This is a genomic window from Neotamlana sedimentorum (assembly GCF_000943565.1).
Lineage (GTDB): Bacteria > Bacteroidota > Bacteroidia > Flavobacteriales > Flavobacteriaceae > Neotamlana > Neotamlana sedimentorum.
Genome location: NZ_JTDW01000017.1, coordinates 1 through 57,671, shown reverse-complemented (window position 1 = coordinate 57,671; position 57,671 = coordinate 1). Strand labels below are relative to the sequence as shown.

Genomic DNA, 57,671 nt, shown 5'->3' with positions numbered 1-57,671 from the left:
TCAGAAAATTTTAGATTTATATAGTGATCATTCAATCCAGGATTTTGCTGCCTTAAACGAAAAAGCCAAAGCTTCTTTTTTTAATCAAGGCATAACATTTCAAGTTTACAATGATGATAAAGCACAGGAAAAAATATTTCCCTTCGATTTATTCCCAAGAATCATTGAAGCCGAGGAATGGGAAATTTTAGAAACAGGTGTTTTACAGCGCTGCAAAGCACTTAATGAGTTTTTATGGGATATTTACCATAATCGCAATATAATAAGAGATGGTATAGTACCTATAGAATTAATTAATTCTTCTGGGAATTATTTAAAGCAAATGATGAATTTTACGCCACCGAATAAAATTTACAATCATATTTCTGGAACTGATTTAATAAAACACTCTGATGGTAATTATTATGTTTTAGAAGACAATATTAGATGTCCTTCTGGAGTCAGCTATGTTGTAGGTAACAGAAATGCTTTAAAACGTGCACTATTTGGGGTTTTTAATCATTATGAAATTCAAAATGTAACAGATTATTCAGAGAATTTACTTGAAATGCTAGAATCGGTAAAACCGCATAGTGTTGATTCTCCAACTTGTGTAATTCTTACACCCGGCGTTTACAATTCAGCATACTATGAACATTCATTTTTAGCAAAAACAAGTGGAATTGAACTAGTTGAAGGACGCGACTTATTTGTAGAGAACGATTTTGTTTACATGAAAACCATTTATGGTCCTAAAAGAGTTGATGTTATTTACCGCAGAATTGATGACGATTTTATAGATCCGGATGTTTTTAATAAAGATTCAGTTTTAGGGGTAAAAGGTTTATTCTCAGCTTATATTAGCGGTAACGTTACTTTAGCAAACGCACCAGGAACCGGAGTTGCAGATGATAAGGCCATTTACACCTACATGCCAGAAATTATTAAATATTACTTAAAGGAAGAACCTGTATTAAAAAATGTACACACCTATCATTGTAGTAAGCCTGACGATTTAAAATTTATTCTAGAAAACATTGATAAACTCGTTATAAAACCAGTTGATGAAGCAGGTGGTTATGGTATTTCTATTGGAAATAGATTAACCAAAGAGGAAATAGAAAAGGTTAAAACAGTAATAAAACAAAGCCCAAGAAAATACATAGCTCAACCCATAATGTCACTATCTGTTCATGCTACATATATTGAAGACAACAACTCTTTCGAGCAACGTCATGTAGACTTAAGGACCTTTACTTTATTAGGCCAAGATAAAGAGTTTGTTCTAAAAGGAGGTTTAACAAGAGTGGCATTAAAAAAAGGAAATTTAATAGTAAATTCTTCACAGGGTGGTGGATCAAAAGACACTTGGGTATTAAAAAAATAAATTAAACTATATGCTAGCTAGAGTTGCAAACGACCTATTTTGGATGGGGCGCTATATTGAACGAGCAGAACATACTGCTCGATTTTTAAACGTAAACTATTTTTCATCGCTTGATGCGCCTAACATGCTATCGCAATCCAGACCTTTTGTATTAAATTCTGTTTATGGAATGGTAGACGATCGTGTTGAAGACGAAAGTACATTAATTGAAGAGGAAGTAATTTACAATGTTGGTTTAAATCCAGAAAAATTATATTCCATTTTGAGCTGTATAAAAGCAGCGAGACAAAATGCCAATAACGCTCGCGATTTAATATCGACCGAGTTTTATGAAGCATTAAACAAGTTTTACCATTTCGTTATGAATTATCCGAAAGATAAACTTGTAAAAAATGGACTTTACGATTTCACCACCACTGTTACCGAAAATACTGCTATTTTACGAGCCAAAATTAGAGGGACTATATTCCATAATGAAATTTACGCCTTAATTCTACTAGGAATAAATATAGAACGAGCTACACAAATTACACGTATTATACAAACCAAATTGCATGATGCTGAAAAAGCCATAAGTAGCTACTCTAAACCAATTAAAAATAGCTACGAGTGGACAACCCTATTAAAATGTGCCGAATCCTATGATATGATGAGAGGTTTAAATAGACGTACACCATCTCAACTAAGTACGTTGGAGTTTTTAATTTTAAATCCTAATTGTCCACGCTCTGTAATGAATAGCTTAAACCAAACCTACGCTCACATTTGTCAAATTGGAGGAAACAATATTAATAATTTAAATTCATCGGCTTTTTTAATTGGTAAAATGCGAGCAGAATATCAATTTAAAACTATTAGTGAAATTCAGCAGGACGTTAGAAAATTTATAGATGACACACTTTGTTGTTTAATGGATATTAGTTCTAAACTAGAGGAAGAATATTTTGACTATTAAATTTATCAAGGTGTGACAAAACATTACACCATAACATATAATTACACAAACTCCATCAAGCAGCCCATACAACGTGCTGCTTGGTTGTTTTTAATAACTCCCGAATGTAATTCGTCACAAAGGTTAATTTCGAGTCATTTTAAAACTAATATTAACACCGTTTTAGAAAAAGTATTAAATGATTATAATGCCGAAACCATTTTAGTAAAATCAAATAAAGCAGTTAACTTTATTAATTTTGAAGCTGAATTTAAAGTTGAAATAACATCCAAAAAACGTCCCGATTTTAAATCTTCAATAAAACAAATTGCTTTAATTCAGCGAACCATAGCTTCTGAAGCTTTTAAGACTAAATTCAATCAATTTTTAAAATTAAACAGCTTTAAAAATAATGAGTTACTAAAATTTAACTTCAATAAAAAAACATCAATATTCAGCAATTTACAAGAATTAATGCGCTCGTTATATGTTTCTGAAGCTTCAAAATCTTCAACCGAAACTCTTAAAGCATTCGTTTATCTTTCTAAATTAAACCAAATTCCTGCCCGTTTTGTTTCTGGATATTTTCATTTTAAAAACAACTTCAATATACATTTTTGGGCAGAATGCTACGTGCCGGAAATAGGTTGGACAGCGTTCAATGTAATGCATAATTCACTGCTAACAACCAACCATATAAAAATTGCTCATGGCACTTCCCTTAGCGATTGCGATCCTGTAAAAATGGTAATATCTTCAAATGAAACAGGAATAAAAACACAACAACATTCGCAACAACAATAAAAGGTAAATGTTTGCACATTTATCAAAAAGTATAGTATTTTTATGGCAAATTATAAATAACCATGATTACACTCGATCAAGTAAAAGATCTAAATACCCGCCTTGACAAACTTAGGCACTATCTTTGACATAGAAGCCAAACTTATAGAAATACAAAACGAAGAAGAACAAACCTTCGATCCTAATTTCTGGAACGATTCCAAACAAGCCGAATTGGTTATGAAATCGCTTCGAGAAAAGAAAAGTTGGGTAAAAGACTACGATACTTCCAAAACTTTAGTTGAAGATTTAGAAGTTATTTACGAGTTTTATAAAGAAGATGAAGCAAGCGCTGAAGATGTTGAAAACCGCTACCAAAAAGCACTCGAAGTAATAGAAAAACTTGAGTTTAAAAATATGTTATCGGACGAAGGTGATAGCCTAAGTGCCGTTTTACAAATAACTGCTGGCGCTGGTGGTACCGAAAGTTGTGACTGGGCAAGCATGTTAATGCGCATGTATTTAATGTATGCCGAAAAAAGTGGATTTAAAGTAAAAGAACTTAACTTTCAAGAAGGCGATGTTGCAGGTATAAAAACAGTAACCTTAGAAATTGAAGGTGATTTTGCTTTTGGTTGGCTAAAAGGCGAAAATGGCGTACATCGTTTAGTGCGAATTTCTCCATTTGATAGCAATGCCAAACGCCATACTAGTTTTGCTTCGGTTTACGTTTATCCTTTAGTTGACGATTCCATTGAAATAGAAATTAACCCCGCCGATATTGAAATTACCACGGCGCGTTCAAGTGGTGCTGGCGGACAAAACGTAAACAAAGTTGAAACTAAGGTGCAACTTACCCACAAACCTACTGGTATTCAAATTTCATGTTCCGAAACACGTTCGCAGCACGATAACCGCTCCAGAGCCATGCAAATGCTTAAATCGCAATTGTACGAAATAGAATTGCAAAAGCAATTAGCCCAACGCGAAGATATTGAAGCAGGTAAAATGAAAATTGAATGGGGAAGCCAAATTCGAAACTATGTAATGCATCCTTATAAATTGGTAAAAGACGTTCGTTCTGGTTTCGAAACTGGAAATGTCGATGCCGTAATGGATGGTAATATCGATGCCTTTTTAAAATCGTATTTAATGCTCATGGGGCAAAAAACAGAAGATAATAATCAATTATGAAACAAATTAATACAGTAATTTTCGACCTAGGTGGCGTTTTAATTAATTGGAGTCCAGAACATGTTTTTACTAGCGTTTTTAATGGCAATGCCGAAAAAGCGAAATGGTTTATACAAAACATTTGTACTTTAGATTGGAACGAAGCCCAAGATGCTGGACGCACCATAAAAGAAGCTAATAAAGTTTTAATTGAAAAGTACCCCGAACACGAAACCGAAATTCTACAATACTATGGCCGTTGGGAAGAAATGCTCCTTGGTCCTATTGAGGGCACTGTAAAAATTTTAGATTATTTTGTAAAGAACCCTAATTACAAAGTAGTTGCTTTAACCAATTGGAGTTCGGAGTTATTCCCTATTGCCTTAAAAAGATACGAGTTTTTAAAATGGTTTGAAGGCATTGTGGTTTCTGGCGATGAAAATACGCGTAAACCTTTCGATGAGATTTATAATTTAACCTTAGAACGTTATAATATTACTGCCGAAAATGCCATTTTTATAGACGATAACTTAAGAAACATTGAAGCTGCTAATAAACTAGGTATTAACGGCATTCGTTTTAAATCTCCCGAATTACTAATCGAACAATTAAAAAGTTACAACATAAATATTTTATAATGATTACTATTTACCATAATAACCGTTGCAGAAAATCGAGAGAAGGTTTACAAATTCTTGAAGATTCTGGTAAAACATTTAAAGTTGTAAAGTATTTAGAAGATACGCCTTCCGAAGAAAAATTAAAAGAAATTATTGCGTTATTAGGCATAAAACCTTTAGAATTGGTTAGAAAAAACGAAGCTATTTGGAAAGAGCATTTTAAAGGCAAAGAATTATCAGATCCCCAAATTATTGCTGCTTTAGCAAAATTTCCAAAGTTAATAGAGCGTCCTATCGTTATAAATGGCGATAAAGCTGTAGTTGGTCGACCGCCTGAGCAAATTTCTACTATAATTTAAAAAAATTCAAAACCTACTAAATGTAAATTTTTTATAAGTATTGTGTATTTAAAGTAAGTGATTATTATCAGAAATAAAGTAGTTGTACAAAAACCATCAATACTTAGTAAATCATTTAACTAAATTCGCCTCGTATTAACAGAATTTTAACCTGTTTTGCTTGAAGCATATTATATTTTTACAATCTAAACCAAACCAACATATTTTTAGATGAACAAATGTATAATTACTGCTACTTTGGCTGTATTGATTATTTTCCCAAGTTTTTCACAATCAAAAAATAGTAACAAAGAAATAACAATAAAAGGCAAAGTAATTGATTCTGAAACGAATGCCCCTCTAGAATATGCTTCGGTTTCTATTTTTAGTAAAACCGAAAACAAAATAGTTAACGGAGGCATTACAGATATTAATGGCAATTTTAGTGTTTCTGTTAACCAAGGAATTTATAATGTTTTAATAGAATATATTTCATATAAAACTATAACATTTACAGATAAAACCTTAAATAAAAACGAAAACCTCGGCACCATCTCGATGGATTTAGACTTAGCCACTCTCGATGCCGTTCAAATTATAGCTGAAAAAACTACAGTAGAAATTAAACTTGATAAAAAAGTTTATAACATTGGTAAAGATTTAACCACTGCTGGCGGTACCGTAAGTGATGCTTTAAATAATGTACCATCTGTAGCTGTAGATGTTGAAGGCGCTATTAGTTTACGCGGAAATGAAAACGTTAAAATATTAATTAACGGTAAACCATCGGCAATGGCTGGTTTTGGCGATACTAATGTGTTAAGTCAGTTACCTGCCGAAGCCATTGAACGTGTTGAGGTAATAACTTCGCCATCGGCTAGATACGACGCCGAAGGAACCGCAGGAATTTTAAACATTATTTTACGACAGCAAGAAACTTTAGGCTTTAACGGCTCTATAAACGCAACTGTAGGTAATCCAGATAATATAGGACTTTCAACAAATTTAAACTACCGCACCGAGAAGTTTAATTTATTTTCAAACTTAGGGTTCCGCTATTATAATTCGCCAAGAAATAGCTTTAGCGATACCGATTATTTTAACGCTGAAGCAGATGAAATAGATAGAGTGCGCGAAGATGAAGATACAGAACGCCTTAACCGAAACTATAACGGTAGTTTAGGAATGGAATATTTCCTTTCGGAAAAAACCTCGTTAACTGGTACCGTTTTTTATAACTACGGCGAAGATAGAGATACAGGCATAAACATTAGCGATCGTTTTATTGATGGTAACCTTGTGGAACAAACCCAACGTGTTGAAAAAGAAAATGAAGACGGTGGTAACCTTCAGTTCGCCCTAAATTACATTACAAAATTTAACGATGATGGCCATCAACTTACAGCCGATTTTCAAATTGAAACTGGAAATGACGAACAGTTTACATTTTACAACGAAGATTATATTACAACATATCAAACAGATGCAGAACCTTTTCAAATTGAAAATATAACACAAAACGAAAGCGATAACGAATCGTTAGTTCAAGTAGATTATGTGCTTCCAATAGGAGAAAATGCTCGATTTGAAGCTGGTTATAGAGGTAATTTTGAAAACTCTGTTACCGATTATTTACTAGAACAAGAAGATTTAAGCACAGGTAGTTTATTTGTAAACGATACCCTTTCGAATATTTTTGATTATACCGAAAATGTAAATGCCATTTATTCGCAATATGGTACTAAAATTAACAAGTTTTCATTTTTATTAGGTTTGCGTTTAGAAAACACCCAATTAAAAGGAGATATCGATTCTAGGTTATCTGCTGAAGATTTAGAAGCATCTTATGGCTTCCCAATTGAGACTAATTTTAACAACAATTATCTTGGATTATTCCCAACAGTTAATGTTATTTACGATTTATCTGAAAACGAAGACGACGCCGAAGAAAGCTTAACCTTTGGTTATAACCGACGCATTAACCGCCCAAGAGGCTGGTATATTAATCCGTTTCCATCGCGCTCTAGTCGTACCAATATATGGCAAGGAAATCCTAATTTAAGACCCGCTTTTGCAAGTGCATTCGATATTGGTTATTTAAAACGTTGGGATGAGTTAACCTTAACCTCCTCTGTTTATTATCAACATGAAACAAATTCGTTTGAGCGTATACAGGAAAATACAGGCCAACAAACATCAGACGGAATTGATATTATTAGAACCATTCCTGTTAATTTATCTACTAATAAACGTACTGGTGCCGAATTAGGCGTGCTTTATAATCCTGTAAAATGGATGCGTTTAAATTCTAGTTTTAACTTTTTTCAGTTTGAAACCGATGGTGAATTTAACGATGTAGATTATAGCGCAAAAAACACCAGTTGGTTTACACGATTTAGCAGTAAAGTAACTTTACCTGCAAAAGTAGATTGGCAAACTAATGCATTTTATAGAGGTCCTAGTCAAGATGCACAAAGTGATAACGAAGGTGTTTTTACGTTAGATTTAGCTTTTAGCAAAGAGCTTTTTAGCAACAACGCTACGGTTTCTTTAAATGTAAGAGACCTGTTAAACTCTAGAAAACGAAAGGCAACCACATTTACCGATACTTATGAAAGTTATAGTGAAATGCAATGGAGACAACGACAAATAAACCTGTCGTTACGATATCGATTTAATCAGCAACACAAAAAACAAAATCAACGAGAAGGTCATGGTAACGGTGGTGAAGACGATTTTGAATTTGAAGGCTAACTCCTAACTCCAAAAATTTAAATGCTTAAAAAGTCAATCTTTAATATTTTAAGCTTCAAAAAATAGGTCAATAAAAAAAGGGAAACTAAAATTATTTAGTTTCCCTTTATATGTTGTAATAAGTTATGCTTAATTAGTTGGCGTCGTCTCTTTTAGCTTTTTTCTCTTCTTTAATTTCTTTTAATCTTTCAATTAAAGCCCCACCAATCCAGTAAGGAATAACAAAAGTTAACAAAAATATCATTAACCAAAACCCAATGGTTAAAATGGTTAAAAATGCTAAAAAGCCTAAATATTGGTCAAAATCAAACATAATTATTAATTGCTTCTATTATTAATTTACCGCAAATATAGTGTAATGTTATTTTTTACACAATACGTAAGTAAAAATTATTAACAGAGTTTTTAACTAATTTAAATTGGGTTGCGGTGTCATTCTTAAATAAGGCTTCACCTCTTCTACCCCTTTTGTAAAAATATTTTTTGCATCTGCGGTAGAAATAGCGGGACTTACCACCACATGCTCACCGTTTTTCCAATTTGCTGGTGTAGCCACTTTGTGATAAGCTGTAAGTTGTAACGAATCGATTACACGCAATAACTCATCAAAATTTCTTCCAGTTGAAGCTGGATAAGTAATAATTAGCTTCACTTTTTTATCGTCGCCAATAACAAATACCGAACGCACTGTAAGTTTACTATCGGCATTTGGGTGAATCATATCATACAATTCAGAAACTTTACGGTCTTCATCTGCAATAATTGGAAAATTTACAGTTGTATTTTGTGTTTCATTAATATCGTTAATCCAACCTTTATGCGATTCTAAGCCATCAACACTTAACGCTACAACTTTTACGTTTCGTTTTTCAAACTCAGTTTTATATTTTGCTACTGTACCAAGTTCTGTTGTACAAACAGGTGTATAATCGGCTGGATGCGAGAATAAAATCCCCCAGCTATCTCCTAACCATTCATGAAAATTTATAGAACCTTCGGTAGAATTTGCGTTGAAATTTGGAGCTTCATCTCCTAATCTTATTGTTGCCATAATGAATTGTTTTTTTAGTAATTTTATATCCTACTAAATTAATAGATTTAATAGGATAATAAAAATATCTTATGTTATATATCTGTTAAAAAAATCCATGAAAATAATAGATAAAAAAAGTAGTAAACAGTAACTTTGTTCTATTACAATTAAAAAGCATTAAACATGAGTTTTAGAATAGAAAAAGATACTATGGGCGAGGTTAAAGTACCGGCCGATAAGCTTTGGGGTGCCCAAACAGAACGCTCAAGAAACAATTTTAAAATAGGAGCTCCTGCTTCTATGCCACTAGAAATCGTTTATGGTTTTGCATACTTAAAAAAAGCTGCTGCTTATACTAACTGCGAATTAGGTGTTTTACCTGTTGAAAAGCGAGATTTAATAGCAAATGTTTGCGACGAGATTTTAGAAGGTAAACATGACGATCAGTTCCCTTTAGTGATATGGCAAACAGGTTCTGGTACGCAAAGTAACATGAATGTTAATGAAGTTATTGCTAACAGAGCACACCAATTGGCTGGTAAAGTTATTGGTGAAGGCGACAAAACCATACAACCAAATGATGATGTAAATAAATCGCAATCATCAAACGACACCTTCCCTACTGGCATGCATATTGCTGCTTATAAAAAAATAGTTGAAGTAACTATTCCTGGGGTTAAACAGCTACGCGATACTCTTCAAAAAAAGTCTGAAGCTTTTAAAAATGTAGTAAAAATAGGACGTACTCACTTAATGGATGCAACGCCATTAACACTTGGACAAGAACTTTCTGGCTACGTGGCTCAATTAAACCATGGCTTAAAAGCTTTAGAAAACACCTTACCTCATTTAAGCGAATTAGCTTTAGGAGGAACAGCTGTAGGTACTGGCTTAAATACGCCTAAGGGTTACAGCAAACGTGTTGCAGAGTATATTGCAGAATTTACAAAGTTACCTTTTATTACAGCTCCTAATAAATTTGAAGCTTTAGCGGCTCATGATGCTATTGTAGAATCGCATGGTGCTTTAAAACAACTTGCAGTTTCTTTAAATAAAATTGCAAACGATATTAGATTAATGGCTTCTGGACCAAGAAGTGGTATTGGTGAAATAACCATTCCTGCAAACGAACCTGGAAGTTCTATAATGCCAGGAAAAGTAAACCCTACACAGTGTGAAGCGCTTACTATGGTCTGTGCTCAAGTTATTGGTAACGATGTTGCTATTTCTATTGGAGGATTACAAGGACATTATGAACTGAATGTTTTTAAACCTGTAATGGCCGCAAACATTTTACAATCGGCTCAATTAATTGGAGATGCTTGTAAAAGTTTTGAAGTTAATTGTGCTTCTGGTATTGAACCTAATCAAGAAGTTATTACAAAATTACTTAATAACTCATTAATGCTAGTTACAGCCTTGAATACCAAAATTGGATATTATAAAGCTGCCGAAATAGCAAATACAGCTCATAAAAATGGTACAACATTAAAAGAGGAAGCTATTAATTTAGGTTACGTTTCTGCTGAAGACTATGACGAATGGGTTAAACCAGAAGACATGGTTGGTAGTTTAAAATAAATTTACATTAAAATAGGAAAAAAGCAGGTTGAATATTCTACCTGCTTTTTTTTGGTTGATTTGCTATTAATCAATTTCAAAACAGAAAATTATAAAATAAAAGTACGTATTAACAATTACTTATTTATTATAACATGTTAATCTCCTTCAATTTTTTCCTAATTCTACTTAATTGAACAGGAGTAATGCTTAAATAAGCTGCAATTTGATATTGAGGAATTAAATCTTCAATGTTAAAAACTTCATCTTTAAGCTTTAAATAGCGGTCGGTGGCACTCATGGTTAAAAAATCCAATTGTCTACGCTCGTACTCCATAAAGAATATTTCCAACATTTTTATATAAAGTTCTTTTATTTCGGGATTTTTTTCTCCAAGTTCTAAATACTCCTTATAATTGGTTGTGTAAACTTCGCAATCTGTTAAAGCCTCCAAAGAATAAATAGAAGGTTCATTCTTAATTATTGCAGCCAATGAACCAGTTATAGATGGTCCAATATATATTTTTTTGTTATACTCTTTTCCATTTTCTGTTCTTACATAAGCACGAACAACACCTGTAACTAAGGTGAACATATGTACAGGTATTTCTCCAGAATTAACATAGCATTCTCCTGCCTTTACGCGTCTTAATTTAGAAATACTTAAAAGGTCGAGGTAAGTTTGATCTGAAATAGAATAAAATGTGCGTAAAAATTGAATTATTTGATTCATAAAATGAATTAATCAATTATTAAATTGTTAATTATTCTACTAAGATATAATGATTAATAAATAGAAAGATCTCTTTTTCTGTGATGTGCAAATATTAATAGTTGATTGGATAAAGGTCATCCGATAAAACGTTAAACAGCATATTTTTCATGTCAAGAAAAAAAATAACCTTACATAAATATGTAAGGTTATTAAAGAGTTTTTTTTAAGTTATATCAGCTTATCTCAAACTAAACTCTGAAGTTGAAACCAAGTCTTTTTCATTATATACATTTACAATATAATTGCCTTTATCAAAATCATCACCTTCAGCAGGATTAATAAATTCGCATATATTTAAGTTTGCGTTTTCATAGTTAAACTTGCTAATTAAACTATAATTTAACGTTTTATCTTCAAAATCAACTTGTTCATTTAAACCTAAAGTAGTTCCACTAGGATCTATAACCTGAACATATAATTCTTGCTCGCCTGCCTGAATTAATTTGTTTTTAGCGACAATAAAACATACTCTTATTTTATCGCTACGACCTGCACGTTCTGTAGGAATGACTTTACCAGATGTTCTAACAATTACACCAGAAGCCTTTAAATCTACAGCACTTAAAACAGAGGCATCTGATACTACTTCGGCTAAAGCATTATTTTGCACTAGTAAAGAATCTGTAAAAATAGAACGTTCTTCTAGACGGATACGAGTACTGTCTAATGAAGTTGCTAAATACGAATTTTCAATGCGTAAAGAATCGTTTTGAGCTAATAAAACATCCATTTCCTTTTGCAAGGACACATATTTTTGTTTGTATCTCCATAAACTTTTTACGTTCGTTTCAGATATTTTAAGCGAATCGATTAAACCTTGAATTCTACCTCTTGCTTCAATTAAATTATTATTTGTAATTTCATTTTCACCTATGGCCTCATCATATTGTTTTGCCATGGCGTTTAAATCGTTCATAACTAACTGTTTCTGTTCAGCTAATTCTTTCTTTTCGTCACTGGCTTTTTTATGAAGATTCATGGCATAAAAACCAGTTGCTAAAAATAACACTACCGCTATACCTAACGCTATTTTAAGCCCTTTGCTACTTTTGTTTTCCATAATTAATACTATTAATCCTATTTAATAATTTGATTTAACGCTTAATATAATTTTTAATTCACAAAAATATAAGAAGTTCAATAATAACCTTATTTTACTTAAAAAAAGTAAAATAAATAACATCATTTTATCTAGATTTTTGAAACATTTTAAATATTACAGCTTTTATCAATATACGGTTTACAAAAAAAAATAGACGTTACAATTATTTTTATAAATCACAAAGACCACATAGAATTATGCAAACCCATAAATATCAATACATTAAAAGAAAATTAAAATTTTGTTAAAATTATATTTTAATTAATTTGAAGATGCCTTTAAAGAATCTATTTGTTTTTGAAGTTTTTCTAATAATTCTGCTTTATCGTCTTTTACAGGAATGATTTTACTAATTGAATCTTTGTAAGCTTCGGCAATATCGATTTCTTTTGGTGTTTCTTGATAATAATAGCCAATACCTTCGCTTGCACGCCACGCTTCATTTAATTGATCGTAAACTGTTTTATCCCATTGGCTTGGATGCTTAACATCTATCCAGATAACATCTCGGTACTCACTATCAACCAAAACTAAGTCTGGTGTTGCAGAACCATCGAATTGTTGTGAATTCGACTTGCTAATTGAAGACACCGTACCCATAAAAAACATACGTTTTTTTCCTGCTATATTTTTTATATAAGGACGAAATTCGACAGGCGTGTTTGCCGACCAATCGTATTCTTTACGAGACTCTTTTACTTTTAATGGCATTGCAGAAACTCCAGCATAACCCTGTTTTTTAGATGCATGATTGTAATAATATAATTTATCTGTGCCATCGGCAGGTACAAACACACTAAAGCTTAAACTAGTGCGCTCCTCGCCTACGGGCTCTAAACCAAACCAATGATATAAACCACTGTAAGCACCTGTTTCTGTGTCCGAAAAGTCGAAATCAGTAACGTAAGGTTGTTGGTTTTGGTCTTTTGGCATTTCTGGTATTTTAACGGCTGTTTCCATATTCCATGGTAACGGATCGCTAAAACCACCTAAAAACTTTAAAGATTCTGCCTGTAATTGTGAAACTGATTCAGCTAAAGTATTTTGGCGCGTTAAATACTCATGATTTTTCATTTCGTCTGGACTCACGTAGGTTCCTTTTCCAATTAAAATACGCTCAATATAATCGCTCATATCATGCTCGCCGCTATCAATAACCATAACGCCACCAAAGGTTGGGTACGGAAATAAAAAGCCTTTCCATTTAATTAAACTCACGACTTCCACCCATTTTCCCGAATCGTTTTTCATGTAATACGTATCGCTAGGCTCCATATTAAACAACTGAAAAATATTGAAGCGTTGCACAACAGCGTTATAGGTGTTTCGGCTAAACTTTAACGATTCTCCAATTGAAAAAGTAACCGATATTCTATTTTCGTTTGAAAATCTAGGAAAAGGCGTTGTACTAGATACCGCAAAAACTTCTTCTGTGTTATCTGTCATCCCTTGCCACATGTATTTTTCGGTTGGCTGAATGGCCATAGTCCACTTATTATCGTCTCCAATTCTAACTAAATGTGGTAACGACACATCTTTAGTTTCGCCTACACTTTCGTTAGCCATAGAAAACACATTTCGTAAAGGCTGGATACGCTCGTTTTGGGTTAATGGCAATTCGTGAATTTCAACTTTATTTAAATTATTAAACACATAATAAGTTTTCATGTAATCGTACATTTTAAAATGCCAACCAACTACATAAAGTGCTCCAAAAAACACAAGCATTAATGCTAAAATACCTAAGCGACCCGCTGTGCTAGAACTGTTTCTAAACTTACGCAAACCTAGAATTAACACAATTAAACTTAGTAGAATTACAAAAATATATTTGCGTACAAACAATAATGCCGGTTGATAATCGTCTCGTAAAACAAATAAAACAGTAAGTAGAATTAGTAAACCTAAAATTGTGAATACTTTTTGCTTAGTTCCTTTTTTCCAGTAGTTTTTTATCATTTTTTTATTGTTCCTGAACAGGCAGGAATTATTTTAAATTAATTTTCGTTTTCAAGACACTTCGACTTCGCTCAGTGTGACAAAATTAAAGAAGTCCTTTATCTTTTAAACGTTCGCGAGCACTTTTTTCATTTGGCTTCTTTTCTTCCTTCATGACTTTAACCTCTTCGTTTTCTCCTGTTCTTAAATCTTCTATAAAATCCTTTCCTTTTTCAATGGTGTCTTGCACCATATCTTCTAAAGAATCTGTTTGCTCTTCAATAACTTCCGACGATTTAAAAATAAAATGTGCTAAATAAGTTCCAGCTAAAGTACCAACCAACATCGATGCGAATATTGAAATTGTGGCTAAATCAATTGGAATTAAAAAACGCACTATCACAATCCCTATTAAAAATAAAAAACCTAAAAACAATAAGCGTATTAAAAATTTTTGCTGATAAATAAAACCTGTTTTATCAGTTGATTTTATTTGTAATTCTTTGGAATACATGATTTTATTAAAAAATCTGTAAACTTTATTACTGTGCGATTCTCTCCAGTAAATAAATGCACCAAATAAAATGGATGCGATAAAAATTATTAATTCTAGTGTCATGGTTTATGATTTTGAAGTTTGAAGCTTGTTACAGAACCTTTATTTTATTTTTCTTAAATTATTCAATATTGTTACTAATAGTTTCAATTACCCAGTCTTTAAAAGAATCGTCCCAAGTTTCGAAAGCTTTATAAAATGCAGGTTTATCGTACCAATACCAAAATAAAACATCTTTTGGCGCCACATTTACCAGTAATTGCCAAATTAAATCTTGGTGAGACGCTTGCAGCGACGAATGTGGTTTGTGCAAAGCTTCAAAAAGTGCATCATCTACAATATCGGCGCGTTTAAATTGATTGCTTACTTCTAGCTTTTCTAGATAACGCTCTACACTCATTAATCGCTTTCTATCGTCAATTGTAAGTTTATTTAAATAGCTTTTAGTTAAAATTGAATTGGTTAAAATATCATATAAAGGATGCTGAGTTCCCTTTAAAAGTTGTGCCATTTCAAACAATTTTATGCGCTCGTAACGTTTGGTTTTTACAACTTCTTCTAAATTACATTCAATAATCATGTGATCGCGTAATTTATCCATTAATTCTGGTTGCTTAATATGATAAATTAACACATCGTAATTGGTATCTTTTATGGCTTCTTTATGCCATTTTTCATCTTCAAAAATCACGATTGGTGAAATAAAATCACGCAAAACGTAAACGCCACCAAATGCCCTGGTATAAAAGGAATTGGTTTGATGTTCTAAAACATGTAAGTTTAAATTCCTATTGCGCAAATCGCCATACGCTTTCGCGGAAGCTAATAATTGCTTATGAATACTTTCGTCTATAAAATTATTGTCTCTTTTAAAAATTTCAACAAGCTCTAATTGCTCATTTTGAATTTTGTTTAAATCGTCAACAAAATGAAAATGAACCTTAATTTTATTGTATTTTAAAACATCAAGTGGCTCATAAAAAGCATCAATACCTTGATCGAAATCAAGACACAAAGCCGAATCTCGTGTGATGTCTTTAATTTTATCTCCGTGAACTTTAAAAACATGCTTCATAACCTCTCTATCAAAAGTATGAAACGGTAAATACACTGGTTTTCCTTTTTGCTGTGGCGAAATTAAAATACCATGTGGGTTTGCTTCGCCGTTATTTAAATAATTTAAATCGTTTTTTTCTTCAGCAATTTCCGGACTCCAACCTATGCCATCTATACTAAATGTTTTTAGCTTAGTTTCTGTAAACCCTAGTTTTACCAAGCCCTTATTGTAACGTTCTACAAGCTTGCCGCTTACCGGAATAAGCTCACTTCTGTATAAATTGGCTTGTTTTAGTTTATTCATTTTTAAATAAATACGTTGAAATATATTCTATTCTTTTTTTTAAAGTCTTATTTCATCACCTTTAAATGGTTTGTAAAAAAAGGTTTCTATAATTTGATTAAATAATTCTGGACCATTTTTAGATACAAAATGATTTACCCCAGGAAGGAAACATAAGTTAGCTTTTTCAATATTCTGGTAAATTTTGAAAGTATGTTCTTCTCGAATCATATCTCTGTCGGTAGACATCACTAAAACAGGACATTTAATTTTATGCAAATCCTCTATGGTAATATTAGGTTGAAATTCCATCATGCGAACTCTTTGCTGTGTTACCTTCCAGTTTTGAGTAGTATCTTTCTTTGCCAGCATTTCATCTGCATGCTTTCGTCGTTCCTTAATTTGCTTGTATACCACAGGATAAAGCGCCGTAGTATCAGGTGTAAGATTCGCTGAAAATGCTACTATTTTTTTCACTTTTTCAGGGTAGTGAATTGCCAATAACAAAGCTAAAATTGCTCCATCGCTTCTACCTAAAACATAGGTTGAGTCTAAATTCTCATGATCTAAAATAGCAACGATATCTTTGGCAATTTGCTTATAGGTTAAACTTTCGTCTCCAAGTTCGCTTTTTCCGCGTCCTCTGCAATCCATCACGATGACTTTATACTTTTTAGAAAAGTACTCAATTTGTGGCTTCATATACGCAATATCTCCACCGTTGCCATGAATTAACACGAGCGGTTGCCCTTCACCATATATTTCATAATATTGCTTATCTCCATTAACCGATATAAAGTTACCTACTTCATTATTATTTCCATATAAAGATTGTGCATTAGAGAAGTTTAGCATGCCTAAAATTAAAATTATGGTTATGTAAGTGGTTTGGAAATTATATGTCATTGGTTTTAGATATTGTAATATTAAACTAGAAAACTAGATTTCGATTTTGTTTGTTTTTATAGAGGATTACTCTAACTTAATAAGCCATTTATTTGCGCATACTGCAAAAGCATAATGGTTTTTGCATCAATAATTTCAAAATTCTGCATCATCTCAATAGCTTTTGCAAAAGGAAGTTCTAGAACTTCAATTTCTTCATCTTCAATTTCTAGTCCGCCACCATCATTTATTTTCATACTATCATCATATTCAGCAATAAAAAGAAACATTTTTTCGGTTACAGCTCCAGGTGAAGTGTAACACTCCAAAACCTTTTTAGCACTATCAATTTTATAACCAACTTCTTCTTCTACTTCGCGAATAATGCATACTTCTGGTTCTTCATTTTTATCTAAAGCTCCAGCGCAAACTTCAATAGACATACCGTCTGCAGGTGTGTTTACATAAGCAGGCATACGGAATTGTTTAGTTAAAATTACCGTTTTTTTTGCTTTATTGTACAACAAAATACCTGTGCCGTTGCCCCGATCGTAACTTTCGCGCGATAATGTGCGCCAATCACCATTTTCAAATTTATAATCGTAATCTACACGATACAAAGTTGCCCATTCGTTGGCTAATATGTTCTTTTTTATGTTTCTTAATTTATCTTCCATCTTCAATTAAAATTTCATTTACGATTACAAGAAATTTCTAAATTATATTTTTTATAAAACTACACTTATCTTGTGTTTTAAACTATAACCCTTCGAAGGTTTTTCGTGCTGCCGTTTCAATATTTAATTGATTTACTCTTGCATCTACTTTTCGTTTAAACTCGGTATCGGCAATTGTTGCTACATTATCTAAATAACGAACAACTTCTTGACGACGAATTTCAGAAAAATCTAAACCTTTCATATTGCCACGCATTAATTCTTGTAACATATTAAATTTGGTATCGTAATCCTTTTTAAAATAGATTTCGGGGTTGCTAAACCAATCTTCTTCTAAATCGAAATCGGTTAAACGCAACGAAATAGCACTTTGTATATTTCTAACATCACGAGAAGAGAAAAAAGGAAACGCATCTTGCATGGCTTTGTATAAATTAGCAAAAAACAAATGCTGATCGCTTTTAAAGTGCTTTTCAACTTCATCATAAATAGCATGAACACGAGCTTCGGTTGGTTTTTCAATCTGATTTAAAATTTCTCCCATGTTTTTTGCCAAACCTTGATTTTGAAGATAACTATAATTTTCAGGGCCTTGCATGTTTACAAAATCGGGCATGGTGTCTTCAAATTTTCGCCACCATAAATGATCTTGATCTAGAAAATCGTGCTCTGTTCTAGCACCATCAATTTTAAAACGCCCTTGCACACGTGAAATCACAGCCTTATCTAACATTTCTGGTAAATTTGTAAATAAACCAATAGAACTGTTACCGTAATTTACCGCATATGCACCTTCGGTATAGCGTAAAAACACACCAATAACTTCTTTAACACCTGCAGATACACCTTGAGTTGTTCGTTCTTGTAAATTATTTTCGGCATCATCAATAGGTGCGAAAATAAGCTTTGTAGGATCTTGCATAGGTTTCATCCACTCTACCATTTTTTCGGCAGAACCACCTTGAAACGTACTAATTAACGTATCTGGCATAGGGTGAAACAAAAATGGAATATCTAAAGTATCGCAATGTTCTTTTAAACGTGTTGCAATAGCAGCAATAAGCATACTTTTACCTGTTCCTGGAATACCGTATCCCATAAAAACAGGCATAAAACCACCTAATTCTTGAAACGGATTCTTTTTAGCTTCAAAATCGTAACTCAACATCCGCTCGGTTAAACGACGTGCAAAATGTTTTGCATCACGATTACCTACAATTTGTTCGAACTTAATTTTATTAAATTCTACACTTTTAGCTGTGCCTTGAAATACGTTGTTCCAACCTGAAATAGCAAATTCAGAGTTTTCTAATTTATAGGTTCTATCTTCAATAGTTTCGGTGTATTCCAGCGTGCTTTTTCTTAATTGTATTTCATCAATTAAAGCTTCAAAATACACCACGGTAAAATCGATAACATCTTTATCTGTTTTTACAATTTCTGGGTGACCTAAGTACTTGTCGAAATAAAATAAAGCACAAGAAACACCTTTTATTGGCGATAATAAAGATACTTCTGGAATGCCGGCAAACTTCTGTTTCATTACGCTTAAATCGTCGGAAGCATGAGGCTTTAAATCGTTTAAAACTTTATAAGCCGTTGCAAAAAGCATGTACGCTGTAGCGGTGTGCATTTTACTTTCGTACTCACGCTTTCCACTAGAATCTAAAGCCGATTTATTTTGATTTAAACTAGTTAATCCTGAGGAATCGTAAAAGCTATCTTTTATCCAAACACCAAGTGTTAAACCTTCTTGAACAGCATATAGCGTCTGATTTAAAAACATAGGAATTGCTACCGAATCGGGCAATAATCGCTTTTTTAATGCTAAAATAGTTTTGGAAACCGATGTAATTTCTACATTACTTCCATTATTTGCTCTTGACAAATACAATAAAATAGATTCGTCTTTACCATCGTTATCTCTATTTTTAGCTCTTGCGCTTTGCTCCCATTGTACGCTTTTTAAATATGATGAAGCTTCATCTCGCAATACATCGAGTTCGCTTTGTTTTATTGGGAATGTTGTGTTGTGTTCCATTTTTTTTAGTGTTCAGTCGCAGTCACTGTAGTCAGTACTGAAAACCGCGACTGTGACTGTTTACTTTTTTAAGTCTATTTTAAGTTCCGCCAACTCAATTGGAGATTTCTCTAATTTGTTTAAAATTTCAGGCGTCTTATTATGCAATAATTGAATAATTCTATGTGGTGCAAAAACGTATTGTTTTTTAAAAACATCGCCCCATTTTTGCAAGGTTTGTTTGTTAAAAAAACCACCTTCTTTAAATTCGCTATCAGACAGTACTTCATCTATTTTTAATGAAACAGCATAAGCCTCTAAAGGAATTTCTTTTTTACCAATACTCTCTAAAATAGCATGTGTAATTAAATTTTCATCTTTTGCAAAAACATTGTGTAGCGGGCCTAAATCTATTCGTTTTATAAATTTAGGAAGTACTTTTGGCAACTTTCTATCAATGGTATGCGCCATCATATCTAAATTCATTTCCCTATCGGCAACTGTTTTTAAAACATCATAAATTTCAGATTTATAATCGTTTACATCGCCACCATCATAATTAAAATACATAAAACAAATAAATGGGCGGTTATGCGACACATCATAAAAACTCCAACTGGTTAAGTATTTTGCAGGTACATTTTCTGTAGCTTCCAAAATTTTTCCTTGTACAAAACGATTAAAAATATATTCCTTTTTAACCGAAGAATAATACACAATAGACGCCGCTTGAAACAATTTACTTTGTTTAATTGGCTGCTTTTTATGCATTAAAGTATGTAAAAATTCAGCCTTTAAATCTTCAATAGGTGTTAACTTATCTAAATAGGATGCTCTTAGCTCTAAATCGTTAAATAAATATCTAAATTCCAAATAATTAGGGAATCCCGAATCGGTTAAATCCACCTTCATATTATCCTCTTCATCATACTTATATTTAATACGCATGGCATCAATAGAATAGAGTAACAAATCTGCATATTGCTTAAATAAAAGTATTTCTTGCGCATTACAAATTGCTTGCCTTTGTACAGCTACAATAAGCTGTTTAAAAGCAAAATCGATCATGGTGTGATAAAATTCGTATTGATCCTTAGAGTCTAAGGTTGCAGAATCTAAAGGTGTAACTATTTGGTTTAAAGACATTAAAAAGTGTTCTTTTTAATTTTTTATTTATGTGTTTTATGGCGTTTCCCTAAAAGGGTCGGGCTTTACGCTATATCTTTTTATTTATTCTCAAGATTATGCTACGCATCACTCGAGAATAAATAAAAAGGATGCCGCTGCAATCCCTAACGCAGTTTACGTTTACAAATCAACTTTTAAGTTGTTAATTAACAGCTTGAAACTTTAGTAAACTGAGTTTGTTGACATTTCTAATTAAAATTTGCATTAGGCTTACAACAAACCCAGACTAACTATTTATTATTTTATTTTTAAAAAGATGACCTCTCCTTAAATTTTTAAGTTCTAATTGATGATTTATTAACTCAATAAATCATCATCACTTGAACTTGGTTTTGGTGCATCTGCAGGTTCTCCATCTCCAGCAGGTTTATTTGCATCGGCTTTATAATAATCTTCAAAAATTTCTTTCATATCAATACCATAGCGCTCTGCAAAATTCTTTTGAATTTCCCCATCTTTAGCGCGAATTTCTTGTAACGCTTCGGCATAACTACTGTATACGCCATTCATTACTTTTTCGTGTACCGGTATGTTGTCCATCATTTCCTGACGTGCTTTAGCACTAGCCGTATGCATTGAAGCTAAAGTTTGACCAATATGCTCATCGGTTTTTACACCTAAATGCTCTAAAATAGCAGCAAATTCTTGGTCTGTTCTTGCTTTTAAAGCAACTACATAACCATCGTAATATTTTAAACGTTCTTCCGTATCACTTTTTAATTTTGCACGATGTGTTTGTAAATTACTGCGTAACGAGGTTAAAACCTTAATCGTTAAATTGTGTTTATGTACAAAGCTATCTTTACTGGCAGCTAACGTGGTATAAGCATTTTTTAAACCTTCAAGTTCCTCTACTTTTTGCTCAAGTTTCGTTACTTTACCAATGGCTTGGGCATATTCTGCAGATTGTTTATCGGCAATATCTTCAAGTTCTTGGCGGGCTTGTTTTAATAAAGCGTATTGCTCTTCAAGCTTAGTTTCAACTTCTTTTTTCTTTTCTAAAGCTTTAGTGTGGTTTTTTGTCGCTTCAACAATAGCATCTTGCAACTTATCTTCTACTTCTTTAATTTCAACCTCACGGTCTTTTAAACGTTTTACAGCTGCTTGCGATTTGTACGACAACTCACTTAACAAAGTTTGTACATCGGCACTTTCGATACGTTCTTGAAACATCGCTTTTGCTTTATTATCGGAGGCTGCTCGTGTTTTTTCGGCAACTTTTAAAATCTCTTGAGCTTTGGCAATCTTACTTTTTCGTCCCCAAAGGTTATTCCACCATGTGTCTGGTTTAGCTTCGGCATCTTCAAGTTCTATTTTTGCACGTTCTAGCGCTTTTTGAGCATCATCTATTACTTTTTGTTCGGTAGCATTTAATGAAGAGAATTTTTCGAAAATTATACCTACTTCATCTTGATAATCGGTTAAATCTTTAATCGCATCAAGAAGCGTAGTTCTATCCTTTTCGGCCATATGCACAACATCATCAAGTGTGGCATTTAATATTTTTTGGCGTACCTCAGGATCATCTTCTTGCGATAATTTAGATTTCATAGTGTCAATGGCTTTTCCCCAATTAACATCTACTTTTTCTGTTTTTTCGTTGGAAGAGGTTTCTAATAAATCAAAATCATCAGACATGGTAATGGCTAGTATATTAAATTAAACATATTTTTAACAAGCAATTTCGATAAAAAAAATGGTTTCTAAAAGTAAATAAGAGCTACTTTATAATATTTTCTTAAAATTTTGCTGTTTAACTTATAAGTATAACATAACTTTAAAATGTTACATTTTAAGTTTCATTTTAATAACAGTAAATTTACAGGTATCAATAAAAAATATAAATTCTATGAAAACGAAATGGTTATTTATTGCAATTACATTATTAAGTATAATAAGCTGTAAAAAAGGAAGCGATAGCACTACAAATAAGATTGCTGAAGCAAAACTAGCTGAAGTTAAAATAGATACGCCTAAAAAAGCTGAAGTTTTCCCAATAGAACATGCAAGCACGGTAATAAAGTACAATAATAAAACTATATTTTTAGACCCAACTCTTGGTGCTGAACCTTATAAAACTTATGGAGATCCTGATTTTGTTGTAATCACAGATATTCATGGCGACCACCTAAATTTCGATACTTTAAAAGCTTTAAACTTAAGTAACGCAACCATAATTGCTCCGAAAGCAGTGCATGAAAAATTAATAGCAAACAATATTACTACTAAAACTTTAGTAATGAATAATGGTGACATTAAAACGCTTGATACTTTTACTATTGAAGCTATACCCATGTATAATTTACGCGAGGAAGCTTTAAAATTTCATAGTAAAGGTCGTGGAAACGGCTATATATTTACTTTTGGTGAGGAACGTGTTTATTTTTCTGGTGATACTGAAGATATTCCCGAAATGCGTAACCTAAAAAATATTGATCGTGCTTTTGTTTGCATGAACTTACCGTATACTATGACTGTTGAAAGTGCTGCTAGTGCTGTACTAGATTTTAAACCTAAAGAAGTTTTACCATATCATTACAGAGGAACTGATGGCTTAAGCGATGTTGAAAAATTTAAAAAATTGGTTAACCAAGGAGATAAAAATATTAAAGTTACTATACTTAATTGGTATCCTAATAAATAATAATTTATTAGAACATGATAATTTTGTGTATATTTGATTACTAAAAATCCCCTATCAAACCTACAAAATGTTATTTACTAACGTTATTTTTAAAGTTTTCTCAATTTCACCCCTAATTAGCACGTTTTATTTTACTGTATTAATAATATTTGTACTAGGGTTTTTCTTGATTTTATTAATTTCTGGAGTAATTAAATCTTATAAATTAAAAAAAGAAAACGAAAAACTAGAATCCATGTCGGAAAAATTTGATGAATCGGAAGATACCTATCAAGACTTTACAGAAGGACATTTGTACGGTGGCACTTCAAAAGACACCAAAACACCTGAACAATAAATATGATTTTTTTTATTCTGTTTTTTTAATTTTTATTCCGCTAATTATCGTCTGTAAAAAGTATTTATATATACACGAACACGATTCGAAAATTAGAAAGGAATTGAAAGATTTTAAAGAAAACATTAAAAGTATTGATGATATTACTTCTAAAAATGATTACACATTAATTGACAGCCATTTATATAAATAAAAAATAGTGTTTACATTATTTTTGAATAATTGTCAATTTAAAATCAGGGGTTAATAACCCAAAAAGAGTTTTAAAAGCTCAAGTCTTATCTATCTTAAATTTACTTAAGATCCTGAAGCTAGTTCAGCGTGACAAGTGTTATAACTTTTAAAACCCTTTTATTATTTCCTTTGTTATTATCGCACTAGCTTTTTATACTTAATACGTTTTGGCATTAAATCGCCTCCCAAGCGTTTCTTTTTATTTTCTTCGTAATCGCTAAAACTACCTTCAAAGAAATATACTTGACTATCGCCTTCAAAAGCTAAAATATGTGTACAAATTCTATCTAAAAACCAACGGTCGTGACTAATTACTACGGCACAACCCGCAAAATTTTCTAAACCTTCTTCTAAAGCTCGAAGGGTATTAACATCCAGGTCGTTTGTTGGCTCATCTAATAGTAACACGTTGCCTTCTTCTTTAAGTGTCATTGCTAAATGCAAGCGGTTACGCTCACCACCAGAAAGTAGGTTTACTTTTTTATTTTGCTCACTTCCAGAGAAATTAAATCTGCTTAAATAGGCTCTAGAGTTTACTTGTCGGCCTCCCATCATTACCAATTCTTGCTCATCGCTAAAGTTTTGCCAAATGGTTTTTTCAGGATCAATATTAGAGTGACTTTGATCGACATAAGCGATTTTAGCAGTTTCACCAACTTCAAAAGCGCCTTTATCTGGAGTTTCCTCACCCATAATCATTCTGAAAATAGTGGTTTTACCAGCACCGTTTGGTCCAATAATTCCAACAATTCCCGCTTGTGGTAAATTAAAGTTTAAATCTTCGTATAATAATTTATCACCATATCCTTTACTTACGCCTTTGGCTTCGATAACGTTTGTGCCTAAACGTGGTCCATTAGGAATATAAATTTCAAGTTTTTCGTCCAATTGTTTTTGGTCTTGACTTAATAATTTATCGTAATTTTTTAAACGTGCCTTTTGTTTAGTTTGACGTCCTTTAGCGCCTTGTCGAACCCATTCTAACTCACGTTCTAACGTCTTTTGACGTTTAGAAGCACTTTTATTTTCTTGTGCTAATCGTTTCGATTTTTGATCTAACCAAGATGAGTAATTTCCTTTCCATGGAATGCCTTCACCTCTATCTAATTCTAGAATCCAACCCGCAATATTATCTAAGAAGTAGCGGTCGTGTGTTACCGCTATTACAGTTCCTTTATACTGTGCTAAATGATGCTCTAACCAATGTACCGATTCGGCATCTAAATGGTTTGTTGGCTCATCTAGTAGTAACACATCTGGTTCTTTTAAAAGTAAGCGACATAATGCCACACGACGACGCTCACCACCAGATAATACACCTATTTTTTTATCGCCATCTGGAGTTCTAAGGGCATCCATAGCAATTTCAAGTTTAGTATCTAGTTCCCAAGCGTTAGCCGCATCAATTTGATCTTGAAGTTCGGCTTGACGGTTCATAAGCTTTTCCATTTTATCTGGATCGCTATACACTTCTTCTAAACCAAACATATCGTTTATTTTGTTGTATTCATCAAGAATAGCAACCGTTTCTGCAGCGCCTTCTTTTACAACTTCTAAAACTGTTTTTTCTTCATCGAGTATAGGTTCTTGCTCTAAATATCCAACCGAATAATCTGAAGAAAACACAACATCGCCCTGGTAATTTTTATCTACACCAGCTATAATTTTAAGTAAAGTAGATTTACCAGAGCCGTTAAGACCAAGAATACCAATTTTAGCCCCGTAAAAAAAGCTTAAGTATATATTTTTAAGTACTGGTGTATTTGCGCTTTGAAACGTTTTTGTAACACCAGACATTGAGAAAATTATTTTTTTATCGTCGCTCACTATTTATATATTTTAGTTACTTGTAAGAATATTTTAAAATTTAAACTCTACCTTTTAATGCATTAAACACCCAGGCAACAGCGAAAAAACCAATACCTACAGATGCAAAACCCCATCCTGCAACATCGTCGTACCGAAATGCACCAAGAGCAATTAAAGCTAACCCTACAAAAATCATTATCCATGTGGCCCACGCCAACACAGTATTCTTATTCATCGCCATTTTGTGTTTATTATTTAGTTAAGAATACAAATATCGTTTTTTAAGTAAAAAATTCAATTAAAAACTATTGTTTTTTTAAGCATACACATATAATAGCGTTATAAATTAATATATTTCTAATTAACTTTTTATTAGCATTATTAATTCTTTAAAGCATTGTATTCCTACTAATTTTGCTTCTTAATTATATTTTTAATGAATAAAGCATTATTATCATTAGCCATTGGAGGTTTTGGAATTGGTTTAACTGAATTTGTTATTATGGGTATTTTACCAGATGTTGCAAATGCATTTTCCGTAAGTATTCCAACCGCTGGTCATTTTATTTCTGCTTACGCTTTAGGCGTTGTGGTAGGTGCGCCTATTTTAACAGGTTTTGCTAGTAAATGGAATTCTAACAAAGCTTTAATTGGGTTAATGATTTGGTTTACTGTATTTAATACTCTATCAGCTTTTGCAACAGGTTATTATTCCTTTTTAACTTTAAGATTTTTAGCTGCTTTACCTCATGGTGCATTTTTTGGTATTGGTGCTGTTGTAGCTGGTAAATTGGCAAATAAAGGTAAAGAAGCCCAAGGTATAGCCATAATGTTTAGCGGACTTACTATAGCAAACTTACTAGGGGTTCCTTTAGGAACTTATTTAGGTAAACATTATAATTGGAGTATTTCGTTTTTAATGGTTGGTGTTGTTGGTGTTTTAACTGTTATTGGGTTGAAATTTTGGATGCCTAGTATAACAACATCTTCGGATGGTACATTTAAAAGTGAATTTAAAGTATTTAAGCGTCTGGAATTATGGCTAATAATTTTATTGACAACAATTGGTACTGGTGGCTTTTTTGCTTGGTACAGCTATATTGCTCCTTTAATTACCGATGTTGCTGAATATTCTAGTAGCATAGTACCTTATGCCATGGTTATTGCTGGTTTAGGTATGGTAATTGGTAATTTTATTGGAGCCAAATTAACAGAGAAATTTTCATTACTTACAACAGTAACACTTGTTTTATTTACAATGGTTTTCTGTTTAATACTAAACACATATTTAGCACATAATAAAATATTAGTTTTATTAATGACATTTTTAATTGGCGCTGTATCTTTTGCTATTTCTACCCCCATTCAAATGCTTATTATAAAATCGGCTAAAGGATCTGAGCGTTTAGGATCTTCTCTTAATCAAAGTGCATTTAATATTGGTAATGCTTCTGGTGCTTATTTTGCAGGCTTACCCATAGCAATGGGTTATGGTTTTACTTCTGCCGATTGGGTTGGTGCTGCTATGGCTGCTTGCGGAATTGTTATAGCTTTTACTATTTCCATGCTAAGAAAAAATAAAACAAAAAAAGAAGCTATTATTAATATTAAATAATAGCCTCTTAAAAATTGCTTTGGAATTAAATTGCAATTAATGTTTTAGTATTTTAAACTCCGAGCGTCGATTTACTTCATGTTTTGTTTCGGTACATTTAGTGTTATCGTCACACTCGTTTAATAATTTATCTTCACCAAAAGCTTTACCAACTACACGCTCTGCATTTACATCTAAAGATAATAAATAATCGATTGTAGCTTTTAAGCGTTTTTCTGATAATTTTTGATTGAAATCTTTAGATCCTCTAGAATCGGTATGCGAACTAATTTCAATTACTAAATTAGGGTGACTTTGTAAAATTTTAGCCAGCTTTAAAATAGTTGCTTTAGATTCGGTTTTTACCGAAGCCGAACTAAAATTAAAGTTTACTTTATCTAAAGCTTTAATAGCTTCTTCAATTTTATTTCGTTCTTCAGCTTTAGCTTGTTCTTTTTCTGCTTCAATTTTTGCTAATCGTGCTTGCTCTTTTTCTTTAGCTAATTTTTCTTTTAAAGCTTTTTCTTGTTCTTGTGCAAATGCAATAGAATCGTTAACGCGCTCTTGATTAAGTTGTTCTATAATAGAAACTTTTTCTTCGCCTTCTTCTGTTAATTTCTTTTTCGAACCAAATCTATACACAACACCTGCTGCATATTGCTTATAATTTGTAGTTTCAGGAGTAAAATTCATTGCCCATTTTCCAGATGCACTAAAGTCTAAACCAATTCTATCGGAAAACCAAGTTCTAAAACCTAAAACTGCATTATACGTTCCGCGCGGTGCATTTCTAGCATCTGTATAGCCAATTCCAACACCTGCATAAGGATCGAACCAACCAGTTTCTCCTATTATTTTATTTAAATCATAGCTTAATCGGGTATCTATCGATAAAAAATCGCTACCTTCTTCCAACGTTTGTTTATCTACTATGGTACCAGAATTATATTTTAAATACGCACCAATAAGCTCTAATCCTAATCCGTTTTCAAAATATTTACCAACGCTAATTCTTGAAGGGTAAGACACGGCATTCCATGTAGAATCAAAATTCAATAAATTATCGAACACATCGCCAGAGTCATCTACAAAATGATAGCCTACACCAATTATCCAAGAGCTTTTTATAATAGAATCATTTTTTGTTAATACAGGTATTTGAGAAAATCCTGTATATACATTAACCATAAGTACGAAAAACAATAGTTTGTTTTTAAGTTTCATTTTTTAATAAGATTTGAGGATTGTTTACAGCAAATTTTATATAAATAAACCTGCCCTAGAAAAAAAAACTTTAAAATTATGCGTTTTACCGTTAAACTGATTTTTAGAAAATGTTAATCGGAATTTTAACAATTTTCGTCGTAGTGTAAAAACAAAAAAAGCATCGTTATTTTGATGCTTTTTCTTTAATAATTGTTAAAATTAATGCGTTAAAGCACCAACATTGGAACCTCTATAAACAAAATTTGACTATCACTTAGGCTTTTTATACTTACATCTGTAGCTTCCATAATACCGAGAGCATCTCTAGATTCGAGCATGTGATTTTCAATTTCTAAATCTCCTGAAATAGTCATTATATAAACACCATGATCTTTACTTTTTAATTGGTAATTGAATGCTGTGTTTTTGGCTAAATCGATTCGAGATATTTTTGCGTCTTGATGAATTTTCAAACTTTCTGAATCTTCATCGTTAAAAGAAGTTACTAAAGCTTGAAGTTTGTTTTTTCTATCTTCAACAGAAAATGTTTTTTGATCGTATCTTGGGGAAACGCCTTCTTTCTCAGGAATAATCCAAATTTGAAAAAGACTTAAATATTCATCATTCGATCCGTTTATCTCTGAATGTTCTACACCTGTTCCAGCACTCATAACCTGTACTTCGCCAGGAACTACCGGAATCCATTCATCACCCATATTATCTCTGTGTTTTAAAACACCTTTTAATGGAATGGTAATAATTTCCATGTTTTCATGCGGATGTGTTCCAAAACCCATTTTAGGAGCAATAATATCATCATTTAAAACACGAAGCGCCCCAAAATGTAAACGTTCTTGATCGTACCATCTTGCAAAACTAAATGAATGATTGGCTTGTAACCAACCATGATTTGCAAAACCACGTGTATCTGCTTTATGAAATATTGTTTTCATGTTATTTGTATCCTTTCTTTATTTTAAAAATCAAAAACTAAAGTTTTACCTGAGTTTATCTAACAAATCACTTAGTTGTTCGGCTTCTTCGTTGCTTAAATTCTTTAAAATATCAACTTTATTATCCTTATCAATGTTTTTTAAAAGGTTTAAACCTTGTTGGGTAATTTCGATATGTACTACTCGCCTATCGTTGGGACAAGGCAATCTGTTAATATAATTTTTATCGAAAAGCTTGTCCATTAACCTTGTGGCATTCGGTGCGCGTTCTACCATGCGTTCCTTAATAGTTTGTACTTTTAAAGGTTCTTCTGCTCCGCGTAAAATTCGTAATACATTAAATTGCTGTGGTGATATTCCGTAGGTTTTAAAATAATCGTTTTGTAAACTATTAATCCAGTTTGCGGTGTAAATAACATTTATTAATGCTTTTACTTTAGCGTTTGGAAATTTCGATTTTATATCTTTTGAAATATCTCCCATAATTTAAAGTGCTTTTTGAAACTGTTTTACTGAGTTTTTAAGTTGTGTATCTAAATCCTCATTAACAATTTTTCCATCTTTAAAGTTTTCGCTAAAAAATGGCAAAGAAAATGTTTCAATAATATTACCATCGTGAAAAGGAAAACGGCCTTTGGCAATGTCTAACACGGTTTGTCCACCACGACCACCTGGTGATGTTGCCATTAAAAGCATGGGCTTGTTAAAAAACAATTTACCTTCGATGCGCGATAACCAATCGAAAGCATTTTTAAAAGCAACCGAATATGCACCGTTATGTTCGGCTAACGATAATACAATACCATCGGTATTTTTTAAAATGTTTAATAGTTTGTGTGCATCGTCTGGAATACCCGCTTCACTTTCTAAATCTGTTCCAAAAAGGGGTAAATTGTAATCGTTTAAATCTAATACATTTACTTCTACACCTTCAACCAAACTAGAAGCATAAATGGCTAATTGTTTATTTATTGAGGTTTTACTATTGCTTCCGGCAAAAGCTATTATGTTTTTCATATTCTTAGTTGTTTATTTTTTTATTAAATATGTAAGATACAATTAATGCAACAAAAGCAATTATCGCAGTACCTTGTTGACCATCGTTTACCATGACGTGTGCAAAAAAGGCCAATATAAAAGCAAAGAAATAACCAGCATATGCCCATTCTTTTAAAACTTTAAATTTTGGACTCCAAATTGCAATTAGACCTAATAATTTTAGCGTTGCATAAGGATAAATTATATATGTTGGATAGCCAAAATGTTTAAAAGCTTCAGAGATAGCATCATGTTTAAAAAAGTACATGCTCGCCGAAAAAAGCATAATTGCAGTAAGTAAACCTGTAGAAATGTAATAAATAATCTTGTTCGTTTTCATTTTATATAAATTTTATACTGCAAAATTACTTTAAATATTTTTATATTCCAAGGAATATATTTCCATGTAACATAATCTTGATTTTTCATTAACAATTTCGATTAACTTTATTACAATATTTTATAATTTAGCACAAACTGAAATTTCAATGGACATCAACTTCAATAAAAACGAAGATCATAACAAACTTTTACTTAGCGCACTTAAAAAAAAGCTTACCAAAGTAAAACTAGGTGGTGGTAAAACCAGAATAGAAAAACTTCATGCTAAAGGCAAACTTACCGCTAGAGAACGCATTGATTATCTGTTAGATGACAATAAAAGTTCTATTGAAATTGCGGCTTTTGCTGGCGAAGATATGTATGCCGAACATGGTGGTTGCCCTTCTGGTGGTGTGGTTGTAAAAATTGGTTTCGTAAAAGGAAAACAATGTATTGTTATTGCTAATGATGCCACCGTTAAAGCCGGAGCTTGGTTTCCTATTACTGGAAAAAAGAATTTAAGAGCTCAAGAAATTGCTATAGAAAATAAATTACCAATAATTTATCTTGTAGATTCTGCTGGCGTTTATTTACCTATGCAGGATGAAATTTTTCCGGATAAAGAACATTTTGGACGCATTTTTAGAAACAATGCTATTATGAGCAGTATGGGAATAACCCAAATTGCCGCGGTTATGGGTAGCTGTGTTGCTGGTGGTGCCTACTTGCCTATTATGAGCGACGAAGCCTTAATTGTAGATAAAACAGGTAGTATTTTTTTAGCAGGAAGCTATTTAGTTAAGGCTGCCATTGGAGAAAGTATCGATAACGAAACGCTTGGAGGTGCTACAACACATTGCGAAATTTCTGGTGTAACCGATTATAAGGCTAAAGATGATAAAGATGCCCTCGATAAAATAAAGAATATAATAGATAAAATTGGTGAGTACGATAAAGCTGGTTTTAATCGCACCGATTCTAAAAAACCAAAAGAAAACCCGCAAGATATTTATGGTATTTTACCCAAAAGTCGCGCCGACCAATACGATATGAACGACATTATTAAACGTTTAGTTGATAATTCGGAATTTGAAGAATACAAAGCAGGCTTTGGGCAAACTATTATTACGGGTTATGCTAGAATTGATGGTTGGGCTGTTGGTATTGTGGCCAACCAACGCAAACTGGTTAAAACCAAAAAAGGCGAAATGCAATTTGGAGGTGTTATTTATAACGATAGCGCCGATAAAGCCACTCGATTTATTGCTAATTGCAACCAAAAGAAAATTCCGCTAGTATTTTTACAAGATGTTACCGGCTTTATGGTAGGCAGTAAAAGTGAACATTCTGGTATTATAAAAGATGGTGCCAAAATGGTAAATGCTGTAAGTAATTCGGTTGTGCCAAAATTCACCATTGTTATTGGAAACAGCTACGGTGCCGGTAATTATGCCATGTGCGGTAAAGCCTACGATCCTCGATTAATTGTCGCATGGCCAAGTGCAGAACTTGCTGTAATGAGTGGAAACTCTGCTGCAAAAGTACTTTTACAAATAGAAACTGCTTCATTAAAAAAGAAAGGTGAAGAAATAACCAAAGAAAAAGAAGAAGCGCTTTACAATAAAATTAAAGCTAAATACGATAACCAAGTATCGCCATATTATGCGGCAGCAAGACTATGGACCGATGCAATTATCGATCCGTTAGATACCAGAACTTGGATTAGCATGGGTATTGAAGCTGCCAACCACGCGCCTATTGAAAAACCTTTTAACATGGGCGTTTTGCAAGTTTAACATATGAAAAAAAGGCATCTTTTATTTTTAGGTTTATTTATAACCCTTAGTTTTATAATCTACTTATTTTATGTTTTTTATATTGATAATAACGATAACATAAAATCTGTTTACCTCATTCCAGAAGATGCCGTTTATATAATTGAAAGCCAAAAACCACTTGACGACTGGAATACAATTAGCGAAAGTCCTATTTGGAAACACTTAAATACCAATAGCTATTTTAACGAATTATCGGAGAATTTAAATACGCTCGATACCATTTTTAAACAAGAACAAACAGTTTTAAACTACATTGGAAACCGAGAAATTCTTATATCTGCTCATGTTTATACACCTAAAAAATATAGCTTTTTATATGCTATAGATTTACAAAAAATCGCAAAACTTAACCTGATAAAAAATCATTTAAATACATTTATAAATGATGACTTTAAAGTTAGCAATCGCATTTACCATCAGCATGATATTATTGAAATTTATAGCCGTTTAACGCGCGAAACTATGTATATAAGTTTCATAAAAAATCAAATGATTTTATCTTATGTACACACTTTAGTTGAAGCGTCGATAGACCACTACAACGAGCCCAAAATTGGTAGAGATTTAAATTTTATTGAAGTAAATAAAGAAGTTAATGATGGTAATTTATTCCGATTGTTCTTCAATTTTAATTATTTAAACGATTTTACTAATGTATTTTTTAATGAAGAAACCGAATACATTAAAACCTTAAACAATAGCTTAAATTGGAGCGGATTCAGTTTTAATATTGATAAGGAAAATAACATTATTGCAAACGGCGTTACCAAAACAAATACAAACGCTTCTATTTATTTACAAGCCTTACAAAAATCGGGAACATCAAAACGTAGTATTTACAATATTGCACCCAAACAAACAGCATTATACACCAGTTTTACATTTAGTAGTTTTTCTGAATTTTACAGTAATTTTGAAGCTATTCAAAAAGAAAACCCCGAACAATTTAAAAGCTATTTAGATGGTACAGAACAAATTGAAAACTATTTAAATATCAATTTAAAAGAACATTTTTTTAGTTGGATTGATGATGAAATGGCATTACTACAAATGCAATCTTCCGTTAGTAAATCTACCAAAGATGTGGCTTTAGTATTAAAAACCAAAGATGTAGATGATGCTACAGAAAATTTAAACTTCATATTAAATCAAATAAAAAAACGAAGCCCAGTAAAATTTAAAACCGTTAATTATTTAGGACACGATATTAATTATCTATCCATTAAAAGCTTCTTTAAAGTCGTTCTTGGTAATTTGTTTAAAAACATTGAAAAACCTTATTATACAGTAATTGAAGATTTTGTAGTGTTTAGCAATAACCCTAACACTTTAAAAACCATTATAAAAAATTATACCGAAAAAGAAACGTTAGCCTACTCTAACGATTTTATAGATTTTAATGATCATTTTAATAGTAGAACATCTGTTTTTACTTATGCCAACACGCCATATTTATACAATAATCTTTATCATTTTTCTGATGCTTCAATGAAACAAAGTTTAACAGTAAATAAAGATTATTTTATCTGTTTTCAACAAATTGGATTTCAATTATCACCTGAACAAGATTTTTTTGAAAGTCGTATAGCTATTAGTTATTTAGATGTTGAATTGGTTAAAGAAAAGTACCAAATAAACAATACTTTAAAAGCAACAAAAACCAATAGTTTAGCTGAAAAAGAACTAACAGATAAAATGAATGCTGATGTTGTTTTTAATATTCCCGAAATATATCCTAACGATTTAACTGCTAGTTATTTTAGCAGAAAACACAGTAACGGCAAAACAAGGTTTTCGGTTGAGTTAAAAGATGGTAAACCGCATGGTAAATATTATAGCTATTACAAAAACGGACGATTAAAAATAAGCGGTAAATATAAAAATGGCGCACAAAGTGGAACTTGGCGCGCCTATAATTTTAATGAAGATCAGGTTTTAAGAAAACGCTTTTAAGTTATTTTATTTCAGTATCGAAAGGGAATAATAATTGAATTCCTTTTTTCTCTGAAATGGCTTTTACTTTCTTGTACATTTTATATTGTTCCTCTCCTAACTCTTCTTTTAACAAGGTTTCTTTAGCTTTTACAATTCCGAAACTTTCTAGAATTCTATCTAAATCTTTTTCAAAAATTGGGTATTCTACTTTTCTATATTCGCTTAGTTCAGCAGCTTCAGCCGCGTATTTTAACGCTAAGTCTAAACCACCTAATTCATCAACCAAACCAATATTTAAAGCATCGGCACCCGTCCAAACGCGTCCTTGCGCAATGGCTTCAACCTGCTCTCTTGTTAAACTTCTACCATCAGAAACGCGTTTTGTAAATAAATCATATATATCTAAAACACCTTCTTTAATAAATGCACGCTGTGTGTCATCTAACGGTTCAAAAAAACTATATGTAACGGCATTTTCGTTAGTTTTTACTTGTTCTGCGTTTATACCAATGTTATCAGCTAAAGCTTTTCCGTTTGGTAACATACCAAATACACCAATGCTTCCGGTAATTGTAGTTGGTTCTGCTATAATTTTATCTGCATTACTTGCTATATAATAACCGCCCGAAGCTGCTAAATTTCCCATTGAAACAATAACTGGTTTTACTTTTTTGGTAAGTTCTATTTCACGCCAAATAAGTTCGCTTGCCAAAGCACTTCCTCCTGGTGAGTTAATTCTTAAAACAACGGCTTTAATTTTATCGTCATTTCTTGCTTCTTGTAACGACGCTGTCATAGTGCCTTGTCCGACATTATTTTCGTCTCCTTCTCCATAAATTATTTCTCCTTCGGCATAAATAACTGCAATTTTACTTGCACTATAATTTATAGGTAGTTTTGTAGCCGCATAGTTGGAATAATCCTCAATTGTTATAGTTTCTAATGCTTTAGTTTCACTAACTCCAATAGCTTGCTTCATGGCATAAACATACTCGTCATGATAGGCTATTTTATCAATTAATCCATTTGTTAATGCTAGGTTTGGATTTCTTCCTAACAGACTATCTGCAATGGTATTTAAAGTTTCAACGGGAATATTTCTACTAACAGAAATATCGCTTTTAATTTCAGTCCAAAGTGAAGATAAATAAGCGTTTATTTGCACTCTGTTGTTATCGCTCATTACATTATCAAGATAAGGCTCTACAGCACTTTTGTATTTTCCTAAACGAATAACTTCCATTTTTAAACCTGTTTTCTCTTGAAAATCTTTAAAATATAAATGTTCGCTGTATAAACCTTTAAACTCCATCATTCCTGCAGGGTTTAAATAAACCGAATCGGCAACTGAGCTTAAATAGTAATCTTTTTGAGTAAAAATATCGGCGTAAGCCACAACAAACTTACCAGATTCTTTAAAATCTTGTAATGCTTTACGAAGTTCTTTAGTTTGTGTTATACCAGCATTTATAAAATTATTATCGATAGAAATACCTTTAATATTATCATCGGTTTTAGCATAATGTATCGCATCGATAATATTAAATAATCCGTTTTTTTCTTGTTCGTCTAAAAATGGATATTCTGGAAATTTAATTTTACCTGCATAATCTTTAATAGGAAAATCTAAAGTAAGCTCTAAAACAGAATTTGCCTTTGGTTTTACTATTTCATCTTGTCCTGAGCCCAATAACATGCCGAGGGCTAAAATTGCAAAAAAACATAAAACTAAGAATACAATAATACCAACAACGGTAGAAAAAACGCGTTTTATAAAGTTCATATTTAAATATAATTTACACTAAAATTTGGCTAAATTAAGTGTTTTTTGTCTGTGAATTTTACCTGAAGCTGTTTCAATAAACTTAGGCAGTTTAATAATTTCTTTTGGTTTTTCATACTTATCTAAAGCATTGAAAATCGAAGTATCGAAATTTTCTTCTTTCGTTTCAATTAATAGAATTAACTTTTCTACTAAAGTATCGTCTGGTATCGAGGTCACAAAAAACTCTTCTTTTATTTTGTTTTGAAGCTTCTTCTCGATTTGCTCCGGATACAATTTTATACCACCAGAGTTTATAACATTATCGAAGCGACCTAACCACTCAAAACTATTTTTGGAATGTATTTTTACGATATCGTTAGTTACAATTGTTTCCGATGAAATTTTAGGCGCATCTATAACCAAACAATTTCTATCATCTGTTGAAACGGTAACGTCTGGTAAAGTTTTAAAATAATTATCTGTTAAAGGATTTTTGATATGATTTAATTTTTTTACCGCAATATGTGTTACGGTTTCAGTCATGCCATAGGTTTCGTATATATTAGCTTTTTTGTCTTGAATAGACTCAATTATAGGCTTAGAAACCATGCCTCCACCAACAATTATAGTTTTTATATTATTGATGTATGTATCAAAATTTTTAAGCTGCATAGGTGTAAATGCACAAAAATCATATGGTTTATCGTAATCGATAACAGGTTTCGATGTTGGTGCCAACATATCTATTTCTAGTCCTAAAATTATGGCGCGAACCATCATCATTTTACCTGCAATAAAATTTGAAGGTAAACAGTTAAGCACTTTATCGCCTGGTTTTAATCCGAAAAAATCGCCTGTAGCTAAAGCAGAATTTATCATAGCTGCTTTTTCTATTTTTAATTTTTTAGGTTTACCAGTTGAGCCAGATGTATTTACTTCAACATAGTCATGTTGATCTAACCAATCTAACAAAAACTCCCCTAATTCTTGCTGAAAAGGATAACCTTCCTTTACATAATTATAAGCGATTTCCATTAAATCATCGTACTTGTAACTAAGGCCATCGAGTTTAAATTTTAAATGGACGTTTTTGTAAGTTGGTGTCATAGCTAAGCTTTTAATTATTCGATTATTTTATAGTTTTCTTCTAAAGGTTCTTCTACTTTTCCAAACAGTTTTTCTTTCCAATTACTCCATTTGTAAACTTTTGAAAAAATAAACAGAATTATTGGATAAAATACGATAACTGGAAGTAAAATTTCGGTTATGCTTGTATTTGCTTCTTCAGCTGTGTATTTAAAAATAGCATCGGTTTGTAATGCAGACCAATCGCTGGTAACTAACAATGCAGCCATTAAGTTATTTCCTAAATGAAACCCTAACGCAAGCTCTAAACCTTCATCCATTAAGGTCATAATTCCTAAAAGCAATCCTGTTCCAATATAAAAAACCATAGTAATATAGCCCATTTCTGCTACTTCTGGATTCGCACTATGCGCTATACCAAACATTACCGAAGTAAAAATTAACGGAAACCATTTATTTTTAACTAATACACCAATATGTTGCATTAAATAGCCGCGAAACAAATATTCTTCTAACCCGATTTGAAATGGAAAAAGTAAAATGCTTATAACAAAAAGAATGGCAAACTTTACTGGTTTAAACTGAAATTCAATTTGACTTGGATCGGCATAATAAGATACTGCAAACGAACCTACAGTTAGCACAACGATGACGAAAAAAGCCAGAAAAATACGTTTAAAATCGACTTTTTTTCGCGTTGTTGTAAGCGATAGTAAACTACGCTCATGCATATAACGAACTAACACGAATAACAAACCGAGTAAAAAAGCAAACGGTAATAAATTTGCAACTAAAGATATGTTTGATGGAATGGCTTTCATAGAATCGTAAAGCATTTCCATATCTTCTTTACTTGTAAACAGAAACATTATAAAATTTAATATAAATATTCCTGAAATTAAAAATGCTGTTAACAAAAACATCCATAATTCACGCTTGCCTTTGTAAGCTTGTTGTATATAATTCATTTTATAAATTAAAATTAAATAATACGTTTTTATTAAAACTTAATTTACCATTATTAACTTGTAACGGACTCTCGAAATTATTAGTAAATAAACCGCCTGTGCCTAGGCCTTGTGGCATTGTTGTTTTTTTTTTAAAAGTGTATTGTGCAATGGCGTTTAAACCAATATTGCTCTCTAAAGCACTAGTAATCCACCAACCCATATTATTTTTTTCAGCTAAATTTATCCATTCGTCACTACCTTTAAATCCGCCAACTAAAGTTGGTTTTAAAATAATATATTGCGGATTTATAGTTTGTAGCAATTGTGCTTTGTTTGTTACAGAAAACACACCTATTAATTCTTCATCTAAAGCAATTGGTAACGGTGTTTGCTCGCATAATTTTGCCATAGATTCAATTTGACCTTGTTTAATTGGCTGCTCGATGGAATGAAGTTCTAATACTGATAATCTTTTTAGTTTTTCTAAAGCTTCAAGTGGCGAAAAAGCACCATTGGCATCAACTCGAAGTTCGATATCTGTTTTTGAAAAACTTTGTCTTATAGATTTTAAAAGATTGATTTCCGTTTCAAAATCGATAGCTCCAATTTTCATTTTAATACATGAAAACCCAGCTTTAATTTTGTCTTCAATTTGCTTTTTCATGAAAGCTTCGCTTCCCATCCAAATTAATCCGTTAATATTAATTTGTGCTTCACCTTTTGTGAACTTTGATGGAAAAATTGAAAACGAATCCTCTGCTTCAAGTGACTTAAAAGCCATTTCTAAACCCATTTGAATACTCGGGAATTCTTTTGAAGCTTCTAATAACTCAGATAATCCTAAATTGATATTCTTACAAACCCAAAGCAATTTCTCTTCATAATTAGGTTTGTCGTCAATAGAAAGTCCTCGAAACAAACCACATTCGCCAATCCCTTTTTTATTATCTTCTTCAAGAATTATAAACCAGGTTTCTTTAGTTCTTAAAATACCTCGCGATGTACCGCTGGGTTGTTTAAAGTTAAGAATGTATTGTTTGTAGTTTGCTGTAATCATTTACAATTCTATAGATTCACCAATTTCTAAAAGCATTAAATCTTTATCTTTTTCGAAAAATTTACGTTTTGCTTCTTCGTGGTTTATTTCGATGTAACCAAAAGTATCAAAATGATAGCCTAAAATTTTATCACATTCTACAAAATCGCTTGCAAGAATAGCGTCGTCAATACCCATAGTAAAATTATCTCCTATTGGTAAAATTGCTAAATCTAATTTTGTGCTTAAAGGGATTAACTTCATGTCGTAAGTTAAAGCAGTATCGCCAGCAATGTATATGTTTTTATGCTCACTTTCAATTATAAAACCTCCTGGTTGCCCAGCATAACTTCCGTCTGGAAAAGACGACGTATGAATGGCATTTACATATTTTACAGAGCCAAACTCAAAATCCCATTTTCCACCATGATTCATTGGGTGCGCTTCAAAACCTTTATTTTGATAATGCACTGCAATTTCATAATTTGAAACTATAGTAGCATCTGTTCGTTTTGCAATAGCTTCAACATCTGCAATGTGATCTTGATGCCCGTGAGTAATTAGTATATAATCTGCTTTTAAATTTTCTATATTAATTGCTGAAGCTTTTTCGTTTGGTATTATAAACGGATCAACAATAATACTAATATCATCTATTTCAATACCTAAACAGGCATGACCATAAAATGTAATTTTCATTTTTTATTGTTTTAAAATAATTGCCCTACTCCCATTAATATAGCTAATAAAACCGTTGATAATGCTAATTTTTTCAGCTCTGGATCTAACTGTGCTGGTTCGGTGTTTTTAACTACTGTTAATACATGTTTTATTATAGGAATAAAAGCTATTAAAAATATTAAATTTAGAGGATTTTTATAATAAATAATTCCAAAAATTAGAGCCAAACCTAATGCCATACCAATTAACGTATAGTGATACAATTTGGCCTTTTGCGCACCTAGTTTAACAGCTAAAGTAATTTTATTTACTTTTTCGTCTGGAATTCTATCTCTCATATTATTTAAATTAAGCACACCAGTACTTAACAAACCCACCACAAAAGCAGGTAAAACGGCAATAAAATGAAGGGTTTTGGCAAATAATGCATAACACCCTAAAACACTTATTAATCCGAAAAAAATGAAAACAAAAATATCTCCCATAGCTCTGTAGCCATACGCATTTTCGCCAACTGTATATTTCATGGCTGCAATAATTGAAGCTACACCCAATACTAAAAACAATACACTTAAAAGTATATATTGCGAACCAAAAGCCATATAAATGAGTGCAACTGCCAATAACAAAGCCACTACGATATTTATTTTTATGGCATTAAAAAGTTGTTTTGGTGTTATTTTCCCCGATTGAATAGCACGTTCTGGCCCTATGCGTTCGGCATTATCTGTTCCTTTTACACCATCGCCATAATCGTTTGCGAAATTGGATAGAATTTGAAAACTTAAAGTTGTTATAATAGCTAGAATACAAATACTCCAATTAAAAACACCTTTATATTGCGCTAAACATGAAGCTAAAATAATTCCGGAAACCGACAATGGTAACGTTCGTAAACGCATTGCTGAAATCCATACCGAAAATTTATTCATATTAAGGAATCCATTTTTTATCGAAGTTAGGCTTACGTTTTTCAAGGAAAGCATTTCTACCTTCAACAGCTTCATCTGTCATGTAAGCTAAACGTGTTGCTTCACCAGCAAAAACCTGTTGCCCTACCATGCCATCATCGGTTAAATTCATTGCGAATTTTAACATTTTAATAGAAGTAGGTGATTTTGCTAATATTTCTTGAGCCCACTCGTAGGCTGTACTTTCCAATTCGTCATGAGGAATTACAGCATTTACCATGCCCATTTCGTAAGCTTCTTGCGCAGAATAATTTCTTCCTAAGAAAAATATTTCTCTTGCTTTTTTCTGTCCAACCATTTTAGCTAAATATGCCGAACCGTAACCGCCATCAAAACTCGTTACATCAGCATCGGTTTGTTTAAAAATAGCATGTTCTTTACTAGCCAAAGTTAAATCGCAAACCACATGTAAACTGTGCCCACCACCAACGGCCCAACCAGGAACAACGGCAATAACTGCCTTTGGCATAAAACGAATTAAACGTTGAACTTCTAATATATTTAAGCGGTGATAGCCATCTTCTCCAACATAACCTTGATGGCCACGTGCTTTTTGATCGCCACCAGAACAAAAGCTGTAAACGCCATCTTTGGTTGATGGTCCTTCTGCTGAAAGCAATACAACACCAATACTTACATCTTCATTAGCATCATAAAATGCGTCATATAGTTCGCTTGTGGTTTTTGGACGAAAGGCATTACGAACATTTGGTCTGTTAAAGGCTATTCTTGCCACTCCATTGTATTTTTTATATGTAATATCCGTATACTCTTTTACGGTTACCCATTTAGGTTCTTTCATAAATTTTATTTTAATCAAAAGTAAGTTTTATTTTCAAATTGATAAGTTAAAAAGTATAATCATAAAGGTGTTTTACTTACATTTTTTTGTGTTTCGTAAGGAAATCATGTCTATTTTAATAAAAACACGAAACTTAATTAACAAATTTTTAATTAATTTTTTATGAATCTATCACAAAACCGTGAATTAAATTATATATCCTATAAAAATGCAAGAAATGAGGGATTTCCACAGCTAAAAATAATACTAATTATATATTTTTGTTGTAGTTTTTTTAACATAAAACAACGAGCGTAAAACGAAAAACATGTATTTTACCGTTATTTTAAGCATTTAAACTAAAAAATAAAACCCGAATTTGTATGATTTTAACAATTACACTAGTCTTATCAACTTTAATTTTAACTAATATGTTATTGCTTAAATTTAGTTGCAATAAGATTTCTAAACCAAACAACAAAAAACCTGTTGTTTTAAGACCAGAAATTACCACTTCACAGATTGATGAAGAGCTTGCTCCAACAGGAAGTTAGTTTTACTAAAGTGCTTGTTTCCAAACCAATAACCTCGATTAGCACTTAATGGTGATGGGTGTCCTGATGTAAGGACATGATTTTTTTTGGTATTTATTAAATTTATTTTTTGCTTTGCATAACCACCCCAAAGTAAAAATATAAGGTTGTTTTTATTTTTATTTAACTGTTTTATTATAGTGTTTGTAAAGATTTCCCAACCTTTGTTTTGATGGCTTCCAGCCTCGTGTGCTTTTACTGTTAATGTAGCATTAAGAAGTAACACTCCCTGATTAGCCCAACGCATTAAATTGCCACTTTCTGGATACGGAATCTCTAAATCGGCTTCAATTTCTTTAAAAATATTAACTAAAGACGGTGGGTGTTTTATACCATCATTTACCGAAAAACATAATCCGTTAGCTTGGTTAAAATCGTGATACGGATCTTGTCCAATAATTACTACTTTAACGTCATTAAAAGGACAAACATTAAAAGCGTTAAATATTTCGTTTTTTGGAGGAAAACAAACATGTGTTTGGTATTCTTCGTTTACAAACTCCATTAAACTTTTAAAATAGGGTTTGTTAAATTCCTCTTGTAAATATGGCAACCAACTTTGGTGAATATCTACTTTCATACTCTAATTGAAAATTTTAAAAAGTAATTCTTTTAATAAATCACCTTGTGGCACAGCATTAGCATTAACACCTTTACTTTTTACATCAAACTCTCGTAAAGTAGCTACTACTGTACTTACTTTTCGCATTGGGAAATTTCGGGCTGCGTTAATATATTCATTTACGAAATATGGGTTTACTTTTAAAGCAGAAGCTACATTTCTAGGAGATTTATCTGATAACCCATGAAAATATAACAATTGTGAAAAAAAATTAAAAAGTAAAGCTACTGTAACTACCATAGGATTATCTTTTGGATTATTTGCAAAATAATTTACAATACTAAAAGCCTTTTTAATATTGCGCTCCCCAACGGCTTTACGTAACTCAAAATTATTATAATCTTTACTAATACCTATATTTTCTTCAATATGCGTAGGATTAATTTCGGTACCTTTAGGTAAAATAATTTGCAATTTTTCTAGCTCGTTATTTATTTTACTTAAATCTGTACCCAAAAACTCTACCAGCATTTGCGCCGCTTTTGGTGTAATGGTATATTTTTTTGGAGATAATACACGTCGAATCCAATCGGCTACTTGATTTTCGTAAAGCTTTTTACTCTCGTAAATAACTCCTGTTTTTTTTAAGGTTTTATATAACGATTTGCGCTTATCAATCTTTTTATATTTATAGTTAATTACAAGAATCGTAGTTGGCTGCGGATTAGCTGCATAACTTGCCAATTTTTCAATATTTCTAGATAAATCTTGCCCTTCTTTAACAATAATAACCTGGTATTCAGCCATCATTGGATAACGTTTTGCATTACTTACAATATCTTCAATTGTAACATCCCTACCATACAACAACATTTGGTTAAACCCGCGATCTTCCTCAGTTAATACAGTGTTTTCAATAAAATCGGAAATTTTATCAATATAATAAGCTTCCTCTCCCATTAAAAAATAAATCGGTTTTAATTGACCGTTTTTAATATCAGTTACCAGTTGTTTTACTTCGTCCAAACTTGAATTATTAAAAATTATGAAACCTAAAATTGTAAATTTCTCAGTAATTATTTCAGCAGAAAAACACCCAAAATAACTTTATAATTATAACTTTGCCTAGTGCAAAAGCTTAATTTCCCAACATATTCGTTTCGATTCAAAAATAGCAAAAATAAAGTTTCTATTTTCGATAGTATTCGTAAAAAATTTGTGATTTTACAACCCGAAGAATGGGTTCGCCAGCATTGTGTTAACTTTTTAATACACGAAAAAAATTATCCTATTTCTTTAATAAATATTGAAAAAGAAATTATTATTAATGATTTGAGAAAACGCTACGATATCGTGGTTTTTAAATCTAATGGAAGTATTCAATTAATAGTTGAATGCAAAGCACCGAACGTAAATATTACTCAAGCCACTTTCGATCAAATTGCGCGTTATAATTTAAATTTAAAAGCTAATTATCTAATGGTCACCAATGGTTTAAATCATTATTATTGTGCTATGGACCTAAAAAATGAATGTTATAACTTTTTAACCGACATTCCCAATTATTCATTATGAAAGTTGCCATTGTAATACTGAATTGGAACGGAAAACATTTATTAAAACAGTTTTTACCAATTGTAATAATTAATTCCACTGAGGCCGATATTTATGTAGCTGATAACTCATCGACTGATGATTCTATTCCATTTTTAAAAACTACCTTCCCAGAGGTAAATATAATTATAAACAACCAAAATGGCGGATACGCCAAAGGCTATAACGATGCTTTAAAACATATTAATGCGGATATATTTTGCTTATTAAACAATGACGTAGAAGTTACAAAAAATTGGCTTCAACCTATTTTATCAGAATTTGATAACCATCCAAACACAGCTATTATTCAACCCAAAATATTAGATTATAAAGATAAAACATTTTTTGAGTATGCTGGGGCTGCTGGTGGATTCATAGATAAATACGGATTTCCCTATTGTCGAGGACGCATTTTTAATACACTTGAGAAGGACAATGGACAATACAACAACAATTGTGACATTTTTTGGGCAACCGGCGCCTGTTTGTTCATTAAAAGTTCGACCTTTAATGATTTACATGGTTTTGACGAACACTTCTTCGCTCATATGGAAGAAATAGATTTATGTTGGCGTGCTAAAAACTATGGTTACGGTATAAAATATATTAGCAAATCTGTTGTTTATCATGTTGGTGGAGCCACTTTAAATGCTGCAAATCCTCAAAAAACGTATCTTAATTTTAGAAATAGTTTATATACTTTAACTAAAAATGCTAAAGGTAGCTTGTTTCAGTTAATTTTTATAAGAATGTTATTAGACGGTGTCGCTGGCATAAAATTTGCGCTCGAATTTAAGCCCAAACATACAATCGCTATAATAAAAGCACATTTTGCTTTTTACAAACATTGTAATATTTTACTTAAACAACGTAAATTAATGAAAAATAAGGTAACATATTATCATAAAAAATCTATTGTTGTTGCATATTTCTTAAGGAAAATAAAGCATTTTAACAGATTGTAATTTGGATAGCAAAAGTTTTGTTAAAATGTTAAATTCAACTCTTTTTTATATATTTTTGTGTGAATCTAAAGAGAAATTAACAGAAATTAATCCTATAACATTATTATGAAAAAAGTTTTAATACTCGGTGTATCGGCTATGTTGGCACTAAGTTCTTGTGTATCAAAAAAACAATTTACAGACTTACAAGCGAAACTCAACGAGAAAGAAGATTTGCTTAACTCTGCAACCGTAAAATTAAACTCTTGTTTGGAAGAAAAAGCTTCAACCACAGCAAGATCTACTGCTCTAGAAGAGCAAATTGCAGACTTACGCAAGTATAACGAAAACTTACAAGTTCTATCGGCTAAAGGAGCCAGCAACGTTGAAAAAACGCTTGAAAGCATAAAAGAAAAAGATTTAAAAATTACCCGTTTACAAGATGCGCTTACTAAAAAAGACAGCGTAACACTTGCTTTAGTTACAAGTTTAAAGCGTGAAGTTGGTATTAACGACCCAGATATTGAAGTAAACGTAGAAAAAGGTGTTGTTTTTATCTCGATTGCCGATAAATTATTATTCCAAAGCGGAAGCTATAACGTAACAAGCAAAGCTAAAGATGTACTTGCAAAAGTTGCTAAAGTAGTAAACAGCAAACCAGATTTCGAGTGTATGGTAGAAGGTCATACAGACAACGTACCATACCGTAAAGAACCTTTATTAGACAACTGGGATTTAAGTGTTAAGCGCTCTACCTCTATTATTCGTGTGTTAGAAAGTTTAGAAGTTAACCCAAGCCAGTTAATCGCTGCTGGTCGTAGCCACTACGTGCCATTAGTAGATAACGATACTGCCGAAAACCGTGCTAAAAACCGTAGAACGCGTATTGTTATTTTACCTAAAATCGATCAGTTTTACGATATGATTGAAAAAGAAATGAAAAATTTGGAAGCAGGTAACTAACCGTTTCTAAACAACAAAATATTAAGTCCAACCAACAGGTTGGGCTTTTTTTTGTACAAAATTTTAACACATCAGTTCCAAACAAAAAAGCCATCTTTAAAAAGATAGCTTCTTGTTTTTTTAAGTAAATCTATAAGCCGAATTCTGTTCATCCTGAACTCGTTTCAGGATCTCTCCATAACAAGTCAGAACTACCCTATCATTTATCTGCGAGCACTGTTGCCAGTACACTTTAGCTGCCTACCCTCCAACAATCGAGCGTGCCGCCCTCAAACGTTGGTTTACATGACATTGCACCACATAGAGTTTACCCGGTTTCACTACAGCATTACCTGTACATACTTTCTGTTGCACTTTTCCTAGCCTCACGACTGGTGGTTGTTAACCACTATGTTGCACTACGGTGTTCGGACTTTCCTCTAAATACCCAATCAAGTTGGGCATTTAGCGATAAGGCAATCTACTCGCCGCAAAAATACAACACAAAACAACCACAAAACAACAAAATCCGTAATAATAATTATGGCATTACCCACAAGGGGTCGGGCTATTCATTACAAGTCCGCGCTCGTACCTCGCTGTGGGCTTTCCACTGCTATCCCTAATGCAGCTTGCACGATAAAAAATATTGTTAATAACTCCTATTAAAATCTATTTTTAATATTCTAAATTCTAAACATGAATTTTTAACTTTGTTATCCACAAAAAAGCAAAAATAAACCTTGGAACACTTTATAGTATCTGCACGTAAATACCGCCCACAAACGTTTAAAGACGTTGTAGGACAGCAGGCTATAACCAATACTTTGCTTAATGCCATCGAGAATAATCATTTAGCCCAAGCCCTATTATTTACAGGGCCACGTGGAGTTGGTAAAACCACTTGTGCACGTATTTTGGCAAAAATGATAAATAGCGACGGACAAGAAAACGAAGACGAAGACTTTGCTTTCAATATTTTTGAGCTCGATGCCGCATCAAATAACTCCGTTGATGATATTCGTAACCTAACCGATCAAGTTCGTATACCACCGCAAGTAGGTAAATACAAAGTGTATATAATCGACGAGGTACACATGTTATCTCAAGCCGCTTTTAATGCCTTTTTAAAAACTTTAGAAGAGCCACCAAAACACTGTATTTTTATACTAGCAACTACCGAAAAACATAAAATAATACCAACCATTTTATCGCGTTGTCAAATATTCGATTTTAAACGCATTACGGTAACCGATGCTAAAGAATACTTAAAATACATTGCCGAAGAGCAAGGTGTAACCGCCGAAGACGATGCACTACATATTATTGCTCAAAAAGCAGATGGCGCCATGCGTGATGCCTTATCAATATTCGATCGTGTGGTGAGTTTTTCAGGTAAAAACCTAACCCGACAAGCCGTAACCGAGAACTTAAATGTTTTAGACTACGAAACTTATTTTGAAAGCACCAATTTAATTCTGGAAAACAAAATACCAGATTTATTATTGCATTTTAACAACACCCTATCAAAAGGTTTCGATGGCCACCATTATATTGCTGGTTTAGCATCACATTTTAGAGATTTATTAGTTTGTAAAGCTCCAGAAACAATTCCGTTGCTAGAAGTTGGCGATGAAACAAAAACCAAATATTTAGAGCAATCTAAAAAAGCCTCGCAAGACTTTTTATTAAAAGGAATCGATTTAGCAAACGACTGCGATCTCAAATACAAATCCAGTAAGAATCAGCGATTACTCGTTGAACTCTGTTTAATGCAATTGGCCTCTATCACTTTCGATGGAGAAAAAAAAAATAGCAGACATTACATAATTCCTGCTTCTTACTTTAAAAAACTAGGTGTAAAACCTGTACTTGTAGACGTAAAAAAGGTTGAAGAATCTTCAGCAAAAGCACAACCAACTCAAACTACTAGTAAAACAAAACAACCTGAACCACAAGAAAACAAAACGCCAAAAATAATTTTAAATGCACAAACCAAACGTTCATCAGGTTTATCGCTAAGTAGTATTCGAGCGAAAAAAAATCATTTAGAAAAACAAAAAGAAGTTGTTGTAAATGAGGATGATTTACCAAAAGAACCATTTACCGAGAAAGCCCTAGTTGCTACCTGGAACGAATATGTGGAAATAATAAAGAAAAAAGGAAAACATAATTTAGCATCAATTTTAAATATTGACAAACCTAAACTAAAAAGCAGTACAGAAATACATGTTGTTTATCCTAACGAAACCAATAAAATTGAGGTAGAACGTTCGCAACACGATTTATTGCAATACATTAGAAAAACACTAAGTAATTACGATATTTCCCTTAACATAGAAATTAACGAAGTCTTAGAAAAAAAATACGCATATACAGGCCAAGAAAAATTCGAGAAGCTTAAAGAGAAAAATCCAAACATAGCCCTTTTAAGAAAAACCTTCGATTTAGATGTTTAAAAATTTAAAATACCGCATTCTACCTCTTTTAGTAATTCTGTTAGCAATAGCATTTTTTAGTAATGATGGCCAATCAAGAATTTATAAAACAAATGCCGAAGTTTTAAAAGAAAACAACCTACTTAAAAACTTTAGTGAAACAATAAATTACATACCCAAACAACCTGTTATAATTATAACCGATACTATTTTAAACAATGGCTTCAATATCAAAATTAACTACCATTCCATTGAAGACGCTCCACTAATTATAGACAAACTAAGCAAAAATGACACGCTGCAAAAAACTGAGTATAAAAACTTTGAGGCGCAAATTACAGTCTCAAAAAATAATAGTTTACCCCATCAATTTTTAGTAAATAAATCTAGTTTTAGTAATTTTGAAAATAATGATTTTTTTAACAAAGCTATATTGCAGTATGTTTGGATAGATTTTGAAGCATCAACCAAAAACACAATTTGTTTAAACACAGCATTTCATATTCCTGAAACAGAAAATTATAGAGACTTTGTAATTTCAATTAATAAGTTTGGAATTATACAAATTAAAGAAAAACAACTAACGCAAAATATTATATAATTATGTTAGGCTTAAAATTACCAACAGACCCTCGTTGGGTAAATATTGTAGAAAAAAATATTGAAGAAATACTTACAGACCATGCCTTTTGCGAACAAAAAGCGACAAGTACAGCTATTTCGTTAATTGTTAGCTTTCCAGAATATACCGAGCTTGTTCAAGAAATGACAGCTTTAGTTAAAGAAGAAATTAGCCATTTTAAAATGGTGCACGACATTATTATTAAACGTGGTTGGGTACTTGGTAGAGACCGTCGCGACGATTATGTAATCGAGCTACTTAAGTTTTTCCCTAAAGGAGGCAGCAGAACAACACAATTAGTACATCGTTTGCTTTATGCTGCTTTAATAGAAGCTAGAAGTTGTGAACGATTTCGCTTATTATCGGAAGAGTTAGATGACAAAGAATTAGCTACTTTTTATAAAAACCTAATGGTAAGCGAAGCTAACCATTACACTATGTTTTTAGGTTTTGCTAGACAATATGGAGACCGAAAGGAAGTTGATAAAAAATGGCAAGATCTTTTAGACTACGAAGCTAAAATAATGAAAAACTTAAGTAAAAAAGAAACAATACACGGTTAAAACTTATAACCAACCCCAATTTGTATATTGGTGTTTCTGGCTTCCATACTTAATTTGTCGTCGAAAATATTGCTAATTCCGTAAGTATAACGAACATCGGCAAAAAGTGCATAATTAATTTTATATGTTACACCACCAACTCCAGAATACGCAAAGTTTTTTACTCCATCTTCGTATTTGTGAACTTTTAAACTAACTTGCGGCCCTAAACCAGCGCTAATTTTTTCGGTGATTCTAAAATTTAATAAAATTGGCATCTGAATATAATCCAAATGCAAGGTTTCTTCATTTGCTCCTTCAGCCGAAAATTGTAATTCTGGTGAAACAGCTACTTTATTTGATAAAGCAATTTCCGCGAAAGCGCCAAAATAAATACTATTTCTATGCTTGTTAGATACCGAGGGATGTTCCTTAAAATCTAAATTAGAAATATTATAGCCTCCGCGAACGCCATATTTTACCCCCTTAAACATAGGTATTTTTTTTTCAGGAGCTTGAACATCTGTAGAATCTATACTTTGTGAAAAACTATAAGATGCCATAAGTAATAACGCTGCAAATAATATTTTATTCATAATCAATAGGTTTGGGAATAAAGTTATAAGCTAATATATAGGAATATCAAAAAAAATTACAACAATAAAAGGTAAAATGCAAAATTTTACTGTGTATTACTTGAAACCGTATCGTAATATATACTTTTTATAATTCCATCTGCCAAACCAATTTTAGGTACGTAAATATTTTTTGCGCCACTCCATTTCATAGCCGTTAAATAAATACGCATAGCTGGAATTATTACATCAGCTCTATCTTGGTTTAGGTTTAATTCTGTAATACGTTCTTCGTATGAGTAGCGCTGTAAAGTATTATAATATGATGTCATGTAAAAAAAAGACAATGGCTTTCCTATGGCCTTTCCTGAAATTTTAAAAATTTTATTGATGTTTCCACCTGAGCCAATTACATCAATTTTATCATACCCCATAGTATATTTACTTATCCAAACCTGCAAATCTTGCCAAGTTTCATTTTGCACCATGTCATTTAATAATCTTACTGTACCTATTTTAAAAGACCTAGATGCTTTTTGCCTACCTTGATCTATAATTGTAAACTCGGTACTACCTCCTCCCACATCTACGTATAAATAGGTTTTGGTTTGGTCTATAAACTTGTTTAAATCAGTCGCTGCAATAATAGCTGCTTCTTCTTCTCCATCAATAATATCTATACTAATTCCTGAATGTTCATAAATTAAATCAACAATTTTTCTTCCATTTTCGGATTCTCGCATTGCAGAAGTTGCACATGCTTTGTATTTTACTACCTTATGTGTTTTCATTAGCATTTTAAATGCTAACATAGTATCTAGCATGCGTTGTGTGTTTTCCTTCGATATTTTATTTTTAATAAACACATCTGCACCTAAGCGAATTGGCACACGAACTAATGAGTTTTTTTTAAATTGAACCGGTCTATCTTTTTGTTCAATTATATTAGAAATGAGTAATCTCACGGCATTCGAACCAATATCGATAGCCGCATATTTTTTAATAGATAGCATGCTATTCTTTTAATTTATTAACGTAATAATCGTAAATGGCAAATTGCGATCTTACCTTTTCATTATTATTTTGTCTATACGTGTTCTCCTCTTTTTGATTAATTAAACGAGCTTTTACATTGTCTTTCCACCCTATTTCGAAAGTTTCTATTATTTCTTTTTTAACGTCCTCATCGTAAATAGGACAAGTTACTTCTACTCTATTTTCAATATTTCTGGTCATCCAATCAGCAGAAGCTATATATACTTTTGTATCACCATCATTACCAAATATATAAACCCTAGAATGTTCTAAAAATTTATCTATTACACTAATAACTTCAATATTTTCGCTCATACCTGGAACTCCTGGAATTAAACAACAAATACCACGAACCACCATTTGTATTTTCACCCCAGCTCTACTAGCTTCATAAAGTTTATCTACCATTGTGTAGCTTGAAAGGCTATTCATTTTTAAACGAATAGATCCGTCTCCACCACTTTTAGCAATATCAATTTCCTTATCAATTAATTTAAAAAATGATTTTTGTGTGTAATGTGGTGATACAATTAAATGTTTATAACGTTGAATGCGGTAATTGGTATGGAAAAAATCGAAAATTCTACTCACATCTTTAAGTATTTTTTGACTAGATGTAAAAAGTGTATAATCGGTGTAAATTTTGGCCGTCGATTCGTTAAAATTACCTGTACTTATAAAGCCGTATCGTTTTATTTTTTTATTTTCTTCACGTTCTATAACGCACATCTTACTATGCACTTTTAAGCCTGCAACACCAAAAATTAAATTTACGCCTTCACCTTTCATTTGTTCGGCATATTCAATATTAGCTTGTTCATCAAACCTAGCTCGAAGTTCTATAGCCACAGTAACTTGTTTGCCATTAATAGCAGCATTTATAAGTGAACTTGCAACATGAGATATCTCAGCTAAACGATAAATCGTAATTTTAATGGTTTTTACTTTAGGATCGAGCGCGGCTTCACGTAAAAACTTAACAACATAAGAAAAGGTTTGATAAGGAGTATGAAGCAAATAATCTTTATGGGCAATAGCATTAAAAATACTTTCTTGTAGGCTTAAACCTTTAACAGGTAAAGCTTCAATTTTATTATACATTAAATCGGTTCGCCCTAAACTTGGAAATCCCATATAATCGCGACGGTTATGATATCTACCTCCAGGAATTATGCTATCGGTATTATCTATACCCATTTTATTCATTAAATACTGTAAAGTGTCCTCATCAATAGTTTTGTCGTAAACAAAACGCACGGGTTCTCCTATTTCTCTATGTTTTACACTATCTGATATTTTATCTATAAAACTTTTACTTAAATCGCTATCGAAATCAAGCTCACCATCTCTAGTAATTTTAATCATATGAGCAGAGATGTTTCGGTAATCGAAAATATTAAAAATATCTGATAAGCAATAACGTAGCAAATCATCAATCATTATAATATAGTTTTTACCTGCTTGCCTTGGTAAAACAACAAATCTATCGATTGATTTAGGTATTTCAATAAGAGCAAACTGCTTACTATTGTCTTTCATTTGCAATTTTACCGCTAAATAGGCTGCACTATCTTTTAAATTTGGAATATTAACTTCATCGCTCAAAATAATAGTAACTAAACCAGGAAAAACTTTTCGGAAAAAATAATTTTTAACGAAATCATGTTGATTCCCACTTATGTTATTCTCATTGATAACATAAATATTTTCACTTTCTAATTTTAATTGAATATCGCTTAAAATTTTTAAGCTCTCACTTTGTTGTTTTATAACAATTTGAGTAATTATTTCGAGAAGTTCTTTTGCTTTAATACCTCCTAATTCATTTTTAGCGCCTTTACCAGCTTCAACTATACGTTTTACCGTAGCATATCGCACCTTAAAAAATTCATCTAAATTGTTTGAAAATATCCCTAAAAACCTAAACCTTTCAATTAAAGGAACGGTTTCATCTGATGCTTCTTGTAATACTCTAGCATTAAATTGTAGCCAACTTATTTCTCTGTTTACATAACTATTACTTATAGTTTCTGTTTTACTCATTTAATTGTTTGGATTTTTTATAGGAAAACAAATATATTCTATTTAAACTTAAATGTAAGTTAATATAATGATACGAAATTACTAAAACAGAAAATTATTTTAAATGTTTAGGGAAAATAGTTCTAAAAGTTTTTCCGGGTTTTAAGTTGTCCCATTGTTCAATATTTAACTCTAAAATAGTTACTCCGCATGTGGGTATGTTATCAACATAAACATCCCCATATAAATTCACAAAACTTGTTATAGCATGATTGTGACCAAAAATAATTAAATTATTAACAGAATCTGGGCATTCCCTAACAACTTGAATCAATTTTTCTCCTGAAAAATCGTACAAATTATGATCTAAAAAGCATATTGATTTGGTAATTTTTAAGTTTTCAATAAAAATATTGGCTGTAGTTTTAGCTCGCATAGCATCACTAGAAATTAACTTATCATATTTTAATTTTAAATTAATCAAGTATTTAGAAACCAAATCTGCGTCGTTAAAACCTCTTTTATTAAGAGGTCTCTCATGATCACTCACATTGTGCTCCCAAGAAGATTTAGCATGCCGAACTATTATTAGTTTTTTCATATTTATCGATAAAAAGATATTATATGTCGATAAATGTTTTTAAATCGATATAATTCATGATATTTGCTTATAAAATTATTAAAAAAATGATAAATATTTGAATCGCTATACAGCTTTTTATGCCGATAATCTGTACTGCAATAACTTTTAAACGATTTTATAAGTGATTTAACATTTTTTTTTCAAATAAACATATGAGATGATTTGTTTTGTTATACCTACAAAATTTCACATTATGACCCTAAATCTAAACTTTAGACATATCCGTAACATTCTATATCAGTGTTTTGTGTTAATGTTTTTCCCTTCAATATATTTATATAAAAATTTCATTTATGCTTATGTTCATTTAAAAAAATGAACATAATATCCTTAGTCTATCTAAACTAATAAATTAAGTATGAAAAATAAGTACTATTATGTTTCATTATTAAAAAGCTTTAAAGTTTTAACCTTTATGGTTTTTACCTTTTTAATACATGGTTTATATGCACAAGCTCCATCAATTCAAACCGGTGTTACCTTTCAGTGGTCCGATACTCAAGTATCAAATTTAAATCCTGCCACAATCGAATCTTTAACCATCGATGGAACTCTATATAATACCTTTGTTGTGCCTAGTTCTTACGATTTGGAAATAGGTACGAGTAATCACGCTACAAATCAATTAATAGAAAATGGTATTACTAAACCGTTTAATAGTGCAAATCCTGCATGGAATGCGGCGGCTCTTGATGCGTTTCAGGATAAAAACTTAAATCATTATTTTGCTGCCAATCCAAATGGAGCAAATATTTGTGGAGACTACACGGCAGCATTAAATACTACGGTACAAAGGCAAACACTAAGTTATGGTGATCCAATTCCATCAAACGACGGTGGAGTTTTAGCTGTAACTGAGCGAGGAGGCAATAACTGTTTTTATGTAGAAGTTTATGGCATCCCTGTTGGTGGCGGACCAGAACAAAAACTAGGACAAACCTTTGTTATTAATAATGGAAATCATTACGGCAGTGTCTTTCAGCCTCCTGTAACGGGCTCAGATTACTGGAGATCTGGCCGTGTCAATAATAATGGGCAAACTATTGCTATTGCATTATTTTACTTAAATGATTTAGCTCCTACCGGCTCAAGTATTACTAGAATTGAGTTTATTGGTGCAACTAACGATCATGGCGATGGTAAGTTCTTCTTACTTCAAAAATATGCTGTAGATCAGCAATTAATTGAATGTTTAGATGAAACTTATAACGGAGATTTAAACATTTTAAACAATGAACCACAAAATTCTAAGTACAAATTAATCTCCCCTCCTACTAATACTGGAGAGTCTTTTGTATTTAATACTGATGGTACTTATACTTATGAGCCAAATCCTGGTTTTACTGGTGATGTAACATTTACATATGAATTATGCCTACCTCCTCCTAATACTTCGGTTTGTGATACTGGCAGCGTTACTTTATCTTATGTAGATTTACCACCAGCACCAACTTATAATATTGATTGTAGCGGTGGTAACGATAATTTTTCTTTAACCGTAACTAGTCCACTAAATTCTGATACAGATCCTAATCAATATCAATATTCAATTGATGGTGTTAATTATCAAACATCAACTTTATTTACAGGTTTAGCTGAAGGGACTTACACGGTTACTGTTAAAAGTGCTTATACTTCATGTGTTAGGTCGGCCGATTCTGATGCCGAACTAATAAATGATAATGAAGTCCCTACTGGAACAGCTCCAACCGGAGCAACAGGAATTAATTTGTGTAGCGATGATGCGCAATCTACTTATACTTTTGATACAGCCACTATAGCCACAAACTATTCTGATAATTGTAGTACAAGCCTAACTATTAACCTAACCGATACAACTTTAACAGGCGATAATTGTGGTTGGACCTTAACTTACACTTATGATGTTGTTGATCTTTCTGGGAATAAACTAGAAAATGAAACAATTGTTTATTCTGGGAGTGACCTATCTGCTCCAACAGGTAGTGCACCGAGTGGTCAGACAGGAATTAATTCATGTTCAGCCGATGCCGAAACAAATGCACCTTTCGATGCGGCTACTGTTGCTTCTGGTTATTCAGATAATTGTACCAACGTATCTGTGTCCTTAACAAATACTGAAATTACAGGAGATGATTGTTCTTGGACATTAACTTATACTTACGATGTTCTAGATGAATGTGGTAATAAATTAAAGGATGAAACAATTACACATACCGGTGGTAATCAAACAGCATTAAGTTTTTTAACAGAAGCTAGTGATTTAACAGTAGAATGTGATGGCGATAATTCGGCTGATTTAATTAACTGGATTACTAGTTACGGTGGAGCTACAGTAGCTAATAGTTGTACAGCTATAACTTGGTCGGACAACTTCTCTGATTTAGATATCGATTGCGGAAGTGCAGGAAGTGGAGAGGTTACCTTTACAGCTACGGATGCTTGTGGAAACTCTGTTTCAACTACAGCTACTTTTACTGTTGAAGATAACACCCCGCCTACTATCGATACTGCTGCTAGCGATTTAACTGTAGAATGTGATGGGAGTGGTAATACAACTGACCTTAACAATTGGTTAAATAATAACGGTAATGCCCTGGCCTCTGATACTTGTTCTGCAAATATCACTTGGTCTAACGATTATACTGCAATCTCTGATGAGTGCGGACAAACTGGTAGCGCTACCGTAACATTTACAGCTACTGATGATTGTGGTAACGAGACAACTACATCGGCTACATTTACTATTGAAGATAATACCGCGCCTACTATCGATACTGCTGCTAGTGATTTAACCGTAGAATGTGATGGGAATGGTAATACAACTGACCTTAACAATTGGTTAAGTTCTAATGGTGGTGCCGCTGCTTCCGATGCGTGTTCTACAATCACTTGGTCTAACGATTATAACGCAATCTCTGATGAGTGTGGACAAACTGGTAGCGCTACCGTAACATT

52 protein-coding genes and 1 other RNA gene (1 of these 53 running past the window's edge) are annotated in these 57,671 nt (G+C 32.2%); 20 read left to right on the top strand and 33 right to left on the bottom strand.

Annotated features, from left to right (window positions below):
• The 7 genes from PW52_RS15385 to PW52_RS15355 all read left to right on the top strand — a co-directional run.
• Positions 1 to 1,366, top strand: partial view of a circularly permuted type 2 ATP-grasp protein gene (locus tag PW52_RS15385; RefSeq protein ID WP_240475196.1) — the 3' portion only. Its footprint begins 107 nt before the window's first position; 1,366 of the gene's 1,473 nt are visible here — the last part of the coding sequence; the start codon falls outside the window, past its left edge; it ends in the stop codon at positions 1,364 to 1,366.
• Positions 1,367 to 1,376: 10 nt separating this feature from the next.
• The gene (locus PW52_RS15380; RefSeq protein WP_044633873.1) at positions 1,377 to 2,321 is read left to right on the top strand and encodes an alpha-E domain-containing protein; all 945 of its coding nucleotides are present in this window, start codon (positions 1,377 to 1,379) and stop codon (positions 2,319 to 2,321) included.
• 12 nt (positions 2,322 to 2,333) lie between these two features.
• A complete protein-coding gene (locus tag PW52_RS15375) occupies positions 2,334 to 3,104 on the top strand; it encodes a transglutaminase-like domain-containing protein (protein ID WP_044633872.1) in 771 nt (256 codons plus the stop codon).
• A 62-nt stretch (positions 3,105 to 3,166) separates the two neighbouring features.
• Positions 3,167 to 4,277, top strand: a protein-coding gene (gene prfB, locus PW52_RS15370) for a peptide chain release factor 2 (RefSeq protein ID WP_117584394.1) whose coding sequence is annotated in 2 segments (ribosomal slippage) — positions 3,167 to 3,229 and positions 3,231 to 4,277 — 1,110 coding nt in all. Because the reading frame shifts where the segments join, the coding sequence is not laid out codon by codon here.
• Positions 4,274 to 4,894: an HAD family hydrolase gene (locus PW52_RS15365; RefSeq protein ID WP_044633871.1), complete on the top strand. Its 621-nt coding sequence runs from the start codon at positions 4,274 to 4,276 to the stop codon at positions 4,892 to 4,894. Before prfB ends, PW52_RS15365 begins: the two co-directional genes overlap by 4 nt.
• Complete coding sequence (gene arsC / locus PW52_RS15360; protein WP_044633870.1) at positions 4,894 to 5,235, top strand: arsenate reductase (glutaredoxin); 342 nt, start codon at positions 4,894 to 4,896, stop codon at positions 5,233 to 5,235. Before PW52_RS15365 ends, arsC begins: the two co-directional genes overlap by 1 nt.
• 210 nt (positions 5,236 to 5,445) lie before the next feature.
• On the top strand, positions 5,446 to 7,968 hold the full coding sequence (locus tag PW52_RS15355) for a TonB-dependent receptor domain-containing protein (protein WP_044633869.1): 2,523 nt from the start codon (positions 5,446 to 5,448) through the stop codon (positions 7,966 to 7,968).
• 133 nt (positions 7,969 to 8,101) lie between these two features.
• Here PW52_RS15355 and PW52_RS15350 read toward each other — a convergent pair whose 3' ends face one another.
• Together PW52_RS15350 and PW52_RS15345 are read right to left on the bottom strand one after the other, a co-directional pair.
• Positions 8,102 to 8,281, bottom strand: coding sequence for a hypothetical protein (locus PW52_RS15350; RefSeq protein WP_044633868.1), 180 nt, complete (start codon positions 8,279 to 8,281; stop codon positions 8,102 to 8,104).
• A gap of 96 nt (positions 8,282 to 8,377) precedes the next feature.
• Complete coding sequence (locus PW52_RS15345; RefSeq protein ID WP_044633867.1) at positions 8,378 to 9,019, bottom strand: peroxiredoxin; 642 nt, start codon at positions 9,017 to 9,019, stop codon at positions 8,378 to 8,380.
• A gap of 165 nt (positions 9,020 to 9,184) precedes the next feature.
• Between PW52_RS15345 and fumC the strand changes: the two genes are divergently transcribed.
• Positions 9,185 to 10,582 (top strand): class II fumarate hydratase, encoded by a 1,398-nt coding sequence (gene fumC / locus PW52_RS15340; RefSeq protein ID WP_044633866.1) that lies wholly within the window; start codon positions 9,185 to 9,187, stop codon positions 10,580 to 10,582.
• A gap of 127 nt (positions 10,583 to 10,709) precedes the next feature.
• Here fumC and PW52_RS15335 read toward each other — a convergent pair whose 3' ends face one another.
• The 10 genes from PW52_RS15335 to PW52_RS15290 all read right to left on the bottom strand — a co-directional run bounded on the left by PW52_RS15335 (position 10,710) and on the right by PW52_RS15290 (position 22,679).
• Complete coding sequence (locus PW52_RS15335) at positions 10,710 to 11,294, bottom strand: Crp/Fnr family transcriptional regulator (RefSeq protein WP_044633865.1); 585 nt, start codon at positions 11,292 to 11,294, stop codon at positions 10,710 to 10,712.
• Positions 11,295 to 11,514: 220 nt separating this feature from the next.
• On the bottom strand, positions 11,515 to 12,396 hold the full coding sequence (locus PW52_RS15330) for a hypothetical protein (RefSeq protein ID WP_044633864.1): 882 nt from the start codon (positions 12,394 to 12,396) through the stop codon (positions 11,515 to 11,517).
• 303 nt (positions 12,397 to 12,699) lie between these two features.
• Positions 12,700 to 14,397, bottom strand: coding sequence for a hypothetical protein (locus PW52_RS15325; RefSeq protein ID WP_044633863.1), 1,698 nt, complete (start codon positions 14,395 to 14,397; stop codon positions 12,700 to 12,702).
• 85 nt (positions 14,398 to 14,482) lie between these two features.
• A complete protein-coding gene (locus tag PW52_RS15320; RefSeq protein WP_044633862.1) occupies positions 14,483 to 14,995 on the bottom strand; it encodes a hypothetical protein in 513 nt (170 codons plus the stop codon).
• A gap of 58 nt (positions 14,996 to 15,053) precedes the next feature.
• The gene (locus tag PW52_RS15315; protein ID WP_044633861.1) at positions 15,054 to 16,292 is read right to left on the bottom strand and encodes a DUF6638 family protein; all 1,239 of its coding nucleotides are present in this window, start codon (positions 16,290 to 16,292) and stop codon (positions 15,054 to 15,056) included.
• 39 nt (positions 16,293 to 16,331) lie between these two features.
• Positions 16,332 to 17,177: an alpha/beta fold hydrolase gene (locus PW52_RS15310; RefSeq protein ID WP_052823528.1), complete on the bottom strand. Its 846-nt coding sequence runs from the start codon at positions 17,175 to 17,177 to the stop codon at positions 16,332 to 16,334.
• 71 nt (positions 17,178 to 17,248) lie between these two features.
• Positions 17,249 to 17,833, bottom strand: coding sequence for an NUDIX domain-containing protein (locus PW52_RS15305; RefSeq protein WP_044633860.1), 585 nt, complete (start codon positions 17,831 to 17,833; stop codon positions 17,249 to 17,251).
• A gap of 82 nt (positions 17,834 to 17,915) precedes the next feature.
• Positions 17,916 to 19,874: an AAA family ATPase gene (locus tag PW52_RS15300; protein WP_044633859.1), complete on the bottom strand. Its 1,959-nt coding sequence runs from the start codon at positions 19,872 to 19,874 to the stop codon at positions 17,916 to 17,918.
• Positions 19,875 to 19,934: 60 nt separating this feature from the next.
• On the bottom strand, positions 19,935 to 20,999 hold the full coding sequence (locus PW52_RS15295) for a hypothetical protein (protein ID WP_044633858.1): 1,065 nt from the start codon (positions 20,997 to 20,999) through the stop codon (positions 19,935 to 19,937).
• A gap of 339 nt (positions 21,000 to 21,338) precedes the next feature.
• Positions 21,339 to 22,679 carry a coiled-coil domain-containing protein gene (locus tag PW52_RS15290; protein WP_044633857.1) on the bottom strand — a complete coding sequence of 447 codons (1,341 nt, stop codon included), beginning with the start codon at positions 22,677 to 22,679 and terminating at the stop codon, positions 21,339 to 21,341.
• A gap of 211 nt (positions 22,680 to 22,890) precedes the next feature.
• Here PW52_RS15290 and PW52_RS15285 point away from each other — a divergent pair, with 211 nt between their 5' ends.
• Together PW52_RS15285 and PW52_RS15280 are read left to right on the top strand one after the other, a co-directional pair.
• Entirely contained in the window at positions 22,891 to 23,685 is a 795-nt protein-coding gene (locus tag PW52_RS15285) for an MBL fold metallo-hydrolase (RefSeq protein WP_044633856.1), read from the top strand.
• A gap of 67 nt (positions 23,686 to 23,752) precedes the next feature.
• Positions 23,753 to 24,022 (top strand): hypothetical protein, encoded by a 270-nt coding sequence (locus PW52_RS15280; RefSeq protein ID WP_052823527.1) that lies wholly within the window; start codon positions 23,753 to 23,755, stop codon positions 24,020 to 24,022.
• A 369-nt stretch (positions 24,023 to 24,391) separates the two neighbouring features.
• Here the strand turns inward: PW52_RS15280 and ettA are convergent, their stop codons facing one another.
• Both ettA and PW52_RS15270 read right to left on the bottom strand, forming a co-directional pair.
• On the bottom strand, positions 24,392 to 26,083 hold the full coding sequence (ettA, locus tag PW52_RS15275; RefSeq protein WP_044633855.1) for an energy-dependent translational throttle protein EttA: 1,692 nt from the start codon (positions 26,081 to 26,083) through the stop codon (positions 24,392 to 24,394).
• A gap of 40 nt (positions 26,084 to 26,123) precedes the next feature.
• On the bottom strand, positions 26,124 to 26,306 hold the full coding sequence (locus PW52_RS15270) for a CAL67264 family membrane protein (protein ID WP_044633854.1): 183 nt from the start codon (positions 26,304 to 26,306) through the stop codon (positions 26,124 to 26,126).
• 195 nt (positions 26,307 to 26,501) lie between these two features.
• Between PW52_RS15270 and PW52_RS15265 the strand changes: the two genes are divergently transcribed.
• Complete coding sequence (locus PW52_RS15265) at positions 26,502 to 27,680, top strand: MFS transporter (protein ID WP_044633853.1); 1,179 nt, start codon at positions 26,502 to 26,504, stop codon at positions 27,678 to 27,680.
• Between the two features lie 36 nt (positions 27,681 to 27,716).
• On the opposite strand, the gene PW52_RS15260 is transcribed toward PW52_RS15265, so the two are convergent.
• The 5 genes from PW52_RS15260 to PW52_RS15240 form a co-directional block, all read right to left on the bottom strand.
• Positions 27,717 to 28,883 carry an OmpA family protein gene (locus tag PW52_RS15260; protein ID WP_044633852.1) on the bottom strand — a complete coding sequence of 389 codons (1,167 nt, stop codon included), beginning with the start codon at positions 28,881 to 28,883 and terminating at the stop codon, positions 27,717 to 27,719.
• 209 nt (positions 28,884 to 29,092) lie between these two features.
• Positions 29,093 to 29,818: a pirin family protein gene (locus tag PW52_RS15255; protein WP_044633851.1), complete on the bottom strand. Its 726-nt coding sequence runs from the start codon at positions 29,816 to 29,818 to the stop codon at positions 29,093 to 29,095.
• A gap of 45 nt (positions 29,819 to 29,863) precedes the next feature.
• Entirely contained in the window at positions 29,864 to 30,301 is a 438-nt protein-coding gene (locus PW52_RS15250; RefSeq protein WP_044633850.1) for a MarR family winged helix-turn-helix transcriptional regulator, read from the bottom strand.
• A 3-nt stretch (positions 30,302 to 30,304) separates the two neighbouring features.
• The gene (locus PW52_RS15245) at positions 30,305 to 30,835 is read right to left on the bottom strand and encodes an NADPH-dependent FMN reductase (RefSeq protein WP_044633849.1); all 531 of its coding nucleotides are present in this window, start codon (positions 30,833 to 30,835) and stop codon (positions 30,305 to 30,307) included.
• Positions 30,836 to 30,839: 4 nt separating this feature from the next.
• Positions 30,840 to 31,196, bottom strand: coding sequence for a DoxX family protein (locus PW52_RS15240; RefSeq protein ID WP_044633848.1), 357 nt, complete (start codon positions 31,194 to 31,196; stop codon positions 30,840 to 30,842).
• Between the two features lie 148 nt (positions 31,197 to 31,344).
• Between PW52_RS15240 and PW52_RS15235 the strand changes: the two genes are divergently transcribed.
• Positions 31,345 to 32,973, top strand: coding sequence for an acyl-CoA carboxylase subunit beta (locus tag PW52_RS15235; RefSeq protein WP_044633847.1), 1,629 nt, complete (start codon positions 31,345 to 31,347; stop codon positions 32,971 to 32,973).
• Positions 32,974 to 32,976: 3 nt separating this feature from the next.
• Positions 32,977 to 34,968: a toxin-antitoxin system YwqK family antitoxin gene (locus PW52_RS15230; RefSeq protein WP_044633846.1), complete on the top strand. Its 1,992-nt coding sequence runs from the start codon at positions 32,977 to 32,979 to the stop codon at positions 34,966 to 34,968.
• Between the two features lies 1 nt (position 34,969).
• On the opposite strand, the gene sppA is transcribed toward PW52_RS15230, so the two are convergent.
• The 9 genes from sppA to holA all read right to left on the bottom strand — a co-directional run bounded on the left by sppA (position 34,970) and on the right by holA (position 44,401).
• Positions 34,970 to 36,733 carry a signal peptide peptidase SppA gene (gene sppA / locus PW52_RS15225; RefSeq protein ID WP_044633845.1) on the bottom strand — a complete coding sequence of 588 codons (1,764 nt, stop codon included), beginning with the start codon at positions 36,731 to 36,733 and terminating at the stop codon, positions 34,970 to 34,972.
• Positions 36,734 to 36,751: 18 nt separating this feature from the next.
• Complete coding sequence (locus PW52_RS15220; protein ID WP_044633844.1) at positions 36,752 to 37,822, bottom strand: AMP-binding protein; 1,071 nt, start codon at positions 37,820 to 37,822, stop codon at positions 36,752 to 36,754.
• Between the two features lie 14 nt (positions 37,823 to 37,836).
• A complete protein-coding gene (locus tag PW52_RS15215) occupies positions 37,837 to 38,769 on the bottom strand; it encodes a CPBP family intramembrane glutamic endopeptidase (protein ID WP_044633843.1) in 933 nt (310 codons plus the stop codon).
• Between the two features lies 1 nt (position 38,770).
• Positions 38,771 to 39,808 carry an o-succinylbenzoate synthase gene (locus tag PW52_RS15210; protein WP_044633842.1) on the bottom strand — a complete coding sequence of 346 codons (1,038 nt, stop codon included), beginning with the start codon at positions 39,806 to 39,808 and terminating at the stop codon, positions 38,771 to 38,773.
• Positions 39,809 to 40,486 carry a metal-dependent hydrolase gene (locus PW52_RS15205; protein WP_044633841.1) on the bottom strand — a complete coding sequence of 226 codons (678 nt, stop codon included), beginning with the start codon at positions 40,484 to 40,486 and terminating at the stop codon, positions 39,809 to 39,811.
• Between the two features lie 11 nt (positions 40,487 to 40,497).
• Positions 40,498 to 41,400 carry a 1,4-dihydroxy-2-naphthoate octaprenyltransferase gene (gene menA, locus PW52_RS15200; RefSeq protein WP_044633840.1) on the bottom strand — a complete coding sequence of 301 codons (903 nt, stop codon included), beginning with the start codon at positions 41,398 to 41,400 and terminating at the stop codon, positions 40,498 to 40,500.
• Between the two features lies 1 nt (position 41,401).
• Positions 41,402 to 42,241 carry a 1,4-dihydroxy-2-naphthoyl-CoA synthase gene (locus tag PW52_RS15195; RefSeq protein ID WP_044633839.1) on the bottom strand — a complete coding sequence of 280 codons (840 nt, stop codon included), beginning with the start codon at positions 42,239 to 42,241 and terminating at the stop codon, positions 41,402 to 41,404.
• Positions 42,242 to 42,727: 486 nt separating this feature from the next.
• On the bottom strand, positions 42,728 to 43,393 hold the full coding sequence (locus PW52_RS15190) for a uracil-DNA glycosylase (RefSeq protein ID WP_044633838.1): 666 nt from the start codon (positions 43,391 to 43,393) through the stop codon (positions 42,728 to 42,730).
• 3 nt (positions 43,394 to 43,396) lie between these two features.
• Positions 43,397 to 44,401 carry a DNA polymerase III subunit delta gene (gene holA / locus PW52_RS15185; protein WP_044633837.1) on the bottom strand — a complete coding sequence of 335 codons (1,005 nt, stop codon included), beginning with the start codon at positions 44,399 to 44,401 and terminating at the stop codon, positions 43,397 to 43,399.
• Between the two features lie 102 nt (positions 44,402 to 44,503).
• On the opposite strand from holA, the gene PW52_RS15180 reads away from it, so the two are divergent.
• The 3 genes from PW52_RS15180 to PW52_RS15170 all read left to right on the top strand — a co-directional run bounded on the left by PW52_RS15180 (position 44,504) and on the right by PW52_RS15170 (position 46,878).
• A complete protein-coding gene (locus PW52_RS15180) occupies positions 44,504 to 44,950 on the top strand; it encodes a type I restriction enzyme HsdR N-terminal domain-containing protein (RefSeq protein WP_044633836.1) in 447 nt (148 codons plus the stop codon).
• Positions 44,947 to 45,936 carry a glycosyltransferase family 2 protein gene (locus PW52_RS15175; RefSeq protein ID WP_044633835.1) on the top strand — a complete coding sequence of 330 codons (990 nt, stop codon included), beginning with the start codon at positions 44,947 to 44,949 and terminating at the stop codon, positions 45,934 to 45,936. Before PW52_RS15180 ends, PW52_RS15175 begins: the two co-directional genes overlap by 4 nt.
• A gap of 105 nt (positions 45,937 to 46,041) precedes the next feature.
• Positions 46,042 to 46,878 carry an OmpA/MotB family protein gene (locus PW52_RS15170; protein WP_044633834.1) on the top strand — a complete coding sequence of 279 codons (837 nt, stop codon included), beginning with the start codon at positions 46,042 to 46,044 and terminating at the stop codon, positions 46,876 to 46,878.
• Between the two features lie 117 nt (positions 46,879 to 46,995).
• Here the strand turns inward: PW52_RS15170 and rnpB are convergent.
• Positions 46,996 to 47,345, bottom strand: an RNA gene (gene rnpB, locus PW52_RS17245) — RNase P RNA component class A.
• A 255-nt stretch (positions 47,346 to 47,600) separates the two neighbouring features.
• On the opposite strand from rnpB, the gene dnaX reads away from it, so the two are divergent.
• Genes dnaX through miaE form a run of 3 tightly spaced genes read left to right on the top strand, consistent with a single transcriptional unit; the run spans position 47,601 to position 50,480 of the window.
• Positions 47,601 to 49,316 (top strand): DNA polymerase III subunit gamma/tau, encoded by a 1,716-nt coding sequence (dnaX, locus tag PW52_RS15165; RefSeq protein WP_044633833.1) that lies wholly within the window; start codon positions 47,601 to 47,603, stop codon positions 49,314 to 49,316.
• Entirely contained in the window at positions 49,309 to 49,896 is a 588-nt protein-coding gene (locus PW52_RS15160; RefSeq protein ID WP_044633832.1) for a hypothetical protein, read from the top strand. The genes dnaX and PW52_RS15160 overlap by 8 nt, the downstream gene beginning before the upstream one ends.
• 2 nt (positions 49,897 to 49,898) lie before the next feature.
• On the top strand, positions 49,899 to 50,480 hold the full coding sequence (gene miaE / locus PW52_RS15155; protein ID WP_044633831.1) for a tRNA-(ms[2]io[6]A)-hydroxylase: 582 nt from the start codon (positions 49,899 to 49,901) through the stop codon (positions 50,478 to 50,480).
• Here miaE and PW52_RS15150 read toward each other — a convergent pair.
• The 4 genes from PW52_RS15150 to PW52_RS15135 form a co-directional block, all read right to left on the bottom strand.
• Positions 50,477 to 51,055, bottom strand: a complete 579-nt coding sequence (locus PW52_RS15150; protein ID WP_044633830.1) for a porin family protein — start codon at positions 51,053 to 51,055, stop codon at positions 50,477 to 50,479. The genes miaE and PW52_RS15150 overlap by 4 nt on opposite strands.
• A gap of 86 nt (positions 51,056 to 51,141) precedes the next feature.
• A complete protein-coding gene (locus tag PW52_RS15145; protein ID WP_044633829.1) occupies positions 51,142 to 52,047 on the bottom strand; it encodes a Ppx/GppA phosphatase family protein in 906 nt (301 codons plus the stop codon).
• A gap of 1 nt (position 52,048) precedes the next feature.
• Entirely contained in the window at positions 52,049 to 54,112 is a 2,064-nt protein-coding gene (ppk1, locus tag PW52_RS15140) for a polyphosphate kinase 1 (protein WP_044633828.1), read from the bottom strand.
• Positions 54,113 to 54,206: 94 nt separating this feature from the next.
• On the bottom strand, positions 54,207 to 54,692 hold the full coding sequence (locus PW52_RS15135) for a SixA phosphatase family protein (RefSeq protein ID WP_044633827.1): 486 nt from the start codon (positions 54,690 to 54,692) through the stop codon (positions 54,207 to 54,209).
• 400 nt (positions 54,693 to 55,092) lie between these two features.
• On the opposite strand from PW52_RS15135, the gene PW52_RS15130 reads away from it, so the two are divergent.
• The coding region (locus PW52_RS15130) for an Ig-like domain-containing protein (protein ID WP_044633826.1) at positions 55,093 to 57,671 on the top strand (2,579 nt) is incomplete at its 3' end.

What these genes read in the sequence shown, in the direction of transcription:
- PW52_RS15380 (WP_044633873.1), top strand. Translation starts at nt 1,377, where the DNA reads ATGCTAGCTAGAGTTGCAAACGACCTATTTTGGATGGGGCGCTATATT.
- PW52_RS15365 (WP_044633871.1), top strand. Translation starts at nt 4,274, where the DNA reads ATGAAACAAATTAATACAGTAATTTTCGACCTAGGTGGCGTTTTAATT.
- arsC (WP_044633870.1), top strand. Translation starts at nt 4,894, where the DNA reads ATGATTACTATTTACCATAATAACCGTTGCAGAAAATCGAGAGAAGGT.
- PW52_RS15355 (WP_044633869.1), top strand. Translation starts at nt 5,446, where the DNA reads ATGAACAAATGTATAATTACTGCTACTTTGGCTGTATTGATTATTTTC.
- PW52_RS15350 (WP_044633868.1), bottom strand. Translation starts at nt 8,281, where the DNA reads ATGTTTGATTTTGACCAATATTTAGGCTTTTTAGCATTTTTAACCATT.
- PW52_RS15345 (WP_044633867.1), bottom strand. Translation starts at nt 9,019, where the DNA reads ATGGCAACAATAAGATTAGGAGATGAAGCTCCAAATTTCAACGCAAAT.
- fumC (WP_044633866.1), top strand. Translation starts at nt 9,185, where the DNA reads ATGAGTTTTAGAATAGAAAAAGATACTATGGGCGAGGTTAAAGTACCG.
- PW52_RS15335 (WP_044633865.1), bottom strand. Translation starts at nt 11,294, where the DNA reads ATGAATCAAATAATTCAATTTTTACGCACATTTTATTCTATTTCAGAT.
- PW52_RS15330 (WP_044633864.1), bottom strand. Translation starts at nt 12,396, where the DNA reads ATGGAAAACAAAAGTAGCAAAGGGCTTAAAATAGCGTTAGGTATAGCG.
- PW52_RS15325 (WP_044633863.1), bottom strand. Translation starts at nt 14,397, where the DNA reads ATGATAAAAAACTACTGGAAAAAAGGAACTAAGCAAAAAGTATTCACA.
- PW52_RS15320 (WP_044633862.1), bottom strand. Translation starts at nt 14,995, where the DNA reads ATGACACTAGAATTAATAATTTTTATCGCATCCATTTTATTTGGTGCA.
- PW52_RS15315 (WP_044633861.1), bottom strand. Translation starts at nt 16,292, where the DNA reads ATGAATAAACTAAAACAAGCCAATTTATACAGAAGTGAGCTTATTCCG.
- PW52_RS15310 (WP_052823528.1), bottom strand. Translation starts at nt 17,177, where the DNA reads ATGACATATAATTTCCAAACCACTTACATAACCATAATTTTAATTTTA.
- PW52_RS15305 (WP_044633860.1), bottom strand. Translation starts at nt 17,833, where the DNA reads ATGGAAGATAAATTAAGAAACATAAAAAAGAACATATTAGCCAACGAA.
- PW52_RS15300 (WP_044633859.1), bottom strand. Translation starts at nt 19,874, where the DNA reads ATGGAACACAACACAACATTCCCAATAAAACAAAGCGAACTCGATGTA.
- PW52_RS15295 (WP_044633858.1), bottom strand. Translation starts at nt 20,999, where the DNA reads ATGTCTTTAAACCAAATAGTTACACCTTTAGATTCTGCAACCTTAGAC.
- PW52_RS15290 (WP_044633857.1), bottom strand. Translation starts at nt 22,679, where the DNA reads ATGTCTGATGATTTTGATTTATTAGAAACCTCTTCCAACGAAAAAACA.
- PW52_RS15285 (WP_044633856.1), top strand. Translation starts at nt 22,891, where the DNA reads ATGAAAACGAAATGGTTATTTATTGCAATTACATTATTAAGTATAATA.
- PW52_RS15280 (WP_052823527.1), top strand. Translation starts at nt 23,753, where the DNA reads ATGTTATTTACTAACGTTATTTTTAAAGTTTTCTCAATTTCACCCCTA.
- PW52_RS15270 (WP_044633854.1), bottom strand. Translation starts at nt 26,306, where the DNA reads ATGGCGATGAATAAGAATACTGTGTTGGCGTGGGCCACATGGATAATG.
- PW52_RS15265 (WP_044633853.1), top strand. Translation starts at nt 26,502, where the DNA reads ATGAATAAAGCATTATTATCATTAGCCATTGGAGGTTTTGGAATTGGT.
- PW52_RS15260 (WP_044633852.1), bottom strand. Translation starts at nt 28,883, where the DNA reads ATGAAACTTAAAAACAAACTATTGTTTTTCGTACTTATGGTTAATGTA.
- PW52_RS15255 (WP_044633851.1), bottom strand. Translation starts at nt 29,818, where the DNA reads ATGAAAACAATATTTCATAAAGCAGATACACGTGGTTTTGCAAATCAT.
- PW52_RS15250 (WP_044633850.1), bottom strand. Translation starts at nt 30,301, where the DNA reads ATGGGAGATATTTCAAAAGATATAAAATCGAAATTTCCAAACGCTAAA.
- PW52_RS15245 (WP_044633849.1), bottom strand. Translation starts at nt 30,835, where the DNA reads ATGAAAAACATAATAGCTTTTGCCGGAAGCAATAGTAAAACCTCAATA.
- PW52_RS15240 (WP_044633848.1), bottom strand. Translation starts at nt 31,196, where the DNA reads ATGAAAACGAACAAGATTATTTATTACATTTCTACAGGTTTACTTACT.
- PW52_RS15235 (WP_044633847.1), top strand. Translation starts at nt 31,345, where the DNA reads ATGGACATCAACTTCAATAAAAACGAAGATCATAACAAACTTTTACTT.
- PW52_RS15230 (WP_044633846.1), top strand. Translation starts at nt 32,977, where the DNA reads ATGAAAAAAAGGCATCTTTTATTTTTAGGTTTATTTATAACCCTTAGT.
- sppA (WP_044633845.1), bottom strand. Translation starts at nt 36,733, where the DNA reads ATGAACTTTATAAAACGCGTTTTTTCTACCGTTGTTGGTATTATTGTA.
- PW52_RS15220 (WP_044633844.1), bottom strand. Translation starts at nt 37,822, where the DNA reads ATGACACCAACTTACAAAAACGTCCATTTAAAATTTAAACTCGATGGC.
- PW52_RS15215 (WP_044633843.1), bottom strand. Translation starts at nt 38,769, where the DNA reads ATGAATTATATACAACAAGCTTACAAAGGCAAGCGTGAATTATGGATG.
- PW52_RS15210 (WP_044633842.1), bottom strand. Translation starts at nt 39,808, where the DNA reads ATGATTACAGCAAACTACAAACAATACATTCTTAACTTTAAACAACCC.
- PW52_RS15205 (WP_044633841.1), bottom strand. Translation starts at nt 40,486, where the DNA reads ATGAAAATTACATTTTATGGTCATGCCTGTTTAGGTATTGAAATAGAT.
- menA (WP_044633840.1), bottom strand. Translation starts at nt 41,400, where the DNA reads ATGAATAAATTTTCGGTATGGATTTCAGCAATGCGTTTACGAACGTTA.
- PW52_RS15195 (WP_044633839.1), bottom strand. Translation starts at nt 42,241, where the DNA reads ATGAAAGAACCTAAATGGGTAACCGTAAAAGAGTATACGGATATTACA.
- PW52_RS15190 (WP_044633838.1), bottom strand. Translation starts at nt 43,393, where the DNA reads ATGAAAGTAGATATTCACCAAAGTTGGTTGCCATATTTACAAGAGGAA.
- PW52_RS15175 (WP_044633835.1), top strand. Translation starts at nt 44,947, where the DNA reads ATGAAAGTTGCCATTGTAATACTGAATTGGAACGGAAAACATTTATTA.
- PW52_RS15170 (WP_044633834.1), top strand. Translation starts at nt 46,042, where the DNA reads ATGAAAAAAGTTTTAATACTCGGTGTATCGGCTATGTTGGCACTAAGT.
- PW52_RS15160 (WP_044633832.1), top strand. Translation starts at nt 49,309, where the DNA reads ATGTTTAAAAATTTAAAATACCGCATTCTACCTCTTTTAGTAATTCTG.
- miaE (WP_044633831.1), top strand. Translation starts at nt 49,899, where the DNA reads ATGTTAGGCTTAAAATTACCAACAGACCCTCGTTGGGTAAATATTGTA.
- PW52_RS15150 (WP_044633830.1), bottom strand. Translation starts at nt 51,055, where the DNA reads ATGAATAAAATATTATTTGCAGCGTTATTACTTATGGCATCTTATAGT.
- PW52_RS15145 (WP_044633829.1), bottom strand. Translation starts at nt 52,047, where the DNA reads ATGCTATCTATTAAAAAATATGCGGCTATCGATATTGGTTCGAATGCC.
- ppk1 (WP_044633828.1), bottom strand. Translation starts at nt 54,112, where the DNA reads ATGAGTAAAACAGAAACTATAAGTAATAGTTATGTAAACAGAGAAATA.
- PW52_RS15135 (WP_044633827.1), bottom strand. Translation starts at nt 54,692, where the DNA reads ATGAAAAAACTAATAATAGTTCGGCATGCTAAATCTTCTTGGGAGCAC.